Origin of the sequence: Trabulsiella guamensis ATCC 49490 (genome assembly GCF_000734965.1) — a bacterium.
GTDB classification, from domain to species: domain Bacteria; phylum Pseudomonadota; class Gammaproteobacteria; order Enterobacterales; family Enterobacteriaceae; genus Trabulsiella; species Trabulsiella guamensis.
In genome coordinates, this window is sequence record NZ_JMTB01000113.1 from 56,257 (window position 1) to 112,702 (window position 56,446).

General features: G+C 53.8%; 57 protein-coding genes and 1 other annotated feature (2 of these 58 running past the window's edge). Of the genes, 16 read left to right on the top strand and 41 right to left on the bottom strand.

The window, feature by feature from the left end; translation table 11 throughout:
* Positions 1-200 carry the beginning of a type II restriction endonuclease gene (locus GTGU_RS19590; protein ID WP_038161181.1) on the bottom strand. The gene continues 1,006 nt to the left of window position 1, outside the view, so 200 of the gene's 1,206 nt are visible here — the first part of the coding sequence; its start codon is at positions 198-200; its stop codon lies off the left edge, out of view.
* Positions 201-409: 209 nt separating this feature from the next.
* On the opposite strand from GTGU_RS19590, the gene GTGU_RS19595 reads away from it, so the two are divergent.
* Positions 410-1,315: an EamA family transporter gene (locus GTGU_RS19595; RefSeq protein WP_038161387.1), complete on the top strand. Its 906-nt coding sequence runs from the start codon at positions 410-412 to the stop codon at positions 1,313-1,315.
* A 4-nt stretch (positions 1,316-1,319) separates the two neighbouring features.
* Here GTGU_RS19595 and nepI read toward each other — a convergent pair whose 3' ends face one another.
* The 5 genes from nepI to rbsK form a co-directional block, all read right to left on the bottom strand.
* Positions 1,320-2,501 carry a purine ribonucleoside efflux pump NepI gene (gene nepI, locus GTGU_RS19600; RefSeq protein WP_038161182.1) on the bottom strand — a complete coding sequence of 394 codons (1,182 nt, stop codon included), beginning with the start codon at positions 2,499-2,501 and terminating at the stop codon, positions 1,320-1,322.
* Between the two features lie 92 nt (positions 2,502-2,593).
* A complete protein-coding gene (locus GTGU_RS19605; protein ID WP_038161186.1) occupies positions 2,594-3,046 on the bottom strand; it encodes a DUF1198 domain-containing protein in 453 nt (150 codons plus the stop codon).
* A gap of 128 nt (positions 3,047-3,174) precedes the next feature.
* Entirely contained in the window at positions 3,175-4,188 is a 1,014-nt protein-coding gene (locus tag GTGU_RS19610) for an aldose 1-epimerase family protein (protein ID WP_038161190.1), read from the bottom strand.
* Positions 4,189-4,199: 11 nt separating this feature from the next.
* Positions 4,200-5,519, bottom strand: coding sequence for an L-fucose:H+ symporter permease (gene fucP, locus GTGU_RS19615; protein ID WP_038161191.1), 1,320 nt, complete (start codon positions 5,517-5,519; stop codon positions 4,200-4,202).
* A 26-nt stretch (positions 5,520-5,545) separates the two neighbouring features.
* Positions 5,546-6,469, bottom strand: a complete 924-nt coding sequence (gene rbsK / locus GTGU_RS19620; protein ID WP_038161193.1) for a ribokinase — start codon at positions 6,467-6,469, stop codon at positions 5,546-5,548.
* A gap of 353 nt (positions 6,470-6,822) precedes the next feature.
* Here rbsK and GTGU_RS19625 point away from each other — a divergent pair, with 353 nt between their 5' ends.
* A complete protein-coding gene (locus GTGU_RS19625) occupies positions 6,823-7,614 on the top strand; it encodes a DeoR family transcriptional regulator (protein ID WP_038161195.1) in 792 nt (263 codons plus the stop codon).
* Position 7,615: 1 nt separating this feature from the next.
* Here GTGU_RS19625 and ilvN read toward each other — a convergent pair whose 3' ends face one another.
* The 3 genes from ilvN to ivbL all read right to left on the bottom strand — a co-directional run bounded on the left by ilvN (position 7,616) and on the right by ivbL (position 9,801).
* The gene (gene ilvN, locus GTGU_RS19630; protein ID WP_038161198.1) at positions 7,616-7,906 is read right to left on the bottom strand and encodes an acetolactate synthase small subunit; all 291 of its coding nucleotides are present in this window, start codon (positions 7,904-7,906) and stop codon (positions 7,616-7,618) included.
* A gap of 3 nt (positions 7,907-7,909) precedes the next feature.
* A complete protein-coding gene (gene ilvB / locus GTGU_RS19635; RefSeq protein WP_038161200.1) occupies positions 7,910-9,598 on the bottom strand; it encodes an acetolactate synthase large subunit in 1,689 nt (562 codons plus the stop codon).
* A 104-nt stretch (positions 9,599-9,702) separates the two neighbouring features.
* The gene (ivbL, locus tag GTGU_RS25840) at positions 9,703-9,801 is read right to left on the bottom strand and encodes an ilvB operon leader peptide IvbL (protein ID WP_124965767.1); all 99 of its coding nucleotides are present in this window, start codon (positions 9,799-9,801) and stop codon (positions 9,703-9,705) included.
* A gap of 525 nt (positions 9,802-10,326) precedes the next feature.
* Between ivbL and tisB the strand changes: the two genes are divergently transcribed.
* From tisB to emrD, 3 genes are all read left to right on the top strand, one after another.
* Entirely contained in the window at positions 10,327-10,416 is a 90-nt protein-coding gene (tisB, locus tag GTGU_RS19650) for a type I toxin-antitoxin system toxin TisB (RefSeq protein ID WP_038161205.1), read from the top strand.
* 64 nt (positions 10,417-10,480) lie between these two features.
* The gene (locus GTGU_RS19655) at positions 10,481-10,927 is read left to right on the top strand and encodes a GNAT family N-acetyltransferase (RefSeq protein WP_038161208.1); all 447 of its coding nucleotides are present in this window, start codon (positions 10,481-10,483) and stop codon (positions 10,925-10,927) included.
* 196 nt (positions 10,928-11,123) lie between these two features.
* The gene (emrD, locus tag GTGU_RS19660) at positions 11,124-12,308 is read left to right on the top strand and encodes a multidrug efflux MFS transporter EmrD (protein WP_038161211.1); all 1,185 of its coding nucleotides are present in this window, start codon (positions 11,124-11,126) and stop codon (positions 12,306-12,308) included.
* Here the strand turns inward: emrD and GTGU_RS19665 are convergent, their stop codons facing one another.
* From GTGU_RS19665 to GTGU_RS19685, 5 genes are read right to left on the bottom strand one after another with little or no spacing between them, the layout of a single operon-like run.
* Positions 12,309-13,406 (bottom strand): anaerobic sulfatase maturase, encoded by a 1,098-nt coding sequence (locus GTGU_RS19665; RefSeq protein WP_038161214.1) that lies wholly within the window; start codon positions 13,404-13,406, stop codon positions 12,309-12,311.
* Positions 13,407-13,420: 14 nt separating this feature from the next.
* A complete protein-coding gene (locus tag GTGU_RS19670) occupies positions 13,421-13,783 on the bottom strand; it encodes a DUF202 domain-containing protein (RefSeq protein ID WP_038161217.1) in 363 nt (120 codons plus the stop codon).
* Positions 13,773-14,120 carry a YidH family protein gene (locus GTGU_RS19675; RefSeq protein WP_038161221.1) on the bottom strand — a complete coding sequence of 116 codons (348 nt, stop codon included), beginning with the start codon at positions 14,118-14,120 and terminating at the stop codon, positions 13,773-13,775. The genes GTGU_RS19670 and GTGU_RS19675 overlap by 11 nt, the downstream gene beginning before the upstream one ends.
* A 12-nt stretch (positions 14,121-14,132) precedes the next feature.
* Positions 14,133-15,626, bottom strand: a complete 1,494-nt coding sequence (locus GTGU_RS19680; protein WP_038161224.1) for a sulfatase-like hydrolase/transferase — start codon at positions 15,624-15,626, stop codon at positions 14,133-14,135.
* Entirely contained in the window at positions 15,623-17,338 is a 1,716-nt protein-coding gene (locus tag GTGU_RS19685; RefSeq protein ID WP_038161227.1) for a solute:sodium symporter family transporter, read from the bottom strand. Before GTGU_RS19685 ends, GTGU_RS19680 begins: the two co-directional genes overlap by 4 nt.
* 172 nt (positions 17,339-17,510) lie before the next feature.
* On the opposite strand from GTGU_RS19685, the gene GTGU_RS19690 reads away from it, so the two are divergent.
* The gene (locus GTGU_RS19690; RefSeq protein ID WP_038161230.1) at positions 17,511-18,395 is read left to right on the top strand and encodes a helix-turn-helix transcriptional regulator; all 885 of its coding nucleotides are present in this window, start codon (positions 17,511-17,513) and stop codon (positions 18,393-18,395) included.
* Here GTGU_RS19690 and GTGU_RS19695 read toward each other — a convergent pair.
* The 3 genes from GTGU_RS19695 to ibpA all read right to left on the bottom strand — a co-directional run bounded on the left by GTGU_RS19695 (position 18,388) and on the right by ibpA (position 21,305).
* On the bottom strand, positions 18,388-20,049 hold the full coding sequence (locus GTGU_RS19695; RefSeq protein WP_038161233.1) for a putative transporter: 1,662 nt from the start codon (positions 20,047-20,049) through the stop codon (positions 18,388-18,390). The two genes, GTGU_RS19690 and GTGU_RS19695, sit on opposite strands and share 8 nt — an antisense overlap.
* 303 nt (positions 20,050-20,352) lie before the next feature.
* Entirely contained in the window at positions 20,353-20,781 is a 429-nt protein-coding gene (ibpB, locus tag GTGU_RS19700; RefSeq protein ID WP_038161236.1) for a small heat shock chaperone IbpB, read from the bottom strand.
* A 110-nt stretch (positions 20,782-20,891) separates the two neighbouring features.
* A complete protein-coding gene (gene ibpA / locus GTGU_RS19705; protein WP_038161239.1) occupies positions 20,892-21,305 on the bottom strand; it encodes a small heat shock chaperone IbpA in 414 nt (137 codons plus the stop codon).
* Positions 21,299-21,372: a sequence feature (ROSE (Repression Of Heat Shock gene Expression) occurs in the 5'-region of heat shock genes and acts as an RNA thermometer to modulate expression.), on the bottom strand. (Overlaps the previous gene by 7 nt.)
* A 234-nt stretch (positions 21,373-21,606) precedes the next feature.
* On the opposite strand from ibpA, the gene GTGU_RS19710 reads away from it, so the two are divergent.
* Entirely contained in the window at positions 21,607-21,939 is a 333-nt protein-coding gene (locus tag GTGU_RS19710; protein ID WP_038161242.1) for a YceK/YidQ family lipoprotein, read from the top strand.
* A gap of 1 nt (position 21,940) precedes the next feature.
* Here the strand turns inward: GTGU_RS19710 and GTGU_RS19715 are convergent, their stop codons facing one another.
* The 11 genes from GTGU_RS19715 to dnaA form a co-directional block, all read right to left on the bottom strand.
* Entirely contained in the window at positions 21,941-23,167 is a 1,227-nt protein-coding gene (locus tag GTGU_RS19715; RefSeq protein WP_038161245.1) for a YidR family protein, read from the bottom strand.
* A gap of 51 nt (positions 23,168-23,218) precedes the next feature.
* On the bottom strand, positions 23,219-24,556 hold the full coding sequence (locus GTGU_RS19720) for an MFS transporter (protein WP_072012026.1): 1,338 nt from the start codon (positions 24,554-24,556) through the stop codon (positions 23,219-23,221).
* Between the two features lie 59 nt (positions 24,557-24,615).
* Positions 24,616-25,764 (bottom strand): galactonate dehydratase, encoded by a 1,149-nt coding sequence (gene dgoD / locus GTGU_RS19725; RefSeq protein WP_038161252.1) that lies wholly within the window; start codon positions 25,762-25,764, stop codon positions 24,616-24,618.
* Complete coding sequence (locus GTGU_RS19730; protein WP_038161255.1) at positions 25,761-26,378, bottom strand: 2-dehydro-3-deoxy-6-phosphogalactonate aldolase; 618 nt, start codon at positions 26,376-26,378, stop codon at positions 25,761-25,763. Before GTGU_RS19730 ends, dgoD begins: the two co-directional genes overlap by 4 nt.
* Positions 26,362-27,237, bottom strand: coding sequence for a 2-dehydro-3-deoxygalactonokinase (locus GTGU_RS19735; RefSeq protein ID WP_038161256.1), 876 nt, complete (start codon positions 27,235-27,237; stop codon positions 26,362-26,364). The genes GTGU_RS19730 and GTGU_RS19735 overlap by 17 nt, the downstream gene beginning before the upstream one ends.
* A complete protein-coding gene (gene dgoR / locus GTGU_RS19740) occupies positions 27,234-27,923 on the bottom strand; it encodes a D-galactonate utilization transcriptional regulator DgoR (protein ID WP_038161259.1) in 690 nt (229 codons plus the stop codon). Before dgoR ends, GTGU_RS19735 begins: the two co-directional genes overlap by 4 nt.
* Before the next feature lie 224 nt (positions 27,924-28,147).
* Complete coding sequence (gene yidA, locus GTGU_RS19745; protein WP_038161262.1) at positions 28,148-28,963, bottom strand: sugar-phosphatase; 816 nt, start codon at positions 28,961-28,963, stop codon at positions 28,148-28,150.
* A gap of 152 nt (positions 28,964-29,115) precedes the next feature.
* Positions 29,116-31,530, bottom strand: coding sequence for a DNA topoisomerase (ATP-hydrolyzing) subunit B (gene gyrB / locus GTGU_RS19750; protein WP_038161265.1), 2,415 nt, complete (start codon positions 31,528-31,530; stop codon positions 29,116-29,118).
* Positions 31,531-31,558: 28 nt separating this feature from the next.
* Positions 31,559-32,632, bottom strand: coding sequence for a DNA replication/repair protein RecF (recF, locus tag GTGU_RS19755; RefSeq protein WP_038161269.1), 1,074 nt, complete (start codon positions 32,630-32,632; stop codon positions 31,559-31,561).
* Positions 32,632-33,732: a DNA polymerase III subunit beta gene (gene dnaN / locus GTGU_RS19760; protein ID WP_038161272.1), complete on the bottom strand. Its 1,101-nt coding sequence runs from the start codon at positions 33,730-33,732 to the stop codon at positions 32,632-32,634. Before dnaN ends, recF begins: the two co-directional genes overlap by 1 nt.
* Positions 33,733-33,736: 4 nt before the next feature.
* Positions 33,737-35,134 (bottom strand): chromosomal replication initiator protein DnaA, encoded by a 1,398-nt coding sequence (gene dnaA / locus GTGU_RS19765; protein ID WP_038161276.1) that lies wholly within the window; start codon positions 35,132-35,134, stop codon positions 33,737-33,739.
* 328 nt (positions 35,135-35,462) lie between these two features.
* On the opposite strand from dnaA, the gene GTGU_RS27100 reads away from it, so the two are divergent.
* The 8 genes from GTGU_RS27100 (at position 35,463) to GTGU_RS19790 (ending at position 41,065) form a co-directional block, all read left to right on the top strand.
* On the top strand, positions 35,463-35,543 hold the full coding sequence (locus GTGU_RS27100; protein WP_425427513.1) for a hypothetical protein: 81 nt from the start codon (positions 35,463-35,465) through the stop codon (positions 35,541-35,543).
* Positions 35,544-35,772: 229 nt separating this feature from the next.
* Positions 35,773-35,913, top strand: coding sequence for a 50S ribosomal protein L34 (rpmH, locus tag GTGU_RS25010; protein WP_000831330.1), 141 nt, complete (start codon positions 35,773-35,775; stop codon positions 35,911-35,913).
* A gap of 17 nt (positions 35,914-35,930) precedes the next feature.
* A complete protein-coding gene (gene rnpA / locus GTGU_RS19770) occupies positions 35,931-36,290 on the top strand; it encodes a ribonuclease P protein component (RefSeq protein WP_038161279.1) in 360 nt (119 codons plus the stop codon).
* Entirely contained in the window at positions 36,254-36,511 is a 258-nt protein-coding gene (gene yidD / locus GTGU_RS25015; protein WP_072012027.1) for a membrane protein insertion efficiency factor YidD, read from the top strand. Before rnpA ends, yidD begins: the two co-directional genes overlap by 37 nt.
* Positions 36,512-36,513: 2 nt before the next feature.
* The gene (gene yidC / locus GTGU_RS19775) at positions 36,514-38,160 is read left to right on the top strand and encodes a membrane protein insertase YidC (protein WP_038161281.1); all 1,647 of its coding nucleotides are present in this window, start codon (positions 36,514-36,516) and stop codon (positions 38,158-38,160) included.
* A gap of 63 nt (positions 38,161-38,223) precedes the next feature.
* Positions 38,224-39,588, top strand: coding sequence for a tRNA uridine-5-carboxymethylaminomethyl(34) synthesis GTPase MnmE (gene mnmE / locus GTGU_RS19780; protein ID WP_038161284.1), 1,365 nt, complete (start codon positions 38,224-38,226; stop codon positions 39,586-39,588).
* A gap of 151 nt (positions 39,589-39,739) precedes the next feature.
* Positions 39,740-40,468, top strand: coding sequence for a 4'-phosphopantetheinyl transferase family protein (locus tag GTGU_RS19785; RefSeq protein WP_038161287.1), 729 nt, complete (start codon positions 39,740-39,742; stop codon positions 40,466-40,468).
* A 30-nt stretch (positions 40,469-40,498) separates the two neighbouring features.
* Positions 40,499-41,065: an NADPH-dependent FMN reductase gene (locus tag GTGU_RS19790; protein ID WP_038161290.1), complete on the top strand. Its 567-nt coding sequence runs from the start codon at positions 40,499-40,501 to the stop codon at positions 41,063-41,065.
* Positions 41,066-41,115: 50 nt separating this feature from the next.
* On the opposite strand, the gene GTGU_RS19795 is transcribed toward GTGU_RS19790, so the two are convergent.
* Positions 41,116-42,453: an NCS2 family permease gene (locus GTGU_RS19795; RefSeq protein ID WP_038161293.1), complete on the bottom strand. Its 1,338-nt coding sequence runs from the start codon at positions 42,451-42,453 to the stop codon at positions 41,116-41,118.
* A 167-nt stretch (positions 42,454-42,620) separates the two neighbouring features.
* Here GTGU_RS19795 and yieH point away from each other — a divergent pair, with 167 nt between their 5' ends.
* Positions 42,621-43,286, top strand: a complete 666-nt coding sequence (gene yieH, locus GTGU_RS19800; protein ID WP_038161295.1) for a 6-phosphogluconate phosphatase — start codon at positions 42,621-42,623, stop codon at positions 43,284-43,286.
* A 45-nt stretch (positions 43,287-43,331) separates the two neighbouring features.
* Here the strand turns inward: yieH and phoU are convergent, their stop codons facing one another.
* The 12 genes from phoU to atpH all read right to left on the bottom strand — a co-directional run.
* The gene (gene phoU, locus GTGU_RS19805) at positions 43,332-44,057 is read right to left on the bottom strand and encodes a phosphate signaling complex protein PhoU (protein WP_038161297.1); all 726 of its coding nucleotides are present in this window, start codon (positions 44,055-44,057) and stop codon (positions 43,332-43,334) included.
* A 13-nt stretch (positions 44,058-44,070) separates the two neighbouring features.
* Complete coding sequence (pstB, locus tag GTGU_RS19810; protein WP_038161299.1) at positions 44,071-44,844, bottom strand: phosphate ABC transporter ATP-binding protein PstB; 774 nt, start codon at positions 44,842-44,844, stop codon at positions 44,071-44,073.
* Between the two features lie 46 nt (positions 44,845-44,890).
* Positions 44,891-45,781 carry a phosphate ABC transporter permease PstA gene (gene pstA / locus GTGU_RS19815; RefSeq protein WP_038161301.1) on the bottom strand — a complete coding sequence of 297 codons (891 nt, stop codon included), beginning with the start codon at positions 45,779-45,781 and terminating at the stop codon, positions 44,891-44,893.
* Positions 45,781-46,740: a phosphate ABC transporter permease PstC gene (gene pstC / locus GTGU_RS19820; protein ID WP_038161302.1), complete on the bottom strand. Its 960-nt coding sequence runs from the start codon at positions 46,738-46,740 to the stop codon at positions 45,781-45,783. Before pstC ends, pstA begins: the two co-directional genes overlap by 1 nt.
* Positions 46,741-46,821: 81 nt before the next feature.
* A complete protein-coding gene (pstS, locus tag GTGU_RS19825; RefSeq protein WP_038161303.1) occupies positions 46,822-47,862 on the bottom strand; it encodes a phosphate ABC transporter substrate-binding protein PstS in 1,041 nt (346 codons plus the stop codon).
* A gap of 292 nt (positions 47,863-48,154) precedes the next feature.
* On the bottom strand, positions 48,155-49,984 hold the full coding sequence (glmS, locus tag GTGU_RS19830; protein ID WP_038161305.1) for a glutamine--fructose-6-phosphate transaminase (isomerizing): 1,830 nt from the start codon (positions 49,982-49,984) through the stop codon (positions 48,155-48,157).
* A 193-nt stretch (positions 49,985-50,177) separates the two neighbouring features.
* Entirely contained in the window at positions 50,178-51,548 is a 1,371-nt protein-coding gene (gene glmU / locus GTGU_RS19835) for a bifunctional UDP-N-acetylglucosamine diphosphorylase/glucosamine-1-phosphate N-acetyltransferase GlmU (protein WP_038161306.1), read from the bottom strand.
* Between the two features lie 292 nt (positions 51,549-51,840).
* Positions 51,841-52,260, bottom strand: coding sequence for a F0F1 ATP synthase subunit epsilon (locus GTGU_RS19845; RefSeq protein ID WP_038161310.1), 420 nt, complete (start codon positions 52,258-52,260; stop codon positions 51,841-51,843).
* Positions 52,261-52,280: 20 nt separating this feature from the next.
* Positions 52,281-53,663: a F0F1 ATP synthase subunit beta gene (gene atpD, locus GTGU_RS19850; protein WP_038161312.1), complete on the bottom strand. Its 1,383-nt coding sequence runs from the start codon at positions 53,661-53,663 to the stop codon at positions 52,281-52,283.
* 26 nt (positions 53,664-53,689) lie between these two features.
* Positions 53,690-54,553 (bottom strand): F0F1 ATP synthase subunit gamma, encoded by an 864-nt coding sequence (gene atpG, locus GTGU_RS19855; RefSeq protein WP_038161314.1) that lies wholly within the window; start codon positions 54,551-54,553, stop codon positions 53,690-53,692.
* Positions 54,554-54,603: 50 nt separating this feature from the next.
* Entirely contained in the window at positions 54,604-56,145 is a 1,542-nt protein-coding gene (gene atpA / locus GTGU_RS19860) for a F0F1 ATP synthase subunit alpha (RefSeq protein ID WP_038161316.1), read from the bottom strand.
* Positions 56,146-56,157: 12 nt separating this feature from the next.
* A protein-coding gene (gene atpH / locus GTGU_RS19865) for a F0F1 ATP synthase subunit delta (protein WP_038161318.1) crosses the window boundary here: on the bottom strand, positions 56,158-56,446 show its 3' portion. It continues 245 nt past the right edge of the window; the window shows 289 of its 534 coding nt (coding positions 246-534); its start codon lies off the right edge, out of view; it ends in the stop codon at positions 56,158-56,160.

Genomic DNA, 56,446 nt, shown 5'->3' on the forward strand with positions numbered 1-56,446 from the left:
TTTGCATGTAGTAATACCGAAGGATTTAATTCACGAGTATGATTGATTGAAGGGAAAAGCTCAGCAACAATGCCTGATGGGATATATAAACCTACCTGATGACCGCCTGTTGCTCCTGTATCATTGGCAGATAACCTTTTGATAAATACATAATTTTTCCCATTTGCTTTATCGAGCAACCAATTTTGAAAGTCTGACATTATGCTTCCTTACTTATTTTTCGAACTCTGGAAAAGATTGTTTCACATATTTCCTGAAGCGGCTAGTATGTAGCCAAACAGCAAATCCTTTTTCAGTATTCACCGAACATCAGTATGTTAATTTCACTTCTTAAATAAAATGCCAAATTCTCCCTGTGCTATGATGTCCTCCGAAGTAAAAAGTGAGAGAAAACAGCGAAGAGGACATCATGGGCTCCAGCAGAAAAGGGATGATGAACGTGCTGATCGCCGCCATTTTATGGGGTAGTTCAGGCGTTTGCGCACAGTACATCATGGAACAGAGCCAGATGTCGTCGGGGTTTCTGACCATGACGCGCCTGCTGTTTGCCGGTACTATCCTGTTAACGTTGTCTTTTGTTCACGGCGACAAAATTTTCGCCATCTTCCGTCACCGTAAAGATGCCCTGAACCTGCTGATTTTCACGCTGGCAGGGGCGTTGACAGTGCAACTGACTTTCCTGCTGACCATCGAAAAATCTAACGCCGCGACCGCCACCGTGCTGCAGTTTCTCTCACCGACGATCATTGTCGCGTGGTTTGCACTGGCGAAACGCGTTCGTCCGGGCCTGCTGGTAATAATCGCGATTCTGACGTCGCTTATCGGCACGTTTTTGCTGGTTACTCACGGCGACCCGACGTCGCTTTCTGTCTCTGCGGCAGCGCTGTTCTGGGGGATTGCTTCTGCATTTGCGGCGGCGTTTTATACCACCTTTCCATCAACGCTTATCGCCCGCTACGGCACGTTGCCTATCGTTGGCTGGAGTATGCTGCTCGGCGGTATCGTGTTGCTGCCGTTTTACGCCGCGCAGGGTTCGCAGGTTGCCATCACCGGTAATCTGGTTCTGGCCTTTTTCTACTTCGTGGTGATCGGAACCGCTTTGACCTTCAGCCTGTACCTGAAAGGCGCACAACTGATTGGCGGGTCAAAAGCCAGCATTCTGAGCTGTACGGAGCCACTGAGCAGCGCGCTACTGTCGCTGCTGTTGTTGGGCGTGACGTTTACGCTGCTCGACTGGCTCGGTACGCTGCTGATCCTCTCCTCTGTGATCCTGATTTCGCTGGATTCGCGCAGAAGAGTGAAACCGGGGCTGTAAGCGCTTACTTAATCTTCACCTTCGTCGCCACCAGCAGCGCTGTCAGTAGCATCAGCGTACCAGACAGCGCCAGTGGCGACAGCAATCCAAAATGGTCGAGCGCAAAGCCGCCGACGGCGGCACCGCAGGTGTTCGCTAATTGGATCACCGCGACCTGAATGGAACCGGCTTTTTCCGCCTGATCGGAGAGCGAGCGGGTGATCCACGTTGACCAGCCGACCGGCACCAGTGCAAACGCGAAGCCCCAGATAATCGCCACTGCCGACGCGACAACTTTATCGTTGCCCCAGAGCATCAGCGTCACTGCGCTTAATGCCAGTACCAGCGGCGCACAGGCCAGCGCGGCTTTCACCGAACGCTTGAGAATGACTGACGACAGCGAGGTGCCAATAAAACTGGCGATACCAAAACTCAATAACACCAGCGTCAGTCCATCGACGTCGAAGCCCGCCAGGGTCATATACACCGGGCGAATATAGGTGAAGAACGAGAACTGACCGGCAAAGGCCATGAAAATCGCGATCATCCCGGCTAACACGCCGGGGCGCTTCAGCAGGCCAAACATGTTCTGTTGCTGCGCCGTTTCGCCGGGCAGCGACGGCAGGGCTTTCACCACCCAGAGAATGCACAGCAACCCCATCAACGCCGCGCCGTTAAACACGTTGCGCCAGCCGATAATGCCGCCAAGGAAACTGCCCAACGGCGCGGCGATCACCAGCGCAATCGACACGGCACCAAAAATCACCGACAGCGCTTTCGGCACCATGCGCGGCGGCACAAGACGCATTGTCAGCGACGCTGACATCGCCCAGAAGCCGCCAAGCGCGAGACCCAGGCAGGCGCGCCCCAGCAACAGCAGAGCAAAACTGTTAGAAAACGAAACCAGCAGGCAGGAGAGCGTCAGCAACACGGCAAACAGGATAACCACATAGCGGCGATCGGTTTTACCAATGAGATGGGTGATAAACAGGCTGGCAAACATCGCCACAAACGCGGTGGTGGTGACTGACTGCCCGGCCACGCCTTCGGTGATGCCGAGATCCTGCGCCATCGGCGTCAACAGGCTGACCGGCAGAAACTCAACGGTAATCAGGCACGCCACACAAAACGCGACCGCAAAGACGGCTGACCAGTTAGCGCGGGATATCACGTCAACGGATTTTTTACTTTCTGTGCATTCACTCATCGGTTATCGGGTGTCCAGAAAAGGGTGGCGGGTCGCGCAGTGTAGCATTTTAACTGTGACGTATTTAACGTTTTGCCAACTTTTCCGACGGTTCAGTGCAGCCAGTGAACACCCTCTTCCGGCATATACAGGGCGTTGTAGCGGGTCTGGAAGGCATTGAGTTCCCAACTGTCCGGCTCCAGCTCACGCAGAAACCCCTGCGCCAGACGAAGCTGGGCATCGGTGATCGGTGCGTCGAGTCGCGCTTTTTGCATCAGGCGATGCCAGTAGCGCATGTTCTGTTCACTGCCATCGACAATAAACACCTGCCAGATCAGCAGCACCTGCGCTGCGTTTTGCAGATGCGCCTCGTTCGGCCTTTCCAGATAGCGGAGAAATTCGTTGCCCGCGGACTTCCCCATCTGATCGATCATTGATTCCACCGGCTCCGGCGTAATCGCCAGGCGCTCGCTCAGGCGACGGATAGCGCGGCGGGAATCGGAGGTCAGCACCCTGAATCCCACAATAAAGACAACCACCAGCGTGGCCAACATCAACCAGATCATGCAACCTCTCACGTTATCTCTGCGTTCACATCATAAAGGGAATTCCTTTCAAGTCGACAGAGAGATAAAAAAACGCGCTTACCATGACGATAAGCGCGTGAAAACGAACAATCTCAGGAAGACGGGGGTCACATCACCCCGGTGGTGACGTGGAATGTGCGGGTTTGCTGTGGCGCCAGTTCAATCAGACTACCGTTGCGCTGTGCTGCCAGGAACCCTTCCGGGCGACAGGTGGCTGGTAACGCGAACGCCGCCACCTGCTGATCGCCGTTGTAGAGGATCCAGCGCGTCACATAATTCAGATCTTTACTGGAGAATCGTGTAACGAACGTGGTGCCATCAGGCGCGATCATCTTAAATTCGGGAGTTTGGGTGTAACGATCGAGCTTATCGCCGAAGAACACGATTTCCGGGTCGCAGAACTCTGGCGCATTAAGCGTTTTCAGCGACACCTCACCCTGCAGAATGCGCTGGTTGAACGCCTGCCACTGTGGCGTCGGCTTCACATGCGCCGGAACAGATTCCCGTAACGTCAGCGCCTCATCAGGGAAATTCTGCTCAAAGGTCGCCTGCGGCACATAGGCGTAATTCATGTGGCACATGTACTGCAGCGGCATCGCCACTGACGCGAGGTTGGTTACCGACATGGTGATGTCAAACAGCGCGCTTTCTTTATGCAGTGCTACTGTCGGGCTTGCGTGATAATGATGACCGAAACCCATCACATATTCACAGCCGCCGCCGATGCGCAGTGTGTCGCCATCAAGCTCCAGCCAGGCATCATCCATCGTCGCGCAGGCCATTTCGCCATGCAGCGGGTGCGTGTCTTCCGGCGACGGGCAACCGTTAGCCAGCAGCCCGGAGTGAAACGCGAAGCAGCCATAGGTTTCGACGACCTCTTTCGCCGGTTTCGGCTGGCGGAACATGTTGCGCATCGTCAGGTCGTGGCCGTCGAACTGCGCATCCCAGATCATCTGTCCCATCCACGGCAGGATAACCAGATGACCACGACTGTTTTGCAGGCGTAAACCTTCTACACCGCTGTCATAGCGAAACGCAGTGACCGAGAAATCGCTGTTTTCCAGCAGGACGCGGGGTTGTTCGGTAAACAGACTGCGCCATAACGGAATTCGGGTTGTCATGGAAGTTCTCCTCAGGACGCTGTGGCTTCTTCACCCAGCGTGCGACGTACTTTCAGCTCACGCCAGAAGTAAATACCGACGTAGACGAAGCACAGCATCGACACCAGGAAGGAAACCTGTAACGAATGGAACATATCAGCGACGTAGCCCTGAATAGCCGGAACCACCGCTGCACCGACAATCGCCATCACGATAACCGCTCCTGCCATTTCGGTATGTTCGTTATCGACGGTATCCAGCGTCCCGGCGTAAATCGTTGCCCAACAGGGTCCAAACAGCACGCTCACCAGCACCGCGACATACACCGCGCTGAAGCTCGGTACCAGGGCGACATAGGCGAGGAACAGCGCGCCGACAACGGAGTACATGATCAGCACTTTTTCGGGGTTGAAGCGCGTCATCAGAATGTTGGCGATAAACTTCCCGATGAAGAAGCAGGCGAAGCTGTAGACCATAAAGTTTGAGGCATCGCGTTCGTTAATATCCCCCAGTTCCAGCGCCAGTCGAATGGTGAATGACCAGACGGCCACCTGCATACCGACATACAGGAACTGCGCGAGAATACCGCGACGGAAGCGGGCGTTGGTCGCCAGATAACGCAGCGTGTCCATGGCTGACGGGCGCTTATGTGTGGCGGTCTGCTCGACTTTACATTTCGGGAAGCGGGTGAAGAGGAACAGCACCAGCACAACCACCAGTACCATAATCATGTACTTATAGGGTTCGAGGGTGTTCTCCAGCATCAGCACTTTGAAGTTGTGTACCTGCTCTGCCGTCATGCCCGCCATCTGTTTTTCCAGGCTTTCGCCTTCGGAGAACACCAGATATTTCCCCAACAGAATGCCGGAGGCCGCGCCAATCGGGTAGAAAGTCTGACTGATGTTCAGGCGCAACGTTGCCCACTGTTTCGGCCCAATCATTGAGCTGTAGGTGTTTGCCGCAGTTTCAAGGAAGCTCAAACCGATGGCAATAGCAAAAATGGCCGCCAGGAACATGGTGTAGGTCGCCATGTGCGAGGCAGGGAAAAACAGTGTACACCCGACGATATAAAGCGTTAATCCAATTAATATCGCGACTTTATAAGTGCTATTTTTAATCACCAGCGAAGCCGGAATCGCAATTAAAAAATAGCCGCCATAAAACGCACTCTGCACTAACGCGGAGGCAAAGTTACTCAGCGAAAATACGCTTTTAAACTGGGTAATGAGAATATCATTTAACGCCGCAGCGCATCCCCACAATGGAAATAAACAGGATAACAAAATAAACTGGAACAGAGGGGTTTTATTCAGATACCCGTCAGGCATCTGAACGATGTTTTTATCGTTCATAGTGCTACCTTTAACTGTACAGAGTTTTATTTTTCGTTTAACGCCAGATACTCATTGAATTGTTCAATGCTGGGATAAGACGACTGAGTGCCTTTCCCTGTAACGCTAAACGCAGCAAAGAGAGCGGCTTTTTTCATCGCGAATTCCACGTCACCACTCTGAACATAGTAATGCGCAAAGCAGCCAATGAAGGCATCGCCTGCGCCGCTGGTATCGACTGCATTGACTTTAAAAGCAGGTACGTGGACTTCCTGCTCACGGGTCATCCATAACGCGCCTTTTTCACCCATGGTGACGATAATATTATTTAGCCCCATTTCTAACAGCGAGCGGGCAGCGGTTCGAATATTATCGTAGGTGTTAACTGGCATACCGGTGAGGATTTCCAGTTCGGTTTCATTAGGAATAAAGAAATCACATTTACAGGCATAAGACATATCCAGCTCACGTAACGCTGGTGCTGGATTCAATAACACCTTAATGCCATGTTTTTTGCCAAACTCAATGGCGTGATAAACCGTTTCGAGCTGGACTTCGAGTTGCAGAACAATTAATTGACACTTCTTCAGATCTTCTGCCGCGCGATCAATATCTTCCGGCGACAAAAATTTATTCGCACCTTTAATAATCAGAATACTGTTGCTGGAGTTGGCGTTAACAAATATCGGCGCCACGCCACTGCTGGTGCAGGGCACTTTTTCAACGTAGGTGGTATTGATGCCCCAGGATTCTAAATTGCGGATGGTGTTGTCAGCAAAAATGTCATCGCCGACTTTGGTCAGCATCATGACTTTGGAATTGAGCTTTGCGGCAGCCACCGCCTGGTTTGCGCCTTTACCGCCACAGCCAATCTTGAATGCGGGTGCTTCCAGGGTTTCCCCCTCTTTTGGCATCTGGTTGGTGTAGGTGATGAGATCAACCATGTTGGAGCCGATAACCGCGATATCCATGTTTACTTCCTCTCTGAAACAATCACACTGCAATGATATTATCGAAACATTATCATGTTACTTTTGTATCATTTGTGATTCTGATCGCGATTAAAAAATCATATGGCTGTTTATTTCTTGATCACCCGTTTTTGTGATGGGGATAACATCGTGCAAACTCAGCGAAATAAAAATCAATTAACTTGCTGATATATATCATTTTAATATTAGTTAAGCGCAACGTAACGGGCTTTCTTTTCAGCAGGCAGCGCAGTATAGTAAAGCGCAGACGGGATGTTGCGTACGCATCAGATAATGTTACTTTGAAAACATTAAGAGCTAACTGGGACAGGTTCTTACAGCGGAGAGAGTGAATGGAAACCAAGCAAAAAGAACGCATTCGTCGTTTGGTGGAGCTGTTAAAGAAAACAGATCGTATTCACCTTAAAGATGCCGCACGCATGCTTGAAGTCTCCGTGATGACCATTCGCCGTGACTTAAGCCCGGACAACAACGGTGACGTCGCGCTGCCGCTGACGCTGCTCGGCGGCTACATAGTGATGGTGAACAAACCGACGTCAGTCACCGCGCCGAGCGGCAAAGGAAAAACCCATCACCCGGATGACTTACCGGTCGCGATCCTCGCCGCCGGAATGGTAGCGGAAAACGATCTGGTCTTTTTTGATAATGGCCCGGAAATGCCGCTGGTGATCAGTATGATCCCGGACGACATCACCTTTACGGGGATCTGCTACTCGCACCGCGTATTTATGGCGCTGAATGACAAACCCAACGCCACCGCCATCCTCTGCGGCGGGACTTATCGCGCTAAGAGCGATGCCTTTTATGACAACAGTAACCCCTCGATTCTGGATTCGCTGAACCCGCGCAAAGTGTTTATTTCGGCCAGCGGCGTTCATGAACACTATGGCGTGACCTGGTTCAATCTTGATGACCTCGCCACCAAGCGAAAAGCCCTGCAGCACGGCCTGCGGAAAATCCTGCTGGCGCGTTACGCCCTGTTTGACGATGTGGCACCCGCCAGCATTGGTCCACTTTCGGCATTTGATGTGCTGATAAGCGACCGTCCGCTGCCGGCAGAGTATGCCACCCACTGCCGGAACGGATTCGTGAAAGTCATTACGCCGGACTCAGACGGCGAATAACTTATTCGAAGAACAGCCCGAGCTTGTTAAAGACGCCCGGATCGCTCTGGTGGCGGACGATATGGACTACGTCCTCGAGTTTGTCTATCTGACTTATCATTTGCTCCAGCCGCTGATCGTTATTGACCAGTAGCCAGATACGGCTTTTGTCGCTGTTCTGAATCGGCAGACAGAGAATGCCCTCGACGTTAAACGCACGACGGGCAAACAGCCCGCAGACATGAGTCATTACGCCCGGGTGGTTGCGCACGGTGAGTTCCAGAATCACGTTGTCATGTGTCGGTTGTTGCATGGCTTATTCCCCCACCATTTCAGTATTTGCCGCACCCGGCGGAACCATCGGATAGACTTTCTCTTCAGCGTCAATGCGTACGTGGATAAGCGCAGGCCCTGGACGCGCGATAATCTCCTGCAGCGCCGCCTGCGGATCGTCCGCTGTGGTTAAGTCGCAGGTCTGCAATCCAAAACCAGCCGCTATCTGCATGAAGTTGATCATGCCCGGATAGGTCGCCGCAAAAACCCCCTGCTTGTAGAACAGGCTCTGCTGCTGATGCACCAGCCCCAGCGCTTCGTTGTTCATCAGGATAATTTTGACGTCGAGATTATTTTCGGCAGCCGTCGCCATCTCCTGAATGTTCATCATCAGACTGCCGTCGCCGGAGAAGCACAGCACTTTACGGTGCGGATTCGCCAGCGCCGCGCCGATGGCGGCAGGCAGACCGAAGCCCATGGTGCCCAGACCGCCGGACGTCAGCCACTGGCGTGGGCGGTTCAACGGATAAGCCTGCGCCACCCACATCTGATGCTGCCCGACATCGGTGGTAATGATAGCGTCATCATCAACGCAGGCGGCGACCGCATTAATCAGTCCGTAATGGGTCAGCGGATCACCGCCGGCCGGGATGGCGGACGGGAATTCCTGCTGCAGCGCCGCAACCAGCTGTCGCCACTCTTCACGCGGCGTGGCGTCGATCAGCGGCAACAGCTGCTCCAGCACCTCGCCCACATCGGCCTGAATCGCCACATGCGGCTGTTTGATTTTACCCAGCTCCGCGCGGTCGATGTCGACGTGAATGATCTTCGCGTTGGGGCAGAACTGCTCCGTTTTGCCGATCGCCCGGTCATCAAAACGCGCACCTAACACCACCAGCAGATCTGACTCCTGCAGTATGAAGTTAGTGCTCCGTGCGCCGTGCATACCCAGCATACCCAGTGACAGCGGATGCGCTTTCGGCAGAATGCCCAACGCCATTAAGGTCATGGTGGTCGGCAGACTGGCTTTCTCCGCCAGCTTGCGTACCTGCTCTGCCGAGGCAATCACGCCGCCGCCCAGGTAGAGCACCGGGCGACGGGCGGCATTAATCATTGCCGCCGCTTCACGAATATCCTCCAGGCGGAACACCGGCGCAGGCGCGCGCGCGCCAGGAATCGGCAGGTCGGCGATATCGATTTCAGCCGTCTGCACATCTTTGGGAATGTCGATCCACACCGGCCCCGGACGACCTGACTGCGCAATGCGAAACGCATCGCTGATCACCTGCGGTAACTCGTTTATGTTGCGGACTAAATAGTTGTGTTTGGTGATGGGAATAGAAATGCCATAGGTGTCCACTTCCTGAAAGGCGTCCGTACCGATAAGCGAGGATGAGACCTGCCCGGTAATGCAGACCAGCGGGATGGAATCCAGCCGTGCATCCGCAATCGCCGTGACCAGGTTGGTCGCGCCCGGCCCGCTACAGGCCATACAAACTGCCGGTTTCCCCTGCGTACGCGCCATGCCTTGTGCAATGAACCCTGCGCCCTGCTCGTGGCGCGCCAGTACATGGCGGATCTGCGTGCTTTGACTTAACGCATCATACAACGGCAGCACTGTCCCTCCCGGGATACCTGCCACGGTAGTGATGCCCTGTCGCTCCAGTAAATGAACGATTAACTGCGCACCGGTGTAACGCGTGCTTTGTGAGGTTTTGCCCGAACTTGCCATGCTCCAGTCCTTTTCTTCTGGGCCGACTTACCTGGCGAGTTCCTTAAACGAAAAACCCCGCCCGGTTTGCGCCGGCGGGGTTTTGGAATCGTGTGTTCCGGACCCTACGGCGCATTGCCGACGACCACCACCACACGCACGACGACCACCGCGGCGAGTTGCGCGGTGTTTAGTAGGTTCGTCGTATGCATGGAAGCGTTCATTTGGGACCAGCCTGTGATTCATCAATTGAATTTATACAAGCACAGGTTTGGCTGGCAGACAATGGAATTATTTTCATCAGGAGAAAAACTGCGCCGTCGATCACGTTTCGTTTTGCAGCGGCAGAAAACAAAAAACCCCGCCAGAGCGAGGTTTTTATCGACAGGGTTTGCGGGTGGTAGCCGCAGAACACACTGTGTTACGTCAACAGCCAGAGTATACGCGATCGCAAGCGAACGCGCAATTTTCAGGCACGGATTTTGACGTGTTGAGTATGGTACAGCCCGGCGAATTTGTCCAAAAAATACTGTTCATACATACAGTGTTTATCTATAATGAGCTTGTTCACTTTGTGAGATTCGGGGGCCGCATGTTATACGGGCGCAATGAAGTCCTGGCTGAAACGGGTGGTGCCGTCAGTGCCTTACCCCTGAGAGAGCACACTGTGTTACGTCAACAACGCGGTTGGTTACAGGCGGCGGAAAGGTACGCCAACCCGGAGTGCTCCTTAACCTGAGGAGACGCGTATGGGCGTGATGGATATGATCATTCTTATCCTCAAACTCATTGTTGCTGTACTGCAACTGCTTGATGCTGTCCTGAAATACTTTCGGTAATTCAGGTTCAGGTCGCACCTAAGAGGGGCGGGCAACCGCCCCTCTTTCATCACGAGGGAGTGTTATGATGCGTTTACTCATTGAGCCGATTACCCCCGCAGAGCCCGGTTATATCGCGCTTAAGACGGAAAGCCTGACGCACCATTTCAACATGCTGCGCCGGCTCGAAGAGAGCTGGTTGCGTGGCGAAAATCAGTTCAATGCGCCGGGTGAAAAGCTGTTGGGCGCGTTCCTGAACGGCAGACTAGTAGGCATTTGCGGCCTTAACCGCGATCCTTTCAGCCAGCTTCCGCGCGCCGGTCGTATTCGTCATCTCTATATCAGTAAAGCCTGGCGCAGAGCGGGCATTGGCAAACAACTGCTGACCACCGTCATGGCCGATGCCAGCATCTGGTTTGATTTCCTGAATACCCACGCCCCACAAGCAGCGCATGGCTTCTATCAGAAAATGGGCTTTTTGCCCGTCACTGGCGAATCTCGGGTCACTCACCGCCTGTTCTGCTCGGTGTGACTGGTACGTCACAGGCAGGGCTGAACTGGCAACAAAACTTGCCGAAATTGTTTACAAATCCTGCCTGCCCTTGCGTCATCATTCACATTCACAATGATTAAGTTGTCATCTTGCTGTGGTAGATTCCTCCAGCATTTACAGGTATTCCTGGCGATTTATTCTTCACTTTCTCTTTTTTTAAGACATAACATTCGACATGAAAAGGCATAAGAACTTCAATTTGTTGTTGATGTTGGTACTGTTGGTGGCCGTCGGTCAGATGGCGCAAACCATCTACATCCCGGCTATTGCGGATATGGCGCGGGAATTACAGGTCCGGGAAGGTGCGGTACAGAGCGTGATGGCGGCCTATTTACTGACCTATGGCGTCTCGCAACTGTTTTATGGACCGATCTCGGATCGCGTCGGCCGACGTCCGGTAATCCTGATCGGGATGACGATTTTTATGCTGGCGACGCTTATCGCCATTACCACGCACAGCCTTCTGGTCTTGATCGCAGCCAGCGCGCTGCAAGGGATGGGCACGGGCGTAGGTGGGGTAATGGCGCGAACGCTGCCGCGTGATCTGTATGAAGGTACGCAGCTTCGTCATGCCAACAGTTTGTTAAATATGGGGATCCTGGTCAGTCCGCTGTTGGCGCCACTGATTGGCGGTCTGCTGGATACCACCTGGGGCTGGCGTGCCTGCTACGTTTTCCTGCTGGCGCTGTGCGTCATCGTGACCTTCAGCATGGCCCGCTGGATGCCGGAAACGCGCCCGAAAGAAGCACCGCGAGCCCGTCTTATCACCAGTTATAAAACACTGTTTGGCAGCACTGCGTTCAACTGTTATTTACTGATGCTGATCGGCGGACTCGCAGGTATTGCGGTCTTTGAAGCCTGCTCCGGAGTACTGCTGGGCGGTGTACTCGGCCTCAACAGCATGGTGGTTAGTATTCTGTTTATTCTGCCGATCCCCGCCGCTTTCTTTGGTGCCTGGTTTGCCGGTCGTCAGAATAAGCGTTTTTCATCGCTGATGTGGCAGTCGGTAATTAGCTGCCTGCTGGCGGGTCTGATGATGTGGATCCCCGGTTTACTCGGCGTAATGACCGTCTGGACGCTGCTTATCCCTGCGGCGCTGTTTTTCTTCGGCGCGGGCATGCTGTTTCCGCTGGCCACCAGCGGCGCGATGGAGCCGTTCCCGTTCCTCGCCGGAACGGCTGGCGCGCTGGTGGGCGGCCTGCAGAATATCGGTTCCGGCGTGCTGGCCTGGCTGTCGGCAATGATGCCGCAGACGGGGCAAGGCAGTCTCGGCCTGTTGATGCTGTTGATGGGTTTGCTGATCCTGCTGTGCTGGCTACCACTAGCGTCGCGGTTTAATCAGCATCAGCAGACCATTTAGTTACGGTTGCAGCATCACCATCAGCTCGACCGGTGAGCGGTGCTGCTTAATCAGATCCCGCATCACTTTCATATAGGGCGCGGTATAGGTGAAAAAGCGCTGATACCCTTCGCATAAGGCGCTCACACCGTCAGCGGTGCGATGTTTCGGGCAATCGCCATTGCACAGCTGACGCATATGGCACTCCTGGCATACCTGCGACAGCGAGGATTTTTTATTCTCGCCAAAGGCGATCGCCGCCGGGCTGCGGTTTATTTCTGCAAGCGTCGTGTGATGAATATTGCCCAGCCAGTGCTGCGGATAGACAAAGTGATCGCACTGGTAGACATCACCGTTCGCCTCCAGCGCAAACGCGTGACCGCAGGTTTCGCTTTGTGCGCACATCTGCGAGGGGTAGCCGCTCCAGGCGCCGAGCGTTGAGTCAAAAAGCTGCACGTAAGTACGTCCCACATCTTCCCGAACCCAGACGTCGAACACTGTGGTGAGGAATTCGCCCCAGGCATCCGCTGTGACCGATTCCGCGCTCGGTTCTCCATTTTTATCCAGCTCCATCAGAGGAATAAACTGGATAAACGGCGTACCCTGACGACGCAAATAGCGGTACACCCGTTCAGCATGCTGACTGTTTTGCCGGTTTACCACTGTCAGCAAATTGAAATCGACACGATGGGCGACCAGCCTGGCAATTGCCTCCATGACTTTGAAATGCGTTGGTTTGCCGCTGCGGTTGACCCGCCATGTGTCGTGGAGATCTGCGGGGCCATCGAGCGAAATCCCCACCAGCCAGTCGTTGTCATGAAAAAAACGACACCACTCGTCGGTGATCATTATCCCATTGGTTTGAAAGGCATTATGAATACGTTTCCCGTCAGCGTACCGCTTTTGCAGTGTGACGACGCGACGAAAGAAATCAATGCCGCACAGCGTGGGCTCACCGCCCTGCCAGGCAAACTGTACATCCTTTCCCGGCTGCGCGTCGATCTGCTGGCGGATAAATGCCTCCAGAGTGACATCATCCATTTCTTCATTTTTAGGCTTATCAAGGTAGTAGCAATAACGGCATTTGAGATTACAGCGCGAGCTGGCTGGCTTAGCCATCACGTGACATCCTGTCATACAGCATCCTTTAAAAATATGGCAATTTGTCTTAAGTGCGTTACAGCAAACAATAATGCGAGGGAAAGGACAGCGAGGGAGATCAAAAATTTGTCACGCACTGCTCGCAATTGGGCGAAATCGCTCTTATTGACGTCCATAACGTTACGATTACGGGTGTATCGCCATAAAATAACGCTGACCACTGCCAGCAGGCAGAGGGAGATCCAGAACGGCATGCCTGATTGATGCCAGTTATGTTTCACCGCCAGCGCCATCAGCGCGCCATATCCCAGCAGCGTACGAAACCAGGCCAGTGACGTACGCTCGGGTTGCAGACCGGGGTCCTTCTGACGACGCGCTTTACGGCTATCCGGCATACATCACCAGCCCCATCACGATTACTGCCACCGCCATCAAAATGATGCTGATGATGAGCAGCGTATGCGTGTAGGGTAAATCTTCTTTCAGCCGCATCGCTTTTTCATTTTTCAGCCAGCGCAGATAGCCATAAATCGCCAGCATGCCGGCAAACAGGCACAGCAACAGCGCCAGCGCTTCACGAATAAGCGGCGTGGCGAAGTCGGGCGCCAGTTGATCTAACCCGACACCTGCCGCCAGAAACCCCAGCGCGGTGCGGATCCAGGCGAGATAGGTTCGCTCGTTAGCCAGCGAGAAGCGGTAATCCGGCGCTTCGCCAAGGCGCGAAATTTTCATTGGATCTCCTGTTTAAAACTTCTGTTTCTTCTCTTCCACCTTAACACCCTGCGTTGGCATGCCGGTATCGTAATCACGCACTACTGGCGAGTAGCCATCCTCCGGGCGCGGGCGAAACGCCCCCATCCAGCGCGGCTGTGCCTGAACCCGCCACGGTCGCATGCTCCATTGATAGGTGCGAAAAGGATCGCGGATTTTATCCATATAGTTCAGCAATTCATCGTGCAGCCGATCGCGAATCTGTGAAAAATCAGCGTCATTAATGAGATTTCGCATCTCGTTGGGATCGTTTTGTCTGTCGTACAGCTCATCACTGGTAAACAGGTTAAGCACCAGTTTGTAACGATCAGTCACCCAACAGCGCACCGGAATAAAACCGCCGAAGCTATCATGCTCAATCTCATAACGGTTAAATTCCACCATCACTCCGCGTTCTGATGGCATCGCAAAGATATTTTCTCCTGGCAGAATTTCCGGCTGATGAATGCCCGCCAGCGCCATTAAGGTTGGCAGGAGATCGATGTGACTGACCGGGGTATCAACCTGTTTCTTGATGCCAGACGGCGACCGGATGATCAGCGGAATACGGGTGATGTCATCGTACATCGCCGCGCCTTTACTAATCAGGCGATGCGCCCCCATCATTTCACCGTGATCGGAGGTGTAAATCACCCAGGTATTTTGCTGTTGTTCGGGTGTTAACGCGTTAATCACCCGGCCAATCTGGTCGTCGACGAAATCATTGCAGGCAAAATACATCGGGTGATGGTACTGCGCATCGTCACCAACAGGAGACGGCATCGCCTGCGCCCATAAACGATGATGAACGGGTTTATTGGCCAGATCGTCATGCGCTTTTTCGCCGAGGTCATAATAGAAATCCTGATACTTCTCCAGATACTCCACCGGGCAGGTGAACGGGTGGTGTGGTTCATCGTAGGAAACCACCATCAGGAAGGGTTCGTCGCTGCGTGCGGGTTGCGCCAGAAAATCGATCGCCCGATTACTGATGCGGTACGCCCAGGTAAAGGTTTCATCGATGTGGTGCGCCTGCAAATCCTCAACGCTGTTGAGGCCGTTTCGCCAGAGCCCGATCTGCTCGTCGGTCAGTTCAGAGAGGTAGTTAGCGCCATCATACCAGTAGTCGGCATCCCATTCCGGCGGGCAAATCCCGGTGCCGAAATAGTCATGTCCGTCGAGGTGCCACTTACCGATGTAACAGGTGTGGTATCCCGCATCCTGAAAATAACGCCCCATCGTCGAGATGTTTTTCCCCGGCGCGACATTGTTAGTCCATGGTCCGGACTGGTTGGCATAAATGCCGGTAAACAACCCGGCACGCGCTGGCGTGCATACCGGGGAGCAGGTAAAGGCGGAATTAAAACGGATCCCTTCGTCAGCCAGTTTATCGATATGCTGGGTATTCAGCGGCTTACCGCTGTAACAACCCACCATATTGGTCGCCTGGGTGTCAGTCATGATGAACAGAAAATTAGGGCGATTCATGATTTGTCCTTAACGTCAGAAGCAAGTTCAGCAGGTGCGGTGTGGCGCTCGTGCCAGTGGCTGTAAATCAGGTAAACCACGACGGCGGCAACAATGAGATAGCAGATGACGGTCAGCCACTGAGACGCGTAGCCGCCGAATTGCGCCAGGCCAGAGTAGACCCCCATCATTGCGAACAGGACGCCAACCGAGGCGATTTTCACATGCCGCCACGGTGCCATATCGACCGCAAACGCGTCGTGGAATTTAAACGGCGTGGCACGCGGTTTGATTGCGCCGATGACCAGCATCAGCACTACGTTGATGCAGAACGTACAGGCCAGCACATAAAGAAAATGGAAGTCAAACTTCACCAGGTAATTAACGACGATGTAGCTGCAAATACCCAAGAACATGGCGGCTTTAGCGGCGATCGCCGGAATTCTGGGAAAGAAAAAGCCCATAATGACAATAGTCACCAGCGGCACGTTATAGATGCCGTTAAGCTGTTTCATCCACGTATAAAGCCCTTGCGGTGCGTTCGCTATCCACGGTGCGACCAGCACAGAGACAATCGCGACGATAAAACCGAAGCGACGTCCGACAGACACTAACTGATCCGGCGTCGCCTGCTCGTTAATAATGCGGCGGTAAATCCCCATGCTGAACAGCGTCGAGGCACTGTTCAAAAAGCCGCAGAACGCGCTGATAATGGCACCGAAAAGCACCGCGCTGAAAAAACCCACCAGCGGCAACGGCATGACTTTATTGACCAACGCCGGATAAGCCATGTCCGCTTTCGGCAAGTCCTGAAACAGATGGAAAGCGATAACGCCCGGCAGTACCAGAATCAGCGGGTCGAGCATTTTCAGCACCGCCGTCAACAGCGCGCCTTTTTGCCCTTCAGACAGGCTTTTTGACGCCAGCGTGCGCTGGACGATGCCCTGGTTGGTACACCAGTAAAATGTGTTCACCAGAATCAGCCCGGTCAGCGCCGCGCCAATCGGCACAGGATCGTGGCTCCCACCAATCGAGTTCAGCATCTGGCTGTGATCCTGTGTCAGACGGTCAATGCCCTGCGACAGGCTCCCGTTGCCCATTGCCAGCAGGCCAAAAAACGGCACCATCAACCCGCCAATCACCAGGCCAATGCCGTTAATCACATCGGCAATCGCGATGGCGCGCATCCCGCCGACGACAGCATACAAAATGCCGCAAATCCCAAGTACGGTGACCATCGCCCAGATGGCTGCGTTCTGTGAAATACCAAAGGCTTCAGTGACATGAAACATGCTGTTGAAGGCCAGCGCGCCGGAGTAAAGAATGATCGGCAGGAAGCAGATGCCAGTCGCAATGAGAAAACAGCAGTCGATAATAATGCGCGTGGTTTTGTCATAGCGCTCTTCGATGAAATCGGGAATGGTGGCAATGCCACGTTGTAAATAACGTGGCAGGAAAATCAACGCCAGGAAGATCAGCGGGATAGCGGAAATCACTTCCCAGGCCATTACCGACATTCCGCTGCGGTAAGCCTGCCCGGTCAGACCGACCAGTTGTTCTGTCGACAGATTGGTTAGCATCAGGGAAGCCGCGATTACCGGCGCTTTCAGCGACCGACCGGCAAGAAAATACCCCTGCTGCGAACCGGTATCCGCTTTACGCAACTTCCACCAGGTGATGAAAGCCACCAGCAGCGTAAAAGCGATAAAGCTCACAATTTGCTGAATACTCATCATGTGCCCTTATTTATGATTATGTCCGCCCGTCAAACGACAGAGGAATAAATGACGAGCCGGAGCCAGGCGGTTTGTTTTCTTAAACGACAAGCAACACATCCCTGAAAGAAAAAAGTATGCTACGTTTCAATTTCAGGTTGCAGGCATAATTCGCCGACGGGAAATTAAAATGAATGGAAAAACTCAAATTTCGCATGTAAAAAACGAAACCACGTACAATATCCCATTAGTTCTTGATGAAAATGTGATCTCAAGCGGAATTTCCCTCATCTCGTTGTGGCATACCCTGGCTGATGAAACGTACCGTGTGACCTGGCCTCGTGATAAGAAAAAGCCGTTGATTGCTAACTCATGGGTGGCGGTTTATACCCTGCAGGGCTGCGGGCGGATATACCTCAAAGATAATTCCGAAATAACACTTAATGGAAATTGTGTTATATTTCTGAAACCTATAGATATTAAATCCTATCATTGCGACGGGCTTGTCTGGGAACAATACTGGATGGAGTTTATCCCAACCAGCATAATGGAAATACCGATATTACAAACGGGGATAATATATAACGGGGAGATCTTTAATAAAGAGCTCAATGAGGTTGCAGAGCTGATAATTAGCAGGGAGTCGCTTAAAAATAACCTCGCGGTGGCATACCTCACCAAAATTATCTATCAGTGGATTTGCCTTATTACGGAAAACGTACAGAAAGATCGCCAGTTAATCAAACTGGAGAAACTGATCACTGCCTTACACAGTGATCCGCAAAAACGCTGGAGCGTGACAGATATGGCGCAGTGGATGCAGTGCAGCGAGCCCTGGTTGCGCCGTCTGTTTTTACGATATACCGGCAAAACGCCGAAAGAGTATTATCTCGACGCGCAACTGGACCTGGCACAATCGTTACTTAAGCAGGAAGGAAATTCGGTCAGTGACGTGGCGAACATGCTGAACTTTTTCGATTCGTTCCATTTCAGCAAAGCGTTTAAACACAAGTTTGGCTATGCGCCTTCAGCCGTTCTGAAAGCGCATAAGAAGCGGAAAGAGGAGACTAACTGAGTCCCCAGAAAAGCACCGCCAACAGCTGTGGCGTGATGATACGCAGGAACATCACCAGCGGATAAACCGTCGCGTAAGAGAGCGCTGCCGCACCGCTGGTGGCGTGCAGGTTGTTGGCGAAGGCTAACGCCGGGGGATCGGTCATCGAGCCTGCCAGCATGCCGCAAATCGTCAAATAGTTCATCTTCGCGAACATTCTCGCCAGGATCCCCACCGTTAACAGCGGAATAGCGGTGATAAAGATGCCGTAACCGACCCAGCTCAGACCGTCGCCTTTGGTCAGCGTCTCGATGAAATCACCGCCGGATTTCAGCCCGACCACCGCCAGAAACAGCACGATCCCCAGTTCACGTAACGCCAGGTTGGCGCTCGGCGGCATGAACCAGTAAAGCTTACCGATACTGCCAATACGCCCGAGGATCAGCGCCATAATCAGCGGACCACCCGCCAGCCCCAGCTTCAGTGCCACCGGGAAACCCGGCACGAACAGCGGCACAGAACCAAGCAGTACCCCCAGCCCGATACCGATAAATACCGGCAACATCTGCACCTGTTGCAGTTTCTGTTGCGCGTTGCCAAGCTCAGCCGCCACTGCGTCAATGGCGGACGGACGCCCCACCAGATTGAGGATATCGCCAAACTGCAGGCTGGCGCTGCTACTGGCCACCAGTTCGACACCGGCACGGTTAAGGCGCGAAATGACGACGTCATAGCGCTGTTTGAAGTGCAGATCGCGAATTTTCTTGCCAAGCACTTTTTCGTTAGTAACGACCACACGCTCAACGCGCAGCTCAGTCCCACGGGTCGAGAGCGAGGTCTCCACCTCTTTGCCGATCACCAGTTGCGCGCTGTGCAAATCTTCATTTCGCCCGACCAGGTGGAGTAAATCGCCAGCCTGAATAATCGTCGTCGGCGAGGGCACCATCAGCATGTCGCCACGTTTGAGACGCGAACAGATGATTTTGTCGCTGTTCAGTACCGGCACATCCTGAATCGCCAGACTGTTGAGGTTAGGGTTTTCCACACGGATGTTGATGGTGTTCAGATGCGTATTACCATTGCCGACGCTGTCATCAAACTGCTGTGCTTCTTTCTCGACGTTAACGCGAAAGAACAGACGCACCAGCCACATGGTCATCAGGATGCCGCAAATTCCGAACGGATAAGCCATGGCGTAACTCATCCCCATCTGGTCGATGATATCCGTTGGTACACCTAAATCGTGGAGGATTTGCTGCCCGGCACCCAGCGCAGGCGTATTGGTCACCGCCCCGGAGAAAATTCCCAGCACCACCGGCAGTGGAATGTCGAAAATTTTATGCAGCAGCGCTGTCACCAGACCGCCCATAATGACGATCAGAATCGCGAAGAGATTAAGCCGCAACCCCGACACGCGAAGCGAAGCGAAGAAACCCGGCCCCACCTGAATGCCGATGGTATAGACGAACAGGATCAGACCAAATTCCTGCACGAAGTGCAGCATCGGGCTGCTGAGGGTAAGCCCGGCCTGATCGACAAAATGGCCAACGATAATGCCGCCGAATAACACACCGCCGATGCCAAATCCCACACCGCGTATTTTTACATTGCCTATCCATAGGCCAACCACGGCGACCAGTGCCAGAATGCTGACGGTCAATGCTATGTCACTCATGACAGATTCCCTGTGAAGATACACGCCATCTTTCAGGCTGCCTCGTGACAGCATGATAGATTATGTGAATAACATTATTGATAAGATGGATTCTGGCAGAGAGATCGCAGGATGTATGCGCGATAGCGCACATTTACCCTTCAGATACGTCATCCCCCTGTTTTGCAGATTTTTTCGCTTTTTTCCGCGTGGAATTTGGCAGTTGCTGAATGCTTTTACCTGAAAAGAAGCAATATGGCGCGTGCTTCTTCGTTTACATAGAAAAAAGCCCCGCCAGGGCGGGGCTATAACACCATGAATGGATTAACTATTCAGTGCCGGGCGATCGCTGATGGCGATGCGTTGCGGAGCGAGGGCTTCCGGAACATGGCGGGTTAAATCAATGTTCAGCAGACCATTGGTAAAGGTCGCGCCAGAAACTTCCATATTTTCCGCAAGGGTGAAGCTCAGGCTGAAGGCCTGCGTCACCAGCCCCTGGTGCAGCCATTTTGTCTCTTTTTCCGGCTGCTGCGGCGCGCCTTTGATGGTCAGCCGCGTGCCTTCCAGTTGAATGTCCAAATCTTCCTGACGGAACCCCGCCAGCGCAAGCGTGATGCGGTAATGGTTATCGTCGCTTTTTTCGATGTTGTACGGCGGGAAGCTCTGGCTTTCACCGGCGGTTTGCAGGGCGTTGGCCAGTTTGTCAAAACCGATCCATTGACGCAGCAGTGGGGATAAGTCGTAGTTACGCATAGTATTTTCTCCTTCTGAGAAGCGAGTAAATTCCTGCAAATCATGCAATTCGCAGTCTGCCCCCTGACGGCGGGCAAGTTGGTAGAGGGCCGCCATGCGGCCCAACGGAATTAATTAATTTCGATACGGCGCGGTTTATTCGCTTCCGGGATCACGCGTTCGAGATCGATATACAGCAGGCCATTCACCAGATTGGCACCACGGACGTGGATGTTTTCCGCCAGCTGGAATTTGCGCTCAAAGTTGCGCTCAGCGATGCCCTGATAGAGATAGGTCCGCTCTTTTTGCTCTGCGGCATGCGACCCTTTGACAATCAGCAGATTGTCCTGCGCGGTGATTTCCAGCTCGCTCTCAGCGAAACCGGCCACAGCGATGGCAATGCGATAGTTGTTTTCGTCAACGAGTTCAACGTTGTACGGAGGGTATCCACCGTTAGTCTGGCTCTGGTTGTTTTCCAGCAGATTGAACAGGCGGTCAAAACCAATGGCAGAACGGTACAGTGGAGAAAGATCAAAGTTACGCATAATAAAAAGCTCCTGAAATCAGCGAGAGTGTAATGACCTTCCATCATGGACAGGTCGTTTACCCGGAATACCCCGCAGGCGTATCCCACATCGGGTCGTACTTTAAAAATGGGTACAACGGAACGCATTTCAAGGGGCGTTGTCTGACTTTTTTTGCACTTTCAGGCTGAGTGTTTAGACTGAACTACAGCACTAAAGGTTAAAGTGAGACTGCCGCCACAGAGCGGCGCTTTCAGACTTTCTATTTGATCTGCGGGTCGATATAACCCAACGACACAGGCATCACAACAACACTATTATTATGATAAAAATGACTCTGCTAAAGCTGACTCTGTTCAGTGGAATGATGATTCTCAGCGGCTGTTCGAGCGTGATGTCACATACCGGTGGTAAGGAAGGCACTTATCCCGGCACGCGCGCCAGCGCCGCTATGCTTGGCGATGATGACACAAACTGGGGAACAAAATCGCTGGTCGCCCTGGATATGCCCTTTACTGCCGTTATGGACACCCTCCTGCTGCCGTGGGATCTGTTCCGCACCGACAGCTCGGTGAAATCTCGGGTGGAGAAAAGCGAGCAAAAAACGCAGGCCACCAACGCCATCATCCCGCCTGCGCCCATGCCAGCGAAATAACTTACCTGCGGGTTTCCGTGACCCACAATTGACGGAAACCGTCCACCGCTTCCATCCAGGCGATGTACTGACCATCCGGTGAAAACACCACCGCATCGGCTGAAGGTGGGTTGCCATGCCCTTCGGTTAAGTACGTCACAGTGCCTGTTATTCCATCGCACAGGGCAATCCGGTTCTCCACCACACAGCCGAGTGAATGCCCTGACGGATGCCAGTTAAACGCCGACTGAATACCGTTCGCCGTCCGCGTAAGCTGTCGCGGCTCACCGCCCTGTGGAGATATCAACCACAGCTGTACTACACCATTATCGTCGCGCATCAGAAAGGCGATATCACTCCCCTGCGGATTTGCCCGTACCCAATGGCGCGGAACGTTAACCAGACCGGGATACGCGCGCTGGTGTGTGAAGGTGAGACGTTTTTGCTGAACGCTGGCAGGCGGAGCAGGCATTGTGCTGCTCGTCCCTTCCAGCGGTTCTCGCCCCGCCTGTTTCCAGCCGGCTTCGTTTTCCGGTAACGTCACAATAAACAGTTCCGGCACTTTTTCGCCCTGCAACGAACGCGTATCGCCGATAAACGCCAGCGCATGATTGCCCACCCACCCCTCTTCATAGGCGCGGTTGATCTCATCGCTGCCCGGCGCAGGCGCTGGCGTGGTACGACTGACCAGCACGCACCAGTGACTTCCCGCATATTCCCGTGGATGCTGACCACGCGGCGTTACCGGGCCATACGGTACTGCGACGCCGACGTTACGCAGATCCAGCGCCACATCGCGCTCATGCAGAACGTGATCGTTATAGGTAAAGCTGACGGCCTGGCCGTCCGGACGATAAACATGAACATGACTGCCGCCGCGCAGTGCGCCGGGGGTATAGGGAGAAGTAATATCCATGGCATCGAGATTACGGGTTTCGCCATTGTGCGTAACCACGCCGCGACGGTGGTGAAAATCGTACTGCCAGTGCGCATCAGGATGTTCCGGTCCGTGGATGAAAACATACCGTTCTTCCTGCGGGTGAACCGTCACCACGCCCACATGCGCGCCCTTGGTCGCACGGTAAATCACCTCGACCTCGCCGCTATGGATATTGACACGCTCAATGGTTTCACCGGTAAACGAGGCGCCTGACGGGCGAACATCAAACACCAGCCACTGGCTGTCCGGCGTCCAGGTTTGCGTATTGGTGAGTTGATGGTGGCGGGAGGCAAAGGTGACTTGTTTCATTAGGATACCCTGATGCATAACTGTCGCATCAGGGTATCTCAGGTGCAGCCTTTAGCCTACCCGTTTCACATCGCCGACCAGCAGGATGTAGGAGAGCGCACCAATCAAGGCCACTACAGCGATATAGGTCAACGCCGGGGCAAAACCGTAGTCCTGCGCCAGATATCCCACCACCAGCGGCACGGTGATGCCACCCAGACCGCCAACGAAGTTGAACACGCCGCCAGTCAGACCGATCAGACGCATCGGCGCCAGTGAAGAGACCAGTGACCAGGTGATAGACGCGAAACCGTTGCCGAAGAAGGCGAGGGCCATCAGCGTCATAATCCACACCGGATCGTTGGTATAGTTGGCACCCATGATGCAGGTGGAAATCAACAGCCCGCAAATGATTGGCGTTTTACGCGCCGCACCCAGCGAGAAGCCTTTGCGCACCATTTTATCCGCCAGCCAGCCGGAAAGCAGAACACCGAAGAAGGCCGCCAGGAACGGCACGGTGGTCATAAACCCGGCTTTCAGCGCGGTAATGCCTTTCTCCTGGGTAAGGTAGTTCGGGAACCAGGTCAGGAAAAACCACAGCGTTGAGGTCACCGCAAACTGGCCCAGATACACGCCAAGCAATTTACGATGAAAAATCAGCTTCCAGTCTGCCATCGTAAGCGGCTGACGCGCCTCTTTCTTCACCGGCGCATCGCCATCAACCAGACCGCCACCTTCGCGGATGTAGTCCAGTTCAGCCGCAGAAATGCTCTTCGTCAGACGCGGCGGCTGATAGACCTTGATCCAGATAAACGACCAGATAATGCCAATCCCACCGGTGACAATGAACACCCAGTGCCAGCTCAGCAACTCCTGGATCCAGATCAGCAGCGGCGTCAGGAACGCCAGGCCGACGAACTGCCCGGAGGTGTAGAAGCCGACCGCAGACGCGCGCTCGTGTTCCGGGAACCAACTGGTCACCATGCGGTTGTTGGTGGGAAACGCCGGGGCTTCAAAGATACCGGTGATCGCGCGCAGGCCAATCAATGACATCAGTCCCGTTGCGAACCCCTGGAACAGGGTTGCCACCGACCAGCCCAGAATCGCAATGAAATAGGTTAAGCGCGAGCCTACGCGGTCAAGGAACCAGCCGCCCGGGATCTGGCACAGGGTATATAACCAGGCAAACGCCGAAAAGACATATCCCATTTCTGCTTTCGTGATACCAAATTCTTCCTGAATATGCGCCGATGCCACGGCAAGGTTTGCCCTATCGACATAACAAATCACAACCGTAATAAAGATCATAATCAGGGTCAGGTAACGCCGACGCCCGACTTTTGCAGCAGTCACTGATATTTCCATCGCAATCTGTCTCCAGATTCTGGGCATAGCGAAGCCGCTCACCATGCCCTGTAATTTACAGAGGGTGTAAGAAAAAAATTTTTTTAATTATTTACTTCTGCCGATTACCACTCGGCGACGGAACCATCCTCATGACGCCACAACGGGTTGCGCCAGTCGGTGACATTCCGGCTCATTTCGATGACTTTTGCTTCATCAACATCCACACCGAGTCCGGGTTTCGTTAATGGTTTAAAGAATCCGCCATCCATGCTGAAGTCATCTTTATTTTTTACAAAGTCGAGCAGTTCCGCGCCCTTATTGTAATGAATCCCCATACTCTGTTCCTGGAATACGGCATTGCGCGACACGAAGTCGATATGCAGACACGCGGCCAGCGCAATCGGTCCAAGCGGACAGTGCGGCGCCAGCGCCACATCATACGCTTCCGCCATCCCGGCGATTTTGTAGCATTCGGTGATCCCGCCGGCATGCGACAAATCAGGTTGCAGAATGGCAATACCGCCCGCCTCCAGCACCCGTTTAAATTCGAAGCGTGAGAACATACGCTCACCTGCGGCAATCGGAATATGCGTTTGCGCCGCCAGCTTCGGATAATATTCCGCCTGTTCCGCCAGCACTGGTTCTTCAATAAACAGCGGGCGATACGGCTCCAGTTCTTTGATCAGCACTTTCGCCATCGGCGCGCTGACGCGACCGTGGAAATCCAGACCAAATTCAATGTCACTGCCGAACGCTTCGCGGATTTGCGCCACAGTATTCACCGCCGCATCCACTTTGCGCGAATCATCAATCACGCCCAGTTCTTCACAGCCGTTTAGTTTGAAGGTGTCAAAGCCGATGTTACGCAGGGTTTTGATGCCATCAATTACCTCTGCCGGACGGTCACCGCCCACCCAGCTGTAGGCTTTGATTTTATCGCGCACCAGCCCGCCCATCAGTTGCCAGACTGGCGCGTTCAGCACTTTGCCTTTGATATCCCACAACGCCTGATCAATACCGGCGATTGCGCTCATCAGGATCGGGCCGCCGCGATAGAAACCAGCGCGGTACATTACCTGCCAGAGATCGTTAATCCGCGCCGGGTCCTGACCAATAAGGTAATCGCCCATTTCATGCACGGCAGCTTCCACGGTGCGCGCGCGTCCTTCAATCACCGGTTCGCCCCAGCCAACAACGCCTTCGTCAGTTTCGATTTTCAGAAAAAGCCAGCGTGGCGGTAAACGGTATGTCGTGAGTTTGGTTATTTTCATTGCACTGCCTCTCGATACGCTTGAACAAATGCGGCGGCCTGCTGCGCGGTTCGCTCAACGGACTGCCCGGCACGATAGAGATCGCTGCCAAGTCCGGCGCCCACGCACCCTGCCTGAATCCATTCCCTGAGGTTTTCCGGCGTGACACCACCCACTGCAAACACAGGCACGTCCTGCGGCAACACGGCTTTCAGCGCTTTGATATACGCCGGGCCAAACGCGGAGGAGGGGAATATTTTTAGTGACTGCGCGCCTGCGTCCAGCGCGTCAAAGGCTTCCGTCGCCGTTGCGCAGCCAGGGCAAACTGTCATACCGAGCGCTACGGCGCGTCGGATCACCTCCGGCTGGATGTTCGGTGTCACAATCAGTTTGCATCCCATCTCTGCCAGCACGTCCACCTGCTCTGGTTTCAGCACTGTCCCGGCGCCCACCAGCGCCTTATCGCCAAACGCGGCGACGATAGCCGGAATGCTTTTCTCCCATTGCGGTGAGTTCAGCGGGATCTCGACAGCGTCGAACCCCGCGTCAATGACCGCACCGACATGCGCGAGCGCCTCATCCGGCGTAATGCCCCGCAAAATCGCGATCAGCGGGAGTTTAGTTTGCCACTGCATGGGCGATGCTCCTTATACCAGCCTGAAATGCGGTATCGCCGTCCACCAGCACAGTGTTGCGTCCGGCAGCCTGTAGTGCCTGCTGATAACGCACCGCCAGTGAATGCCCGGCGACAATAGCGATCTGCCCGTCGGCAAAGCGGTTGTCCATACTGGCCACTTCCGCGCCGATAAGCAGACCGGATAAAAACTCGCTCACCTGTTCGTGCGGCAGCGCACCCAGAACGTGGGCGGCACGCACTTCAAACAGCTGCGGCAAAATGGAAGGAGAGGCGAGACCACGCGCCAGACCGGCACTGAAGGCCTCGGGTGACGCGGTTTGCTCCGGCAGACCCGCGCCAATCAGCGACTGGCGCAGCAGCAGATGATGCAGCTCACCGGTCATGACAGTATGGAAATCAAGAATTTGCTGGTGGTCGGTCTGTACCCATTTGCAATGAGTGCCGGGCATGACGTACAACGACGAGGGGGCAATTTCACGCGCACCAAGCAGTTGTGTTTCCTCACCACGCATCACGTTGTGGTTATCATCACGCGCTACGCTCAGGCCGGGGATGATCCAGATATTGTCGCCAACAGGCGTTAACTGCTCACCAATGGCAGAGAAATGAGCCGGAACGGGTAAATAGGGGGCAACTTTCCAGCCGACATTGCTGCCGACCATGCCCGCCATTACCACCGGTGTGGTGCCGTTGCGCCAACCCTGTGTCACTTCCGCTAACACCGCCTCAGGGGATTTTCCGTTAAGACGAGTGACCCCTGCTTCTGAATGCCGGTGTTCCAGACATTCATCGCCCTGATACAGCCAGGCGCGCAAATTGGTCGAACCCCAGTCAATGGCGATGTAGCGTGATGTCATGTGAATTCCTTCAACCGTCGTGTCGAGCTGGCAATCATGGTGAGCGCTGCCTGCTCTGCTGCTTCGCCGTCCTGATGCCGTATCGCATCGAACAGCGCCTTATGTTCCTGGAGCGTTTTCGGCATGTTGGCTTCATCGCCCATCCAGGTACGTTCAAATACCGCCCGCTGGAGCGAACTGATCGCTACGCTCAGCTGCTGTAACACTGGGTTATGCACCGATGCCAGCACCGCCTCGTGATAGCGAATATCCGCTTCGTTAAACGCATCGCGATTCTGGTTGTTGGCGATCATGTCGTTGAGCGCCGATTCAATTTGCGCCAGATCGCTGGAGGTGGCGCGCTCCGCTGCCCAACGAGCGATGGCCGGTTCCACCAGATTTCGCACTTCGCTCATCGCGGTAATGAGCCGCGGGTCATAGTCGTTTTCCAGTACCCACTGCAACACGTCCGTGTCGAGGTAATTCCATTGGTTGCGTGGCGCGACAAACGCCCCGCGATAACGTTTCATTTCAATCAGCCGTTTGGCCATCAGCGAACGAAACACCTCGCGAATGATGTTGCGTGAGGTTTCAAATTCTTCACACAAATCGGCCTCTGCAGGCAGCGCCGAACCGGGCACATATTTCCCGCCAACGATCTGACGGCCCAGCGTGATGACAATGCGGTCGGTTTTGTTGAGATTCATGGAGAGTCCTTATGCTCTGTGCGTCCATGTGTACTTTACCCTGACCGCTGCATTTCACCTCAGTTTTGCAGTACAAATTTGTGGTATTCATCCGTTTGCGTGCCTTCAATGTAGTACAATACAATTGTGTTGTACTACAATTTAGATCACAAAAAGAACAATCCAGGGATAAAAAAAAGCGCAGCTAACCGAAGATCGCTGCGCTGGGGTGTTCTGTAGCGGGTTTATGACCCGAGGACGTACTTCTCAATAGCGTAAGCGACGCCGTCTTCCAGGTTCGATTTGGTGATGAAATTCGCCACTTCTTTGACGGACGGGATCGCGTTATCCATCGCCACGCCGACGCCAGCGTATTCAATCATCGCAATGTCGTTTTCCTGATCACCTATCGCCATGATCTCATCCGGCTGAATGCCCAGCACATCCGCCAGCGATTTCACGCCTGTGCCTTTGTTGACGCGTTTGTCGAGGATTTCAAGGAAATACGGCGCGCTTTTCAGCACGGTGTATTTCTCTTTCACTTCAGCCGGAATACGGGCGATGGCTTTGTCGAGCACCACCGGTTCGTCAATCATCATCACTTTCAGGAACTGAGTGGCCGGGTCCATTTTCTCCGCTTCACAGAACACCAGCGGAATGGTGGCGACGTAGGATTCATGCACGGTGTAATAGCTGATATCGCGGTTAGCGGTGTAGAGCGTGTTGCGATCCAGCGCGTGGAAGTGTGACCCCACTTCGCGGGACAGTTTTTCCAGGAACCGATAGTCGTCGTAGCTCAGCGCGGTTTGCGCAACGGTACTGCCGTCGCTGGCTTTCTGTACCAGCGCACCGTTGTAGGTGATGCAATAATCTCCCGGCTGTTCCATATGTAACTCTTTGAGGTAGTGATGTACCCCGGCATACGGACGTCCCGTCGTCAGAACGACGTTGACCCCGCGCATACGTGCAGCAGCAATGGCGTTTTTAACAGCAGGAGAGATGGTATGGTCCGGTAGCAATAAAGTGCCGTCCATATCGATCGCGATGAGTTTAATAGCCATGTTTTCCCCGGATTAAATGAGTCTCCGCTCATGCTAACGCGATTTAGCTCAAAAAACAGCAAAAGAGAGGCGGGAAAAGGGGGATCAGATGGCGAGGCGGGATTCCTCTTTTGCAACCCCGGCAACATAGCGCCACCGGGGAAACAAACGGTTTAGATATCGATATTCGCCGCTTTCAGGGCGTTCTCTTCGATAAAGGCACGACGTGGTTCAACCGCATCACCCATCAGCGTGGTGAACAGCTGGTCGGCAGCAATGGCGTCCTTAACGGTCACGCGCAGCATACGACGGCTTTCCGGATCCATGGTGGTTTCCCACAACTGTTCCGGGTTCATCTCGCCCAGACCTTTATAGCGCTGGATGGAGAGGCCCCGGCGGGACTCTTTTACCAGCCAGTCGAGGGCGGCTTCGAAGCTGGATACCGGCTGGCGGCGTTCGCCACGTTCGATGAACGCGTCTTCTTCGATAAACCCGCGCAGTTTCTCACCGAGGGTGCAGATACGACGGTATTCCGGGCCGGTCACAAATTCGTGATCGAGCGGATAGTCGGTATCCACGCCGTGCGTACGCACACGGATGATCGGCTCAAACAGTTGCTGTTCCTTGTTTTCACGGATGTCGTATTTCCACTGGCTACCGTGCTGCTCTTTTTCGTTCAGCTCAGTCACCAGCGCGTTAACCCAGCGGGTGACCTTCTGTTCGTCAGAGAGATCGGCTTCCACCAGCGTCGGCTGATAGATCAGCTCTTTCAGCAGCGAACGCGGGTAGCGACGCTCCATACGGCCAATCATTTTCTGGGTGGCGTTGAACTCAGACACCAGACGCTCCAGCGGCTCGCCAGCCAGCGCCGGGGCGCTTGAGTTAGCGTGCAGGGTTGCGCCGTCAAGAGCGATGGCGATTTGGTATTGATCCATCGCTTCATCGTCTTTGATGTACTGCTCCTGTTTGCCTTTTTTCACCTTGTACAACGGCGGTTGCGCAATATACACATGACCACGTTCGACAATTTCCGGCATCTGACGGTAGAAGAAGGTCAACAGCAGCGTACGAATGTGCGAACCATCGACGTCCGCATCGGTCATGATGATGATGCTGTGATAACGCAGCTTATCCGGGTTGTACTCGTCGCGACCAATGCCGCAACCGAGTGCAGTGATAAGCGTCGCCACTTCCTGAGAAGAGAGCATCTTGTCGAAGCGAGCTTTCTCCACGTTAAGGATTTTACCTTTCAGCGGCAGAATCGCCTGATTCTTGCGGTTACGGCCCTGCTTCGCAGAACCGCCCGCAGAGTCCCCTTCCACGAGGTACAGTTCGGACAGCGCCGGGTCACGTTCCTGGCAGTCCGCCAGTTTGCCCGGCAAACCGGCGAGGTCCAGCGCGCCTTTACGGCGGGTCATTTCTCGGGCTTTACGCGCTGCTTCACGGGCACGCGCCGCATCAATGATTTTACCAACCACAATTTTCGCGTCAGACGGGTTTTCCAGCAGATATTCGCTCAGCAGTTCGTTCATCTGCTGCTCTACCGCTGATTTCACCTCAGACGAGACCAGCTTGTCTTTAGTCTGTGAGGAGAATTTCGGATCCGGCACTTTGACGGAGACGACCGCAATCAGACCTTCACGAGCATCGTCGCCGGTAGCGCTGACTTTCGCTTTCTTGCTGTAGCCTTCTTTGTCCATGTAGGCGTTCAGGGTACGGGTCATCGCTGCACGGAAACCTGCAAGGTGTGTACCGCCATCGCGCTGTGGAATGTTGTTGGTAAAGCAGTAGATGTTTTCCTGGAAGCCATCGTTCCACTGCAACGCCACTTCCACGCCAATACCGTCTTTTTCGGTAGAGAAGTAGAAAATCGTCGGGTGGATCGGCGTTTTGTTTTTGTTGAGATACTCAACAAACGCCTTGATGCCACCTTCGTAGTGGAAATGGTCTTCTTTGCCGTCACGCTTGTCTTTCAGGCGGATAGAGACGCCAGAGTTCAGGAACGACAGCTCACGCAGACGTTTCGCCAGAATTTCATATTCGAATTCGGTGACGTTGGTGAAGGTTTCCAGGCTCGGCCAGAAACGCACCATGGTACCGGTCTTTTCGGTATCACCCGTAACCGCCAGCGGTGCCTGCGGTACGCCGTGTTCGTAAATCTGACGATGGATCTTGCCTTCGCGGTGAATTATCAGTTCCAGCTTCTGCGACAGCGCGTTAACCACGGAGACGCCGACGCCATGCAGACCGCCAGACACTTTATAGGAGTTGTCATCGAATTTACCGCCCGCATGCAGGACGGTCATGATCACTTCCGCGGCGGATACGCCCTCTTCCGGGTGAATACCGGTCGGGATACCACGCCCATCATCGGTAACAGAGACAGAGTTATCTGCATGGATCGTGACCACGATGTCTTTACAGTGACCCGCGAGCGCTTCGTCGATAGCGTTATCTACCACCTCGAATACCATGTGGTGCAGACCGGTGCCGTCATCCGTGTCGCCGATATACATACCCGGGCGCTTACGCACCGCATCCAGCCCTTTCAGGACTTTGATACTGGAGGAGTCATAAGAATTCGACATCAACGTTTCTCGCTCATTTAATCTTGGGTTAATCCGTTATTTTACCCTTTTCCACGGTGAACATCTTCGAATTTTTGTCCGACATGTCCATAACGTGTTCAGCGCTGATCGCGCTGACAAAAACCTGTGATTGCGTCGCTTTTAAACGGCTGGCCAGCAGCCCACGGCGCGCATCATCCAGTTCAGAGGCAAAATCATCTATGAGGTACAGGCAGCGTCGCCCGCTTTCACGGGTGAGAAACTCCCCTTGCGCCAGACGCAGCGCACACATCAGGAGTTTAAGTTGCCCGCGCGACAGCGTGTCTTCCACCGGCGCACCGTCGGCGCGAATGCGGAAATCCGCTTTATGCGGACCGTGCGCGGTGTACGTTAACAGGCGATCGCGTTCAAAGTTTTTCTCCAGCGTTTCGGCATAATCCGTCTCTTTCTCCCAGCCGCGCTGGAAGGAGAAGGTCAGAGAAAACTCGGGTAAAAACTGCTTACAGGTGTCCGCCATGTCTTCCGCAATGGCCGCACTGTATTCGGCGCGCCAGCGGCTTATCTGCTCCGCCAGCGGGATAAGCTCGGTATCCCACGGGCGCAACTGTGCATAACGGTTCACCTGACGCAGCGCCGCGTTACGCTGCCTGAGCAGGCGCTTCAGATTGCTCCATGCCGTAAAGAAACCGGCTTCATTATGGAAGCATCCCCAGTCAAGGAATGCTCTTCTGTATTTGGGGCCGCCATTGAGTAAAGTAAACCCCTCCGGCGTAATCAGTTGCATCGGCATCAGCAGCGCCAGCTCTGCCACCTTGTGGCCATCGGTGCCGTCAATGCGTACTTTGCTGTCGCCGAGTTTGTCTTTGGTCAGGCCGATAGCGATTTCGCGCTCTTCGCCCTGCAAACGACCGTGTAATACAAAGGACTCCTGTTCATGGCGGATCACGCGGCCAGGCTGCAAACTGCGAAACGCCCGGCCATGGCCGAGCGTATAAATGGCTTCCAGAACGCTGGTTTTTCCGCTGCCGTTGGCGCCAACCAGAAAATTAAAGCCGGGGGATAAGGCGAGATCCGCGCTTTCAATGTTGCGAAAGTCGCGGATCAACAGGCGGGAAAGCGACATTACAATCTCATTGGCATAACAACATAAGCCGCCGACTGTGATGCGGCATCTTCAATCTGTACGCTCGAAACGGAGTCGGTCAGCAGAATACGGACGTTTTCGCACTTCAGCGCATTCAGAACGTCCAGTACATAGCTGACGTTGAAGCCGATTTCCATTTCTGTGCCGCCGTAGGTAACGTCCAGCATCTCTTCCGCCTCTTCCTGCTCCGGATTGTTAGCGGTGATTTTCAGCTGGTTTTCGCTGACGTACAGACGTACGCCGCGGAATTTCTCATTCGACAGGATTGCCGCACGGGCAAAGGCCTGTTTGAGAATATCACAACCAGCTTCCAGATGTTTGTCCGGGTTTTTCGGCAATACGCGGCGATAATCCGGGAAACGGCCATCAACCAGTTTGGAAGTGAAGATAAAATCGCCGACGTGAGCGCGAATATTGTTGCTGCCGATCTGTACGCGCAGAGGATTGTCGCCGCCGTCGAGCATACGCATCAACTCAATCACCCCTTTACGCGGCACGATCACCGAATGGTTCGGCAGCGGCTCACCGACAGGCATTGCGCACACTGCCAGACGGTGGCCGTCTGTCGCCACGGTACGCAGTTCTTCGCCTTCGGTCTCAAACAGCATACCGTTCAGGTAATAACGAACATCCTGATGCGCCATCGAGAACTGGGTCGCTTCAATCAGACGTTTCATCGTCGCCTGCGGCAGGGTGAATTCCACCTCGCTCTGCCAGTCGTCGAGATTCGGGAAATCGGTAGCAGGCAGCGTGGAGAGCGAGAAACGGCTGCGGCCAGAGCGCACCAGCATCCGATCGCCTTCAAGCTGTACCGCGATTTCCGCCCCTTCCGGCAAGCCACGGCAGATATCAAAGAATTTACGTGCCGGAACGGTCGTTGCCCCGGGTTCGTGCGGCTGATTCAGCGCGACGCGAGCCACCATCTCCATTTCGAGGTCAGTACCGGTCAGCGACAGCGCGCCGTCTGCGACCTGAAGCAGCAGGTTACCGAGAATCGGCAGCGTTGGGCGGCCACCTAACGGACCACTCACCTGTTGCAACGGTTTTAATAAATGTTCACGTTCTACGGTAAATTTCATAGCGTCACGAAGATAATGTTCTGATTAAGTTTGAGAAATCTTCTTTGATGTCGTGGCTTTCTTCACGCAACTGTTCGATTTTACGACACGCGTGCAGCACGGTGGTATGGTCGCGGCCACCAAACGCATCGCCAATTTCCGGCAGACTGTGGTTGGTTAACTCCTTTGCCAACGCCATCGCCATCTGGCGAGGACGTGCGACCGAGCGGGAGCGGCGCTTGGAAAGCAGATCCGCCACCTTTATCTTGTAATACTCTGCCACCGTCTTCTGGATGTTGTCGATGGTGACCAGTTTTTCCTGCAGCGCCAGTAAATCACGCAGCGCTTCACGCACGAAATCGATAGTGATCGCCCGGCCGGTAAAATTGGCGTTGGCGATGACGCGGTTCAGCGCCCCTTCCAGCTCACGCACGTTGGAACGCAGGCGTTTGGCAATAAAGAACGCGACCTCTCCCGGCAGACGAATGTCGTTTTCATCAGCTTTTTTCATCAGGATCGCCACGCGGGTTTCCAGTTCTGGCGGCTCGATCGCCACCGTCAGCCCCCAGCCAAAGCGGGATTTCAGACGATCCTCAACGCCGTTGATCTCTTTCGGATAACGATCCGACGTTAAAATGATCTGTTGATTGCCTTCGAGCAGGGCGTTAAAGGTGTGAAAAAACTCTTCCTGGGATCGTTCTTTATTGGCAAAAAACTGAATGTCATCGATAAGCAACGCATCAACGGAACGGTAGTAACGCTTAAACTCTTCAATGGCGTTATTTTGCAGTGCTTTGACCATGTCCTGAACAAAGCGCTCAGAGTGCATGTACACCACTTTGGCATTCGGCTTACGGGCCACAATCCCATTACCCACCGCATGCAACAGGTGCGTTTTACCGAGACCGGTGCCGCCATAGAGGAACAGCGGGTTATAGGCGCCGCCGGGGTTATCAGCCACCTGACGGGCAGCTGCGCGGGCCAGCTGGTTTGATTTACCTTCAACGAAGTTATCAAAGGTGTGCTTAACATTGACGTTAGAACGGTAGGTCGGTTCTGCCGGCGCCGGGACGTTATCCCAACCCGGACGCGGAGCGGGCGCGGTACGCGGCATCTGGATCTGCGCCACCTGGGCAGGCGCCGCCGCATGAACCGGCTCTTTCACCGTTTGCGCGACGGGTTTTGTGCCAACTTCAAAGCGTAACAGAGGGGCATCGGTACCGCAGAAATCGTTCAGCAGTCCATTGATATTATTCAGGTATTTGTCCCTTACCCAATCAAGAACAAAACGATTTGGCGCGTACAAAGCCAGCGTGTTATCGCTCAGTTCCGCCTGCAACGGGCGGATCCACATACTGAATTCTGTGGCTGGTAACTCATCCTGCAATCGGGCAAGACACTGCTGCCAAAGCGAAAGTGACACGGCGGACTCCACTCGAACAAAAAGAAAAAATGAAAACGATCGTGATTGTTGGCACACGTCGACTGTACGTATCAACCCCGTTAAAGGTTGATTTGTTTTTGGACCCTGCGCAAAAGGGTGACGTGCGAACCGCTGTGCGCGGTTTTATTACCCGGCCAGGATCTAAAGATCGCGATCAGGACCGCGGATCATAGCGTAATCTGAACCAGAGATCTTCTGTTTCTCACAGATTCTTCCCCTTTTATCCACAGGAAGGATCGAAACCGGATAAGTGTAATCGATCCTGGCACGAGTGAAGCAGGATTTAGGCCGCATATTGGAAAAATTAATGAGTACGGACGAATTTTTGCTTAAACGATCTAATAAAGATCCTGCACGATCCTTGCGCTTTACCCGGGAGGCCGTATAATCCCCCACCCGGCGCGTAGAGCCCGAGTTCTTGTGTCGACGGCTGCTCACTTTTTGCACGTAAAAGTGCGGAATTACGCGGGAAAGAAGGTAAAGAGAATTGACTCTGGAGTGTACAATTATTACAATCCGGCCTCTTTAATCACCCAAGCTGAAGCGTTAGTCGTTCGAATGTTGTTCGGGTATACGCAAAAGTCAGTGAATTTATTCAAGTTTAGGTAGAAATCGCCATGAAACGCACTTTTCAACCGTCTGTACTGAAGCGCAACCGTTCTCACGGCTTCCGTGCTCGTATGGCTACTAAAAATGGTCGTCAGGTTCTGGCACGTCGTCGTGCTAAAGGCCGCGCTCGTCTGACCGTTTCCAAGTAATAAAAGCTAACCCCTGAGTGGTTAAGCTCGCATTTCCCAGGGAGTTACGTTTGTTAACTCCCAATCATTTCACTTTCGTCTTCCAGCAGCCACAACGGGCTGGCACGCCGCAAATTACTATCCTCGGCCGCCTGAATTCGCTGGGGCATCCCCGCATCGGTCTTACCGTCGCCAAGAAAAACGTCAAGCGCGCACATGAACGCAACCGGATTAAACGTCTGACGCGTGAGAGCTTCCGTTTACGCCAGCATGAACTTCCGTCCATGGATTTCGTGGTGGTGGCGAAAAAAGGGGTTGCTGACCTCGATAACCGTGCTCTCACGGAAGCGTTGGAAAAATTATGGCGCCGTCACTGTCGCCTGGCTCACGGCTCCTGATAGCCCTTATTCGGGTCTATCAGCGCCTGATTAGTCCGCTACTCGGGCCACATTGCCGTTTCACACCAACCTGTTCTCAATACGGAATTGAGGCATTGCGCAGGTTTGGAGTGATAAAAGGCAGTTGGTTGACGGTGAAACGCGTATTAAAATGCCACCCTTTACACCCGGGTGGAGACGACCCCGTCCCACCAGGACCCTTTGATACCAGAGAACACTAACGATGGATTCCCAACGCAATCTTCTTATCATCGCTTTGTTGTTCGTGTCTTTCATGATCTGGCAGGCGTGGGAGCAGGATAAAAATCCTCAACCACAGCCGCAACAGACCACGCAGACAACGACCACCGCAGCAGGTAGTGCAGCAGACCAGGGCGTACCGGCCAGTGGCCAGGGGAAACTGATTACGGTTAAAACCGATGTGCTTGAACTGACCATCAACACCAGCGGTGGTGATGTTGAACAGGCGCTGTTGTTGGCATACCCGAAAGATCTGGGTTCCAATGAACCGTTCCAGTTGCTGGAAACTACGCCACAGTTTATCTACCAGGCGCAGAGCGGCCTGACTGGACGTGATGGCCCGGATAACCCGGCTAATGGTCCTCGTCCGCTGTATAACGTTGATAAAGATGCGTTTGTACTGGCGGATGGCCAGAGCGAACTGGCTATCCCGCTGACGTATACTGACAAAGCCGGTAACACCTTCACCAAAACTTTCACCCTGAAACGCGGCGAATATTCAGTGAATGTCGGCTACGACGTGAAAAACGCCGGTGAGAAACCGCTGGAGCTGGCGACGTTCGGTCAGTTGAAGCAATCCATCAACCTGCCGTCTCACCGCGATACCGGCAGCAGCAACTTTGCGCTGCATACCTTCCGCGGCGCGGCGTACTCAACGCCGGACGAGAAGTACGAAAAATACAAATTCGATACCATCGCCGACAACGAAAACCTGAATGTGAATGCCAATAATGGCTGGGTAGCGATGCTGCAACAGTATTTTGCTACCGCATGGGTGCCGCGTAACGATGGCACCAACAATTTCTACACCGCCAACCTGGGCAACGGTGTTGCCGCGATCGGTTACAAATCACAGCCAACGCTGGTGCAGCCGGGTCAGAACGCGACGCTGAACAGCACCCTGTGGGTAGGTCCGGAAATTCAGGACAAAATGGCTGCCGTTGCGCCGCATCTGGATCTGACCGTGGACTATGGCTGGTTGTGGTTCATCTCTCAGCCGCTGTTTAAACTGCTGAAATGGATCCACAGTTTCCTCGGCAACTGGGGCTTCTCCATCATCGTCATCACCTTTATCGTTCGTGGCATCATGTACCCGCTGACCAAAGCGCAGTACACCTCCATGGCGAAGATGCGTATGCTGCAGCCGAAGATTCAGGCAATGCGCGAGCGTCTGGGCGATGACAAACAGCGCCAGAGCCAGGAAATGATGGCCCTGTACAAAGCTGAGAAGGTCAACCCGCTGGGCGGCTGCTTCCCGCTGCTCATCCAGATGCCTATCTTTCTTGCGTTGTATTACATGCTGATGGGCTCTGTGGAACTGCGCCATGCGCCGTTTGCGCTGTGGATCCACGACTTATCCGCACAGGACCCGTACTACATCCTGCCGATCCTGATGGGCGTGACGATGTTCTTCATTCAGAAGATGTCGCCGACCACAGTGACCGACCCGATGCAGCAGAAGATCATGACCTTTATGCCAGTCATCTTTACGGTGTTCTTCCTGTGGTTCCCGTCAGGTCTGGTGCTGTACTATATCGTCAGCAACCTGGTGACCATTATTCAGCAGCAGCTGATTTACCGTGGTCTGGAAAAACGTGGGCTGCACAGCCGCGAGAAGAAGAAGTCCTGATAACCTTCATTCTTTCAGCCAGAAGGCGGTCTCAGGACCGCCTTTTTTAATACGAGTGATTTTATGAGCCATAACGACACAATCATCGCCCAGGCAACCCCACCGGGACGCGGTGGTGTGGGTATTCTGCGCATCTCCGGCCTGAAAGCGCGGGACGTTGCTCAGGCTGTGCTGGGTAAACTGCCAAAGCCGCGCTATGCCGATTATCTGCCGTTCAGAGACGCAGACGGCACCGCGCTGGATCAGGGCATCGCGCTGTGGTTTCCTGGCCCGAACTCCTTTACCGGTGAAGACGTGCTGGAACTGCAGGGTCACGGTGGACCGGTGATCCTCGACCTGCTGCTTAAACGTATTCTGACGCTGCCGGGTGTGCGTATCGCAAAGCCGGGCGAGTTTTCCGAACGCGCCTTCCTCAATGATAAGCTCGATTTAGCCCAGGCAGAGGCGATTGCCGACCTGATTGACGCCAGTTCAGAACAGGCGGCACGCTCCGCGCTGAACTCACTGCAGGGGGCGTTTTCAGCTCGCGTGAATCATTTAGTGGAAGCACTCACTCACCTGCGAATCTACGTGGAAGCCGCCATCGACTTTCCGGATGAGGAGATCGACTTTCTCTCAGACGGCAAAATCGAAGCCCAACTCAACGCGGTTATCGCCGATCTCGATGCGGTGCGTGCAGAAGCGCGCCAGGGCAGCCTGTTGCGCGAAGGGATGAAAGTCGTGATTGCCGGGCGACCTAACGCCGGGAAATCCAGTTTGCTTAATGCGCTGGCCGGTCGCGAAGCGGCGATCGTGACGGATATTGCGGGCACAACCCGCGACGTGCTGCGCGAGCATATCCACATTGACGGCATGCCGCTGCACATCATAGATACTGCCGGCTTGCGTGATGCCAGCGACGAAGTGGAACGCATCGGCATCGAACGCGCCTGGCAGGAAATAGAACAGGCGGATCGTGTGTTGTTTATGGTGGATGGTACTACCACCGATGCTGTCGACCCTGCCGATATCTGGCCCGATTTTATCGCCCGTTTACCGGCAAAACTGCCGATTACCGTCGTGCGTAATAAGGCCGATATTACCGGAGAAACGCTGGGTATCAGTGAAGTAAATGGTCACTCACTGGTTCGCCTCTCCGCGCGTACCGGCGAAGGTGTGGAAACGCTGCGTAATCATCTTAAACAGAGCATGGGCTTTGAAACCAACATGGAAGGGGGTTTTCTGGCTCGTCGTCGTCATTTACAGGCGCTGGAAGAAGCAGCGAATCATCTGCAACAGGGTAAAGCGCAGCTGCTTGGCGCCTGGGCAGGCGAACTGCTGGCCGAAGAGCTGCGTCTGGCACAACATAACTTAAGTGAAATTACCGGCGAATTTACGTCAGACGATCTGCTGGGACGTATTTTCTCCAGCTTCTGTATTGGCAAATAATTCGTGAGCGATTCGGCGAATGTGACTAAGGATATGTAAAAGTCATGCCAGGAGCCTTTTCAGACAAGTTTTTCCGCATTAAAACCTGTCCATTATCGGTAATAATACATTACAGACCGTTAACCATTGTCCATTAATCAGGGAGCGAAAAATGGCCACTCACTTTGCACGAGGCATCCTAAGCGACGAGCAACTCGCGTCGGTACGACTTCCGTCAACCGTGCACCATGCGGCACGACGGCTACCGGAGCATCGCCGTGCGCGTTTCATGGGATCGCGCGCGCTGCTGGCTGAACTGATGTTCATGCTGTATGGCATCAGTGAATTACCGGAAATCATCACGGAACCTAACGGAAAACCCGTTTTTGCCGATGCGGAATTGCCTGCTTTTTCGGTTGCTTATACCGGCAATATTGTCGGCGTGGCGCTGGCGACAGAGGGAAACTGTGGCCTCGATATGGAACTGCAACACGCCAGCATCCCGGAAGCGTACCCCTTCACCCGTAACGAGAATCTGTGGATCGACAATCAAAACGATCCTCATGAGGCGCGAACCCAGATGGTCGTCCTGCGCCAGAGCGTATTAAAGATGACCGGTCACGCTACACAGGATTCCCCCCGGCAGTTACAACTGCTTCCTGGCTCGGGCCGTTTGCGCTCTGCTGAGGTTATGCAGATTGAGGCGATTTGCGATGCCGAGGACATTCTGGTGTGGTCAGTTGCCACCAGCCCCGCTATTGAAAAGCTCAATCTGTGGGAATTTCACAGCAAAAAAGGCTGGGACAGTCTGACCGATGCACAAACCCGCGCAAATGAACCCGCCACACGCCTGATGCGATTTACCAGCCTGCCTGCCGAAAAAGCCCTTATAATCAACTGACCTGACATATCATGATGCAAAGGAGTAATCATGTCTGACACGTTGAACGTTGTGACGTTACTGGGAAGCCTGCGTAAAGGCTCATTTAACGGTATGGTGGCGCGCACGCTGCCTAAAATCGCGCCTGCGGGAATGGACATCTCTGCGCTGCCGTCTATCGGCGACATTCCGCTTTATGATGCGGATGTCCAGCAGGAAGAGGGGTTTCCGCAAAGTGTTGAAGCCCTGGCCGCGCAAATCCGCCAGGCCGACGGTGTGGTTATTGTTACGCCGGAATATAACTATTCGGTGCCGGGTGGGCTGAAAAATGCCATCGACTGGCTGTCACGTTTGCCTGACCAGCCACTGGCGGGTAAGCCGGTACTGATTCAGACCAGCTCAATGGGCGCTATTGGCGGCGCGCGCTGCCAGTATCACTTGCGTCAAATCCTGGTGTTTCTCGACGCCATGGTGATGAACAAGCCGGAATTCATGGGCGGTGTGATTCAGAATAAAGTCGACCCGCAGACGGGTGAAGTGATTGACCAGAGCACGCTGGATCATCTGACCGGTCAGTTGACTGCGTTTGGTGATTATATTCAGCGCGTGAAGGCGTAAACAAAAGCCCGGCGGCGCGATGCCTGCCGGGCCTGCACTACGTAAATCCTTTAGTGCGCGTCGATAAACACAATCTTCAGCACAAACAGCAGCGCGACGACAATGACGCACGGGCTGAGATCGCGGAAACGACCGGTACCGATTTTCATCACACAGTAGGAAATAAAGCCCAGCGCAATCCCTTCGGTGATGGAGAAGCTGAACGGCATCATCACTGCGGTAATAAACGCCGGTACCGCCTCTGTAAGGTCATCCCACTTCACGCGTGACAGACTAGAAGTCATCAGCACGCCGACGTAAATCAGCGCCCCTGCAGCAGCGTATGGTGGCACCATGCCCGCCAGTGGAGAGAGGAAAATCACCAGCAGGAACAGCAAACCAACAATCACTGCCGTCAAACCGGTACGACCGCCTACGGAGACGCCGGAAGAGGATTCGATATACGCGGTGACAGATGAGGTGCCGATGAACGACCCGGCGACGGATGAGATACTGTCAACGTACAACGCCTGCTTCATGCGCGGGAACTTACCGTTTTCATCGGTGAGACCGGCTTTATCAGTCACGCCAATCAGCGTGCCGGAGGAGTCAAAGAGGTTAACCAGCATGAAGGAGAAGATCACCCCGGCCAGGCCAATATTCAGCGAACCCGCGAGATCCACATGACCCAGGACGGTTGTGACGCTCGGTGGTGCGGAGACAATGCCGTTGTAATGCACATCCCCCAGCAGCCAGCCCAGCAGCGTGGTGACCACTATAGATACCAGCACCGCCGCATGGATGTTACGGGATGCCAGAATCGCGATGATGAAGAAACCCAGCACGCCAAGCAGGACGTTATGCGACGTCAGGTTGCCAATGGTGACCAGCGTTTCGCTGTTCGCGACAATCACCCCGGCGTTTTTCAGTCCCATCATACCGATGAACAGGCCGATACCGCTGGTGATGCCGACGCGCAGGCTGACAGGGATATTGGCGATCATCCAGTAGCGGATGCGGAAAATGGTCAGCAGCAGCAGACCCACCGCACCCCAGAAAATCGCGCCCATCCCGACCTGCCACGGCAGGCCCATCGCGCCAACGACGACAAACGCAAAGAAGGCGTTAAGCCCCATCGCAGGTGCCAGCGCTACCGGCAGATTAGCAAACAGGCCCATCAGGATGCTGCCGAACGCAGCGATAAGACAAGTAGTCACAAACACGGCGCTGGTGTCCATTCCCGCGGCGCCAAGAATTTGCGGGTTAACAAAAACGATGTAAACCATCGTCAGGAAAGTCGTAAAGCCGGCGATGACTTCGGTGCGTGCCGATGTCCCGTGTTCGCGCAGTTTGAACACGCGCTCAAGCAGTCCCTGACCAGAGGCCTGGGTAGTGTGTTGTTGACTCATCTTCTGGTTCCGAGCAAAGGAGGGAAAATTCGTCGCTATCCTACCCCAAAATGCGACAATAGGGTGGATTAACTCGCACTTTTTTTATTGGTTTTTCTTATACGGCAACGATTGCGTTGCGCAATTTTCATCAGGTAAACGATAAACTTGTTATAACAGGAAACGGCATGACCAACATTGAAGCGGTATTTTTCGACTGTGATGGTACGCTGGTCGACAGTGAAGTGATTTGTTCCCGCGCCTATGTCTATATGTTTCAACAGATGGGCATCACCCTTGATCTCGAAGAAGTTTTTAAACGCTTCAAGGGTGTAAAACTCTATGAAATTATTGATACGATCAACGCCGAACAGGGGGTGAATCTGCAAAAAGCAGATTTAGAACCGCTCTATCGCGCCGAGGTCGCACGCCTGTTCGACAGCGAACTGGAGGTTATTGCGGGGGCAAATACGTTGCTGGATGCGGTTACCGTTCCGATGTGCGTCGTGTCTAATGGCCCGGTCAGTAAAATGCAGCATTCGCTGGGAAAAACCGGCATGTTGCACCACTTCCCGGAAAAACTGTTCAGTGGCTACGATATTCAGCGCTGGAAACCCGATCCGGCGCTGATGTTCCATGCGGCAAAAGCGATGAACGTGAACCCGGAAAACTGCATTCTGGTGGATGATTCCAGCGCGGGCGCGCAATCCGGCATCGCGGCAGGGATGGAAGTGTTTTACTTCTGCGCCGACCCGCACAACCCGCCGATTGACCACCCGAAGGTGACGACGTTCAGCGCGCTGTCGGAACTGCCCGCGCTGTGGAAAGCGCGCAGCTGGCATGTGACGCGATAATAAAAAAGCCCGGTGGCACAACACCACCGGGTTTTTTACGGTGTATCACTCTTTCGGATCTTTACCCGCCAGTAGTTTGTCCAGCTCATCGCCGCCCACATGTCGGAAATCCTGCCCTTTGACGAAATAGAAAATGTATTCGCAAATGTTCTGACAACGGTCGCCGATACGTTCGATGGAGCGCGCACAAAACAACGCAGTCAGGACGCTTGGGATAGTGCGGGAATCTTCCATCATGTAAGTCATCAACTGACGCACAATGCCTTCATATTCCTGATCCACTTTCTTGTCTTCGCGATAGATACGGACAGCTTCGTCGATATCCATACGTGCAAAGGCATCCAGCACATCATGCAGCATTTGTACGGTGTGGCGACCCAGCGATTCCAGGCTCACCAGCAGCGGCTGGTGCTGTTGCGAGAATTTCTCCAGTGCCGTACGACAGATTTTATCCGCCACGTCGCCAATGCGCTCCAGCTCAGCGATAGTTTTGATGATCGCCATCACCAGGCGTAGGTCGCTGGCGGTTGGCTGGCGCTTAGCAATGATACGTACGCAGGCTTCATCGATGGCCACTTCCATCATATTGACCTGTTTGTCGCCGTCGATAACACGCTTCGCCAGTTCCTGATCCTGATTATGCATCGCGGTAATCGCGTCAGAGAGCTGCTGTTCCACCAGCCCACCCATAGTCATCACCTGGGTGCGGATATGCTCCAGTTCTGCATTGAACTGGCCGGAAATATGTTTGTTGAGATTAAGGTTGTCCATCGCTAACTCCAAATCAACCGTAGCGGCCAGTAATGTAATCTTCTGTCTGTTTTTTCGCGGGCTTGGTGAACAAGTCATCCGTATTACTGAATTCGATCAGCTCGCCAAGATACATAAATGCAGTGTGGTCAGAGCAACGTGCCGCCTGTTGCATGTTGTGTGTCACGATCACAACGGTGTAATCCTGTTTCAGCTCGGTGATAAGCTCCTCGATACGTCCGGTGGAGATAGGATCCAGCGCTGAGCACGGCTCATCCAGCAGCAGCACTTCCGGGCGAATCGCAATACCGCGCGCGATGCACAGACGCTGTTGCTGACCACCAGAGAGAGAGTATCCGCTCTGGTGTAACTTATCTTTGGTTTCGTTCCATAATGCGGCTTTGGTCAACGCCCACTGCACACGCTCATCCATATCCGCGCGGGACATTTTTTCAAACAGACGCACGCCAAAGGCGATGTTGTCGTAGATAGACATCGGGAACGGCGTTGGTTTCTGGAATACCATACCGACTTTGGCACGCAGCAGCGCAATATCCTGGGTGTTGGTGAGAATATTGTCGCCATCCAGCAAAATTTCGCCTTCTGCACGCTGCTCAGGGTAGAGCTCATACATTTTGTTGAAGGTACGCAGCAATGTAGATTTACCGCAGCCAGATGGCCCGATAAATGCCGTCACCTGATTCTTTGCGATGTCCAGATTGATGTTCTTAAGGGCATGGAATTTGCCGTAGTAGAAGTTCAAATCACGAACCGAAATCTTACCCGGGGCAGTATTAGCCATACTCATCTCACTCTCTTCCTTATCCGGCGCCGTCCGTGACCGCGCCGTAAAATTAACCGTGTTTACTCTTGGCAAAAATGATGCGCGCCAGAATGTTCAGCAACAGGACGCAAAGGGTAATGATCAACACCCCGGCCCAGGCCAGTTGTTGCCATTCAGCAAACGGGCTCATCGCAAATTTGAAAATGGTGACCGGCAGGTTGGCGATTGGCTGCATCATGTCGGTACTCCAGAACTGGTTGGAGAGCGCAGTGAACAGTAACGGCGCCGTTTCCCCGGCGATACGCGCCACCGCCAGCAGCACGCCGGTCAGGATGCCGGAAACCGAGGCTTTCACCGTGATGGCGGAAATCATCTTCCATTTCGGCGTTCCCAGTGCATACGCAGCTTCACGCAGACTGTCCGGAACCAGTTTAAGCATGTTCTCGGTGGTTCGAATGACAATCGGCACCTGCAGCAACGCCAGCGCAATCACCCCGGCCCAACCGGAGAAGTGCTCCATTTTGGCCACCACGATGGTGTAGACAAACAGGCCAACCACGATGGATGGCGCGGAGAGCAGGATATCGTTAATGAAACGAATAAACTCCGCCAGCAGGGATTTACGGCCATATTCCGCCAGGTAAATGCCGGCCAGAATGCCCAGCGGCGTACCAAAGACGGTGGCCCACAGGATCAACAACCCGCTGCCAGCGAGAGCGTTCGCCAGTCCACCGCCTGCCGTATTTGGCGGTGGCGTCATTTCAGTGAACAGTGCCAGCGACATGCCGTCAAAACCGCGGGACACAGTAGAAACCAGGATCCAGATAAGCCAGAACAGACCGAACACCATGGTCGCCATTGACAGCGTCAGGGCGATACGGTTTTTCATGCGGCGGCGAGCCTGCATTTTGCGGCGGGATTCCGCCAGTTCAGCGGTTGTTTGCATTTCAAGAGTCGCCATTAACGCGCCCCCTCGTTTTTCGCCAGTCGCAGGATCATGAATTTCGAGGCAGCCAGAACGATGAAGGTGATAACAAACAGAATCAGACCCAGTTCCATCAACGCGGCAACGTGCAGGCCGGATTCCGCTTCTGCGAATTCGTTCGCCAGCGCCGAGGTAATGCTGTTACCCGGCATATACAACGAGGCGCTATCGAGCTGGTAGGTATTACCGATGATAAAGGTCACCGCCATGGTTTCACCCAGTGCACGGCCCAGGCCGAGCATGATGCCACCGATAACCCCGTTCTTAGTGAACGGCAGGACGATGCGCCAGATCACTTCCCAGGTCGTACAGCCGATGCCGTACGCGGACTCTTTCATCATGACTGGCGTCTGTTCAAACACATCGCGCATTACCGCTGCAATGTAAGGGATGATCATGATAGCGAGGATGACGCCAGCGGCCAGAATACCAATGCCGAATGCCGGACCGGAGAACAAAGCGCCCACAAACGGAATGCTGGACAGCACATTGCCGACTGGCTCCTGGAAGTACGTAGCGAACAGTGGTGCGAAAATAAACAGCCCCCACATGCCGTAAACGATACTTGGAATCGCCGCCAGCAGCTCAATAGCAATCCCCAGCGGGCGTTTCAGCCAGGCCGGGGCAAGTTCTGTCAGAAACAGTGCGATACCGAAGCTCACCGGAACGGCGATCAGTAGCGCGATAAAGGAGGTGACCAGCGTACCGTAGATGGGTACCAGCGCACCGAAGATATCATTTGGCGCATCCCACTCTTTGGTCCACAGAAACGAGAAACCAAATTTCTGAATGCTTGGCCAGGAGGAGATGATCAGGGAAACGATGATGCCACCCAGCATCAATAGCACAATCAGCGCAGCCAGTTTTACCAGCGCACTGAATATCATGTCACCCTGTTTACCCGGTGGGTTAAAAGCAGGCTTGGTTGCAGCCATAAGTTACTCTTCAGTTATTTACGTCTTACGAAAAGGCGATGAGCATTCATGCTCACCGCCATCTTCGTCAAAAAGATCCTGTTAGTACAGCGCTTTACCGCTGCTATCTTTCACGTTGGTCTTCCATGCAGCACGAACCTGCTCAACCACGCTGTCCGGCAGGGTTGCATAATCCAGTGCATTGGCTTCTTTTCCACCGTTCTTGTACGCCCAGTCGAAGAATTTCAGCACTTCAGCGCCCTGCTCAGCATTTTTCTGCTCTTTATGCACCAGGATGAACGTCGTGGAAGTGATTGGCCACACGTCGGCCCCTTTCTGGTTGGTCAGGTCCTGAGCGAAAGATTTGCTCCAGTCGATGCCTTTAGCGGCATTAGAGAAGCTCTCTTCGGTTGGACTAACATCTGCGCCATCAGCAGATTTCAGTTTGGTATAGGTCAGGTTGTTCTGCTTAGCGTAAGCATATTCAACATAACCGATAGAGCCTGGCAGACGCTGTACGAAGGCGGCGATGCCATCGTTACCTTTTCCGCCCAGACCTGTCGGCCAGTTAACCGTTGAGCCCGCACCGACTTTGGATTTCCACTCTTCGTTCACTTTTGCCAGGTAGCTGGTGAAAACGAAAGAGGTACCGGAACCATCAGCACGACGAACCACCGCGATATTCTGAGAAGGCAGTTTTTTGCCTGGGTTCAGCTTAGCGATTGCTTCGTCATCCCATTTTTTGATTTTGCCGAGGTAGATATCCCCCAGGGTTTTACCATCCAGCACCAGCTCGCCAGATTTGAAGCCAGGCAGGTTTACCGCCAGCACCACGCCGCCAATCACGGTCGGGAACTGGAACAGCCCTTCCTGCTGTAATTTGTCATCCTTCAGCGGAGCGTCAGACGCGCCGAAGTCAACGGTGTTTGCTGTGATTTGCTTAACGCCACCGGAGGAGCCGATACCCTGATAGTTGACTTTATTACCCGTTTCTTTCTGGTAGGTATCAGCCCACTTGGCATACACCGGCGCAGGGAATGTTGCACCAGCGCCAGTCAGGCTTGCTGCTGCTCCAGCCGCGAAAGCGCTCATCGATAAGGTCGCGGCGACAACAGTTGCGACAGTGGTACGCATAACTTTCATAATGTCTCCTGCAAGATTTGTATAAATCGTTGTTTAAGTGGCTACGATGAGCAAAATAGGACAAAGAGGTGACAGTTATATGTACGGTTTATTACAGTTTGATGACAGTAGAAAATTTTGTTTAATGTGCGTTTGAAAGTGTCTATTTTTCATATCGATAGCAACGATTATGACCATAATATGTCAGAAAAATTTTATTTCTGTGACACTGAAAAAGGTAGCTGAAGATGACAGATTGTCATAAAGGAAAGGCGGAAAAACGCCCCATTTATTGATATGGGGCGTTTTTTTATTACTCAACCGTGACTGATTTTGCCAGGTTGCGCGGTTGGTCAACATCGGTGCCTTTAATCAGCGCGACGTGGTAAGCCAACAACTGCAGCGGTACGGTGTAGAAGATCGGCGCAATGACCTCTTCCACATGCGGCATCTCAATGATGTGCATGTTGTCGCTACTGGTGAAACCAGCATCGCGATCGGCAAAGACATACAGATGACCGCCACGCGCACGCACTTCTTCGATGTTGGATTTCAGTTTTTCCAGCAATTCGTTGTTAGGTGCCACGACAATAACCGGCATATCGGCGTCGATCAGCGCCAGCGGACCGTGCTTGAGTTCGCCTGCGGCATACGCTTCCGCGTGGATATAAGAGATCTCTTTCAGTTTCAGCGCGCCCTCCAGCGCAATCGGATACTGATCGCCACGGCCGAGGAACAGCGCGTGGTGTTTGTCAGAGAAATCTTCCGCCAGCGCTTCAATACGCTTGTCCTGCGACAGCATCTGTTCAATGCGGCTCGGCAGCGCCTGCAGACCATGAACGATGTCATGCTCAATAGCGGCATCCAGGCCTTTCAGACGCGCCAGTTTCGCCACCAGCATCAACAGAACCGTTAGCTGAGTAGTAAATGCTTTGGTGGAGGCCACGCCAATTTCGGTCCCGGCTTTGGTCATCAGCGCCAGATCAGATTCACGCACCAGCGAGGAGCCCGGCACGTTACAAATAGCCAGCGAGCCAAGATACCCCAGCTCTTTCGACAGACGCAGCGCCGCCAGCGTATCCGCTGTTTCGCCAGACTGCGACAGGGTGATCATCAGGCTGTTGCGGCGCACCGCGGATTTGCGATAGCGGAATTCAGAGGCGATTTCCACGTCGCACGGCACGCCAGCCAGCGCTTCGAACCAGTAACGGGAGACCATTCCGGAGTTGTACGACGTGCCGCAGGCAACAATCTGGATATGTTCGACCTGAGCCAGCATCTCGTTGGCATTCGCGCCCAGCTCGCTTAAATCAACTTCACCGTGACTGATACGGCCGGTCAGGGTGTTTTTGATGGCGTTCGGCTGTTCGTAGATCTCTTTCTGCATGTAGTGACGGTAGATGCCTTTATCACCGGCGTCATACTGCAGATTAGATTCGATGTCCGGGCGTTTAACTTGTGCGCCAGACCTGTCGAAGATGGTGATAGAACGACGTGTAACCTCAGCGATATCGCCCTCTTCAAGGAAGATAAACCGACGGGTCACCGGCAGCAGCGCCAGCTGGTCAGACGCAATGAAGTTTTCACCCATGCCCAGACCAATGACCAGTGGGCTTCCTGAACGAGCGGCCAGCAGCGTGCCCGGATCGCGGGTATCCATGATCACCGTGCCATAAGCGCCACGCAACTGCGGGATAGCGCGCAGCACAGCTTCACGCAACGTACCGCCCTGCTCAAGCTCCCAGTGAACGAGGTGAGCAATCACTTCGGTGTCAGTCTCTGAAGCAAAGACGTAACCACGGGACTGCAGCAATTCGCGCAGTGGTTCGTGGTTTTCGATGATACCGTTATGCACCACAACGATGTGTTCAGAAACATGCGGATGCGCGTTTCCTTCCGACGGTTCGCCGTGTGTCGCCCAGCGGGTGTGAGCAATACCTGTACCGCCATGCAACGGATGTTCTTCCGCCGCCTGGCTCAGCATCTGGACTTTTCCGAGGCGGCGAAGACGGGTCATATTCCCTTCTGCGTCAACGACTGCCAGACCGGCAGAGTCATAACCACGGTATTCCAGACGACGTAATCCTTCGAGAAGGATTTCAGCAATATCACGCTGCGCAACTGCGCCAACAATTCCACACATAATGTTTTATTCCGAATTTAGGCATTACGCCTGCGTTGTCGCTGACCTGCTTTTGCCCGTTTCCCGGGCGCCCCGAGCCTTGTAGAGAGTGGGGTTATATTTATAGGTACTGCCATTGGGGTGGGAAATTATATTATTTCCTCACCCCTGTCTGCCGGATAGCGCTGACGCTTATCCGGCCTACAAAACTGTATTATTTCTTCTTCACCGGGCGTTTCCAGCCCTGCTTATGAACCTGCGGTACGCGGCTTAATACCAACTCATTATCAGCCACATCGCGCGTAACCGTGGTTCCCGCCGCAATGGTCACGCCTTTTCCAATGGTTACAGGTGCCACCAGTTGCGTATCGGAGCCGACAAACACATCATCACCAATGATGGTTTTGAATTTGTTCGCACCATCGTAGTTACAGGTGATGGTGCCCGCACCGATATTCACATTGTCGCCAATTTCCGCATCGCCGAGATAGCTCAGGTGACCGGCTTTTGAGCCTTTACCCAGCCGCGCTTTTTTCATCTCGACAAAGTTGCCCACATGCGCGCCTTCCAGTAGCTCTGCACCAGGACGCAAACGTGCGAACGGCCCAATGGTGCAGGCGGCTTCAAGGTACGAATTTTCAACCACGCTGTAGGGGCTGATTTCACAGTCGTCGCCAATGATGCTGTTTTTGATAACGCAGCCGGTGCCGATTTTTACGCGGTGGCCCAGCGTGACCTGGCCTTCCAGGATAACGTTAGTATCAATTTCCACATCGCGCCCGTGAATCAGCTCGCCGCGTAAATCGAAACGCGCCGGATCACGCAGCATGACACCCGCCAGCAGCAGTTTTTCGGCCTGCTCTGACTGATAAATACGCTCAAGGCGGGAAAGCTGGAGGCGATTGTTCACGCCGTCCGTTTCGCTGATGCGCGCCGGATGAACGGCGGCAATTTCACGCCCTTCGTGGTACGCCATCGCAATGATGTCGGTGATGTAGTACTCACCCTGCGCGTTGTTATTGTTGAGCTTCGACAGCCAGCGCTTCAGATCCGCACCACTGGCAATCAGGATACCGGTATTGATTTCCTGAATCTGACGCTGCGCGTCGCTGGCATCTTTATGCTCAACAATGCCCGTCACTTTGCCGTTTTCACGCGTGATACGGCCGTAACCGCTGGGGTCATCCAGCTTAACCGTCAACAAACCAATGCCGCCCTGCGGTTTTGCTTCACGCAGACGCTGAAGGGTATCGACGGAAATCAGCGGTACATCGCCATAAAGCATAAGTATGTCTTCGTCATCGGCAAAGAACGGCGCGGCCTGCTGCATCGCATGCCCGGTACCCAGCTGTTCCGCCTGCAACACCCAGTTCAGGTTATCTTCTTTCAGCGCTTGCTTAAGGAGATCGCCGCCGTGACCATAGACCAGATGCACCTGGCTGGCGCCTAATTCATTAGCAGCATCAATGACATGCTGCACCATTGGTTTCCCGGCCAACGTGTGCAGCACTTTCGGAAGCTCGGAATACATGCGGGTTCCTTTGCCTGCGGCAAGGATCACCACGCTCATCGCACTGTTTGACATACGCATCCTGACAGTAATTTGAGTGGGAAGTAAAACCCTTTGACGTTGAAATTTCTACATATTTTGCATCATGAAATGGGATGCGGAGAAAACGCGCAACGCCCGGGTGTAAAACCAGTTTATAGCGCCATTTTCAGCGATCGTACGCGGTTTTGTCTCGAAAAAAATCCCCGTAATCTGAAGATTAGCTGCTATGCCGCTGCTTTCACTGTTTTTTTGATACCTGAATAAAGCAGGCATAAAAAAAGCCAGCCTGGAAACCAGACTGGCTTTTGAGACATTCAAGCCGGTGTTACATCGCTTTTTTGGTCAACTCGATAACGCGCAGTTTGGCGATCGCTTTGGCCAGTTCCGCAGACGCCTGAGCGTAATCCACGTCGCCGTGAGAGCTCTTAATGTGCTCTTCAGCCTTACGCTTCGATTCCATGGCTCTCGCTTCATCGAGATCCTGGCCACGAATCGCAGTATCAGCCAGAACGGTCACGGTACCAGGCTGCACTTCAAGAATGCCGCCTGACAAGTAAATAAACTCTTCATGACCATGCTGTTTAACGATGCGGATCATACCAGGCTTAATGGCGGTGAGCAGCGGGGCGTGACCCGGGTAAATACCCAGCTCACCTTCGCTACCCGTTACCTGGATTTTCTCGACCAGACCAGAGAACATTTGTTGCTCTGCGCTGACGACATCCAGGTGGTAAGTCATTGCCATATCACCCTCCGATTAAGGCGTTAAAGTTTTTTGGCTTTTTCCACGGCTTCTTCGATGGAACCGACCATGTAGAACGCCTGCTCCGGCAGGTGATCGTATTCGCCTTCCATGATGCCTTTAAAGCCACGGATGGTGTCTTTCAGCGAAACGTATTTGCCCGGAGAACCGGTAAAGACTTCTGCTACGAAGAACGGCTGGGACAGGAAGCGCTGGATCTTACGTGCGCGAGCTACCACCAGTTTGTCTTCTTCAGACAGTTCATCCATACCCAGGATGGCGATGATGTCTTTCAGTTCCTGGTAACGTTGCAGCAGGGACTGTACGCCACGCGCGGTGTCGTAGTGTTCCTGACCCACCACCAGCGGATCCAGCTGACGGCTGGTGGAATCCAGCGGATCAACAGCCGGGTAGATACCCAGAGACGCGATCTGACGGCTCAGTACCACGGTTGCGTCAAGGTGCGCAAAAGTGGTGGCTGGTGACGGGTCAGTCAGGTCATCCGCAGGTACGTATACCGCCTGCACGGAGGTGATAGAACCGGTTTTGGTTGAGGTGATACGTTCCTGAAGAACACCCATCTCTTCCGCCAGGGTCGGCTGGTAACCTACCGCTGAAGGCATACGGCCCAGCAGTGCAGATACTTCAGTACCCGCCAGGGTGTAACGGTAGATGTTATCGACGAACAGCAGAACGTCACGACCTTCGTCACGGAACTTCTCAGCCATGGTCAGACCGGTCAGTGCAACGCGCAGACGGTTTCCCGGCGGCTCGTTCATCTGTCCATACACCAGGGATACTTTGTCCAGAACGTTGGAGTCGGTCATTTCGTGGTAGAAGTCGTTACCCTCACGAGTACGTTCACCCACGCCCGCAAACACAGAGTAACCGGAGTGCTCGATCGCGATGTTACGAATCAGCTCCATCATGTTTACGGTTTTACCTACACCCGCACCACCGAACAGACCGACTTTACCGCCCTTCGCGAACGGACACATCAGGTCGATAACTTTGATGCCGGTTTCCAGCAGTTCCTGAGAGCTGGACAGCTCTTCGTAGGACGGTGCTGCGCGGTGGATAGCCCAACGCTCTTCTTCGCCGATGTCGCCTTTCATATCGATCGGCTGACCCAGCACGTTCATGATACGACCCAGCGTTGCTTTACCTACCGGGACTTCGATCGGATGCTCGAGATCTTTTACATCCAGACCACGACGCAGACCGTCGGAAGAACCCATGGCGATAGTACGTACGATACCACCACCGAGCTGCTGCTGAACTTCCAGCACCAGACGCTCACTACCATTCATAACCTCAAGAGCATCGTACACGCGCGGTACGGCATCCTGAGGGAATTCGACGTCCACTACGGCGCCGATTACCTGGACAATTTTTCCAGTAGCCATCTTGAATCCTCTACGAATTAACCTGGTTATACCGCGGCGGCCCCCGAGACGATCTCGGTGAGTTCCTGAGTAATGCTGGCCTGACGAGCTTTGTTGTATACCAACTGCAGCTCTTTAATCAGGCTGCCGCCATTGTCGGTTGCGGCTTTCATCGCCACCATACGTGCGGCCTGCTCGCTGGCCAGGTTTTCTACCACGCCCTGATAAACCTGAGATTCAACGTAACGGCGCAGCAAGGTATCCAGCAGCAGTTTCGGATCAGGTTCATACAGGTAATCCCAGGCTTTGTGTTTTAACTCTTCATCTTCTGATGCCGGTAACGGCAGCATCTGAGTCAGGGTCGGAACCTGAGACATGGTGTTAATAAATTTGTTGCTGACAATGTACAGCCTGTCCAGACGGCCTTCATCATAGGCCTGCAACATCACTTTTACCGGGCCGATCAGTTCGGACAGAGACGGGTTATCCCCCATGCCTGTCACCTGGGCGACAATATTGCCACCTACGGAATTAAAGAAAGACACGCCCTTGGAGCCGATCATCGCGATATCGCTCTGAACGCCTTTGTCGGACCAGGCTTTCATATCCGCCAGCAGCTTTTTGAACAGGTTAATGTTCAAGCCACCGCACAGACCACGGTCGGTAGACACCACCAGGTAGCCCACGCGCTTAACGTCGCGTTCTTCCAGGTAAGGGTGCTTATATTCCAGATTACCGTGCGCAAGGTGACCAATCACTTTGCGCATGGTATCTGCATAAGGACGGCTGGCCGCCATGCGATCCTGCGATTTACGCATTTTGGAAGCGGCGACCATTTCCATCGCTTTAGTGATCTTCTGCGTGTTCTGGACGCTTGCGATCTTACTACGTATCTCTTTTGCGCCGGCCATGAGCTTCTCCTCAATGCCTTGCGGCCTGTCCTGAGACAAGCCGCCGGACGTTACCAGGTCTGGGTTGCTTTGAAGGAATCGAGGATGCCTTTCAGCTTACCTTCGATTTCGTCGTTATAGCCACCGGACTGGTTGATCTCTTGCATCAGCGGAGCGTGATCACGGTCAACGTAAGCCAGCAGAGCGGCTTCGAAGCTACCGATTTTCGCCAGTTCCACATCTTCGAGGTAACCGCGTTCAGCTGCAAACAGCACCACACCCTGTTGAGCAACAGACATCGGGGCATACTGTTTCTGTTTCAGCAGCTCGGTCACTTTCTGACCGTGGCTCAGCTGTTTGCGGGTTGCTTCGTCCAGATCAGAGGCAAACTGAGAGAACGCTGCCAGTTCACGATACTGCGCCAGCGCAGTACGGATACCACCGGACAGTTTCTTGATGATCTTGGTCTGCGCTGCACCACCCACACGGGATACGGAGATACCCGGGTTAACCGCAGGACGAATACCGGAGTTAAACAGGTTGGTTTCCAGGAAGATCTGACCATCGGTAATAGAAATTACGTTGGTCGGAACGAACGCAGAAACGTCACCCGCCTGAGTTTCGATAATCGGCAGAGCGGTCAGGGAGCCGGTTTTACCTTTCACTTCACCTTTAGTGAAGTTCTCAACGTATTCCGCGTTAACGCGGGATGCGCGCTCCAGCAGACGGGAGTGGAGGTAAAACACGTCGCCCGGGAATGCTTCACGTCCAGGCGGACGACGGAGCAGCAGGGAAACCTGACGGTAAGCAACAGCCTGTTTAGACAGGTCATCGTAAACGATCAGCGCATCTTCACCGCGGTCACGGAAGTATTCGCCCATGGCGCAACCGGCGTATGGCGCCAGGTATTGCAGTGCAGCGGATTCAGACGCGGTCGCTACCACAACAATGGTGTTAGACAGCGCGCCGTGCTCTTCCAGTTTACGAACCACGTTAGATATGGTGGACGCTTTCTGACCGATAGCCACGTACACACATTTGATGCCGGAATCACGCTGGTTGATGATGGCGTCGATAGCCATCGCGGTTTTACCGGTCTGACGGTCACCGATGATCAGTTCACGCTGACCACGACCGATTGGGATCATGGCGTCAACGGATTTATAACCGGTCTGTACCGGCTGATCGACGGACTGACGGTCGATAACGCCCGGTGCGATAACTTCGATTGGTGAGAAGCCATCGTGCTCAACCGGACCTTTACCGTCGATTGGCGCACCCAGGGTGTTAACCACACGGCCCAGCAGGCCACGGCCAACCGGAACTTCCAGAATACGGCCAGTACATTTGACCTTCATGCCTTCGGCGAGGTCAGCGTACGGACCCATCACAACCGCACCTACAGAGTCACGCTCGAGGTTCAGTGCGATAGCGTAACGGTTTCCCGGCAGGGAAATCATTTCACCCTGCATACAATCGGCCAGGCCGTGAATGCGGATAACACCGTCACTTACAGAAACAATAGTACCTTCGTTGTGAGCTTCACTCACAACATTGAACTGAGCAATGCGCTGCTTGATCAGTTCGCTGATTTCGGTGGAATTCAGTTGCATGCTCCAGTCCCCTTAAGACTGCAAGACGTCTGCAAGGCGCTCAAGACGGCCGCGTACGCTGCCATCAATGACCATATCACCCGCACGGATGATAACGCCTGCCATTACAGACTTATCGATTTTGCAATTCAGCTTAACTTTGCGTGACAGACGTTTTTCCATCGCACCGGTGATCTTTGAAAGCTGTTCTTCACTCAGCTGCGAGGCAGAAGTGACTTCAACCTCAGCAATCGCCTCACTGGCGGCGCGCAGGTGAATAAACTGTTCAAGAACATCCGGGAGCGTGCTGAGACGACCATTT

Excerpts from the sequence above, each read along its gene's own strand:
- GTGU_RS19715 (WP_038161245.1), bottom strand. The coding sequence starts at position 23,167 with ATGAAACAAGTCACCTTTGCCTCCCGCCACCATCAACTCACCAATACG.
- tisB (WP_038161205.1), top strand. The coding sequence starts at position 10,327 with ATGGGCGTGATGGATATGATCATTCTTATCCTCAAACTCATTGTTGCT.
- GTGU_RS19605 (WP_038161186.1), bottom strand. The coding sequence starts at position 3,046 with ATGATCTGGTTGATGTTGGCCACGCTGGTGGTTGTCTTTATTGTGGGA.
- nepI (WP_038161182.1), bottom strand. The coding sequence starts at position 2,501 with ATGAGTGAATGCACAGAAAGTAAAAAATCCGTTGACGTGATATCCCGC.
- GTGU_RS27100 (WP_425427513.1), top strand. The coding sequence starts at position 35,463 with ATGAGTACGGACGAATTTTTGCTTAAACGATCTAATAAAGATCCTGCA.
- dgoD (WP_038161252.1), bottom strand. The coding sequence starts at position 25,764 with ATGAAAATAACCAAACTCACGACATACCGTTTACCGCCACGCTGGCTT.
- dnaN (WP_038161272.1), bottom strand. The coding sequence starts at position 33,732 with ATGAAATTTACCGTAGAACGTGAACATTTATTAAAACCGTTGCAACAG.
- fucP (WP_038161191.1), bottom strand. The coding sequence starts at position 5,519 with ATGAACGATAAAAACATCGTTCAGATGCCTGACGGGTATCTGAATAAA.
- yieH (WP_038161295.1), top strand. The coding sequence starts at position 42,621 with ATGACCAACATTGAAGCGGTATTTTTCGACTGTGATGGTACGCTGGTC.
- GTGU_RS19795 (WP_038161293.1), bottom strand. The coding sequence starts at position 42,453 with ATGAGTCAACAACACACTACCCAGGCCTCTGGTCAGGGACTGCTTGAG.
- GTGU_RS19690 (WP_038161230.1), top strand. The coding sequence starts at position 17,511 with ATGAATGGAAAAACTCAAATTTCGCATGTAAAAAACGAAACCACGTAC.
- ibpB (WP_038161236.1), bottom strand. The coding sequence starts at position 20,781 with ATGCGTAACTACGACTTATCCCCACTGCTGCGTCAATGGATCGGTTTT.
- GTGU_RS19670 (WP_038161217.1), bottom strand. The coding sequence starts at position 13,783 with ATGCCGGATAGCCGTAAAGCGCGTCGTCAGAAGGACCCCGGTCTGCAA.
- GTGU_RS19665 (WP_038161214.1), bottom strand. The coding sequence starts at position 13,406 with ATGGCTAAGCCAGCCAGCTCGCGCTGTAATCTCAAATGCCGTTATTGC.
- yidD (WP_072012027.1), top strand. The coding sequence starts at position 36,254 with ATGGCGCCGTCACTGTCGCCTGGCTCACGGCTCCTGATAGCCCTTATT.
- GTGU_RS19675 (WP_038161221.1), bottom strand. The coding sequence starts at position 14,120 with ATGAAAATTTCGCGCCTTGGCGAAGCGCCGGATTACCGCTTCTCGCTG.
- atpA (WP_038161316.1), bottom strand. The coding sequence starts at position 56,145 with ATGCAACTGAATTCCACCGAAATCAGCGAACTGATCAAGCAGCGCATT.
- pstA (WP_038161301.1), bottom strand. The coding sequence starts at position 45,781 with ATGGCGACTCTTGAAATGCAAACAACCGCTGAACTGGCGGAATCCCGC.
- GTGU_RS19845 (WP_038161310.1), bottom strand. The coding sequence starts at position 52,260 with ATGGCAATGACTTACCACCTGGATGTCGTCAGCGCAGAGCAACAAATG.
- GTGU_RS19680 (WP_038161224.1), bottom strand. The coding sequence starts at position 15,626 with ATGAATCGCCCTAATTTTCTGTTCATCATGACTGACACCCAGGCGACC.
- atpG (WP_038161314.1), bottom strand. The coding sequence starts at position 54,553 with ATGGCCGGCGCAAAAGAGATACGTAGTAAGATCGCAAGCGTCCAGAAC.
- GTGU_RS19735 (WP_038161256.1), bottom strand. The coding sequence starts at position 27,237 with ATGACATCACGCTACATCGCCATTGACTGGGGTTCGACCAATTTGCGC.
- GTGU_RS19720 (WP_072012026.1), bottom strand. The coding sequence starts at position 24,556 with ATGGTGAGCGGCTTCGCTATGCCCAGAATCTGGAGACAGATTGCGATG.
- atpD (WP_038161312.1), bottom strand. The coding sequence starts at position 53,663 with ATGGCTACTGGAAAAATTGTCCAGGTAATCGGCGCCGTAGTGGACGTC.
- rpmH (WP_000831330.1), top strand. The coding sequence starts at position 35,773 with ATGAAACGCACTTTTCAACCGTCTGTACTGAAGCGCAACCGTTCTCAC.
- recF (WP_038161269.1), bottom strand. The coding sequence starts at position 32,632 with ATGTCGCTTTCCCGCCTGTTGATCCGCGACTTTCGCAACATTGAAAGC.
- pstC (WP_038161302.1), bottom strand. The coding sequence starts at position 46,740 with ATGGCTGCAACCAAGCCTGCTTTTAACCCACCGGGTAAACAGGGTGAC.
- GTGU_RS19625 (WP_038161195.1), top strand. The coding sequence starts at position 6,823 with ATGGAAACCAAGCAAAAAGAACGCATTCGTCGTTTGGTGGAGCTGTTA.
- ibpA (WP_038161239.1), bottom strand. The coding sequence starts at position 21,305 with ATGCGTAACTTTGATCTTTCTCCACTGTACCGTTCTGCCATTGGTTTT.
- GTGU_RS19790 (WP_038161290.1), top strand. The coding sequence starts at position 40,499 with ATGTCTGACACGTTGAACGTTGTGACGTTACTGGGAAGCCTGCGTAAA.
- glmS (WP_038161305.1), bottom strand. The coding sequence starts at position 49,984 with ATGTGTGGAATTGTTGGCGCAGTTGCGCAGCGTGATATTGCTGAAATC.
- ivbL (WP_124965767.1), bottom strand. The coding sequence starts at position 9,801 with ATGAACGCTTCCATGCATACGACGAACCTACTAAACACCGCGCAACTC.
- pstB (WP_038161299.1), bottom strand. The coding sequence starts at position 44,844 with ATGAGTATGGCTAATACTGCCCCGGGTAAGATTTCGGTTCGTGATTTG.
- pstS (WP_038161303.1), bottom strand. The coding sequence starts at position 47,862 with ATGAAAGTTATGCGTACCACTGTCGCAACTGTTGTCGCCGCGACCTTA.
- ilvN (WP_038161198.1), bottom strand. The coding sequence starts at position 7,906 with ATGCAACAACCGACACATGACAACGTGATTCTGGAACTCACCGTGCGC.
- GTGU_RS19730 (WP_038161255.1), bottom strand. The coding sequence starts at position 26,378 with ATGCAGTGGCAAACTAAACTCCCGCTGATCGCGATTTTGCGGGGCATT.
- dgoR (WP_038161259.1), bottom strand. The coding sequence starts at position 27,923 with ATGAATCTCAACAAAACCGACCGCATTGTCATCACGCTGGGCCGTCAG.
- gyrB (WP_038161265.1), bottom strand. The coding sequence starts at position 31,530 with ATGTCGAATTCTTATGACTCCTCCAGTATCAAAGTCCTGAAAGGGCTG.
- ilvB (WP_038161200.1), bottom strand. The coding sequence starts at position 9,598 with ATGGCAAGTTCGGGCAAAACCTCACAAAGCACGCGTTACACCGGTGCG.
- rbsK (WP_038161193.1), bottom strand. The coding sequence starts at position 6,469 with ATGGATATCGCGGTTATCGGCTCCAACATGGTTGATCTCATCACCTAC.
- GTGU_RS19710 (WP_038161242.1), top strand. The coding sequence starts at position 21,607 with ATGATAAAAATGACTCTGCTAAAGCTGACTCTGTTCAGTGGAATGATG.
- GTGU_RS19610 (WP_038161190.1), bottom strand. The coding sequence starts at position 4,188 with ATGACAACCCGAATTCCGTTATGGCGCAGTCTGTTTACCGAACAACCC.
- yidA (WP_038161262.1), bottom strand. The coding sequence starts at position 28,963 with ATGGCTATTAAACTCATCGCGATCGATATGGACGGCACTTTATTGCTA.
- mnmE (WP_038161284.1), top strand. The coding sequence starts at position 38,224 with ATGAGCCATAACGACACAATCATCGCCCAGGCAACCCCACCGGGACGC.
- phoU (WP_038161297.1), bottom strand. The coding sequence starts at position 44,057 with ATGGACAACCTTAATCTCAACAAACATATTTCCGGCCAGTTCAATGCA.
- GTGU_RS19655 (WP_038161208.1), top strand. The coding sequence starts at position 10,481 with ATGATGCGTTTACTCATTGAGCCGATTACCCCCGCAGAGCCCGGTTAT.
- GTGU_RS19685 (WP_038161227.1), bottom strand. The coding sequence starts at position 17,338 with ATGAGTATTCAGCAAATTGTGAGCTTTATCGCTTTTACGCTGCTGGTG.
- emrD (WP_038161211.1), top strand. The coding sequence starts at position 11,124 with ATGAAAAGGCATAAGAACTTCAATTTGTTGTTGATGTTGGTACTGTTG.
- GTGU_RS19595 (WP_038161387.1), top strand. The coding sequence starts at position 410 with ATGGGCTCCAGCAGAAAAGGGATGATGAACGTGCTGATCGCCGCCATT.
- yidC (WP_038161281.1), top strand. The coding sequence starts at position 36,514 with ATGGATTCCCAACGCAATCTTCTTATCATCGCTTTGTTGTTCGTGTCT.
- GTGU_RS19695 (WP_038161233.1), bottom strand. The coding sequence starts at position 20,049 with ATGAGTGACATAGCATTGACCGTCAGCATTCTGGCACTGGTCGCCGTG.
- glmU (WP_038161306.1), bottom strand. The coding sequence starts at position 51,548 with ATGTCAAACAGTGCGATGAGCGTGGTGATCCTTGCCGCAGGCAAAGGA.
- GTGU_RS19785 (WP_038161287.1), top strand. The coding sequence starts at position 39,740 with ATGGCCACTCACTTTGCACGAGGCATCCTAAGCGACGAGCAACTCGCG.